Here is a 57671-nt window from a genome sequence, read left to right on the forward strand (position 1 = left end):
TTGCCTTCTTTCTTTTGGCGACGCAAAAGAAAGAAGGTGCGCCGCCGGGCGCACATCCCGGCCTCCGCCCTCAACCAAGGCACGCCATCCAAAAAACACAAACCACAGATCACTGATCCGCCCTGATCCCCGCCGCCTTGATGATCGGCCCCCACCGCTGCCGCTCCTTCCTGGCAAAGACCCCCAGATAAGCCGCGCTCCCCCCGGCCGGCTCGAACCCCAGGTCCAGCAGCCGCTGCCGCACCTCAGGCCTGGCCAGGACCTTGTTGACGGCCGCATTGAGCGTGCGCGTGATGTCCGCTGGCGTGCCCTTGGGGGCGTACAGCGCGTTCCAGGCGACGAACTCGAAGCCTGCCTGGCCCTGCTCGGCGACGGGCTTGACGCCGGGTGCCAGGTTGCTGGCGGTGGCCGAGGTGACGCCCAGGGCGCGCAGCTTGCCGGCTGCGAGGTGGGGGCGCAGTGCGAGCGGGGTGTCGATGGTCACGGACAACTGGCCGCCGAGCACGTCGGTCATCGCGCTGCCCGAGCCCTTGTATGGGATGCCGAAGAGCGGGGCGCCCGAGCGTTCCTTGAGGAACTCGAGCACCAGGCGGGCCGAGGTGCTGGGCATGGCGATGTCGGCCGAGCCGGGCGTGCGCTTGACGGCCTCCAGCACGTCGCCGATGGTGCGGTACGGGGTGGCGGCACCGGCGGCGAGCACCATGGGGAAGGTGCCCACCATGGCGATGGGCTCGAAGTCCTTCTCGGGGTCGAAGGGCATCTTGGCATAGAGGAACTGGTTGAGCACATGGGTGGCGTTGGTGCCCATGGTCAGGGTGTAGCCGTCGCCCGCGGCCTGGGCCGCCAGCTCGGTGCCGAGGATGCCGCCCGCGCCGGCCTTGTTCTCCACCACGATGGGCTGGCCCAGCTCGCGCCCGAGCTGCTCGCCCAGGTAGCGGGTGGCGACGTCCGTGCCCTGGCCGGCGGCGTAGGCGACGATGATCCGGATGGGCTTGGCGGGATAGGGGGGCTGTGCCTGTGCCTGCGCCGAAGGGGCGCACGGGCACAGCAGACTGGCCGCAGTCACAACAATGGTGGCAGCGATGGATCGCATGCTTGTCTCCTGGTTTTTTTGTCTGCAGATCACAAGGGAAGGGTACGGGCAATGCCCCGGGTGTAGAAGTCCCTGCGTTGGTTTTCGTCGAATCCGAGCCCGGCCAGCACCTCGTCGGCGTGCTGGCCAAAGCGCGGTGGCGGCGTGCCCGGCGACGCCGGGGTGCCGTACAGGCGTGCCGGGGTGCGCAGCGCGGTGAACGGCCCCTGCCGTATCACCATCTGGCGGTGCGCGCAGTGGGCCTGGGCCAGGGCCTGGGGCACGTCGTTCACCACGCCGGCGGGCACGCCCACGCGCATCAGCGCTTCGCACAGCGGGCCGCAGTCCGACGCGGCGATGGCCGCCTCGATCACGGCCTTGAGCGCCTGGCGGTTGGCCAGGCGGTCGGCATTGGTGCGAAAGCGCGGGTCCTCGGGCAGCCCGGGTTGTCCGAGGTGCTGGCCGAAGCGGCGGAACTGGCTGTCGTTGAGGATGCCGATGAACACGTGGCCATCGCGCGCCTGGAACTTGTCGTAGGGCGCGATGTTGGGGTGCGCGCTGCCCAGCAGGCCCGGCGCCTGGTGCGAGGCGAACCAGTTCGACGCATGCGGCAGCAGCAGGCTGAGCGCGGTGTCGTACAGCGTGGCCTCCACGCGCTGCCCCTTGCCGCTGCCGTGCCGGCTGCACAGCGCCATGAGGATGCCGGTGAGCGCGACGTAGCCGGTGAGGTGGTCCACGATGGGTATGCCCATGCGCGTGGCGCCGCTGGCCGACTCGCCGTTGATGCTCATCAGCCCGCACTGCGCCTGCAGCACGGCGTCGTACCCGGGCAGGCCGCCCAGCGGGCCGTCGCGGCCGAAGCCCGAGATGGCGCAGTAGACCAGGCGCGGGTAGCGCGCGGCCAGCACGGCTTCATAGCCCAGGCCCCACTTCTCCATGGTGCCGGGCAGGAAGTTCTCGACCAGCACGTCGGCATCGGCCAGCAGGCGGTGCAGCACCTCCTGCGCCTCGGGCTGGCTGAGGTCCAGGCCGAGCGCCTTCTTGCCGCGGTTCAGCGCGGCGAAGTAGGCGCTGTGGCCCATGGCGTCGTAGGGCGGGCCGAGGTGGCGGGTCTCGTCGCCGCCCGGCGGCTCGACCTTGACCACCAGGGCGCCGTTGTCCGCCAGCATCTGGGTGCACAGCGGGCCTGCCAGCACGCGCGTGAGGTCCACGACGCGCAGGCCCTGGAGCGCCGTGGCGCCGCTGAAGCCTTGCATGGCGCTGGGGTTCATCCGCGGCTGGGCAGCACGACCACGCCGCCCCCCAGCACGGAGAGTTCGCCGTCCTGGTTGTGCGCCTGCTGCTCGATCTCCACCAGATGCTGGCCGTTCTCCTGGAACTTGCGCGTGACCTTGCCCTTGATGAAGAGCATGTCGCCCTCGGGGTTGTGGCGGCGGATCTTGCAGCTGGCCTTGTGCAGGAAGCCGGCGTCGCCCATCCAGTTGGTCAGGTGGTGCGTGAGCCAGGAGGTGCGCTCGGGGCCGTAGTCGTAGGCACCGGGGGCGCCGACCTCCAGGGCGAAGTCCTCTTCCCAGTGCACGCGCTCGGGCACGTCGGGGATGCCGAAGCGGTTCTTGATGCCCACGCCCGGGTGGGCGTCGATGAGCTTCCAGGCCAGCTTGTTGGCGCGGATGTACAGGCCGCCCCAGCCCTGGGCGTAGGCGATGAAGCCGGTGACCGTCATCGGGCCCTTGAACATGGTGGGCAGCTCGTCACCCACGTTCACGTCCTCCCAGTAGCGGGGTGTGGCGCCGCGCACTTCCTCGTCGCGGTAGAGCTTGTAGGCCTCGCCCAGCTCCTCGTCGGTGTACTGGCGCGGGCCGCGCTCGCGCACGTTCTGGTACTTGCTGCCCTGCTCGCGGGCGTGGTCGCGCTCGGTGCGAAAGCACCAGCTGTCGGCCTCGGCCACCTTGTCGCCGCTCTGGTTGAAGAAGTCCACGTGGTAGATCTGCTGGATGGCGCGGCCGGCAAAGCGGGTCTGGTGCTCGACCAGGTCCTTGAGCGAGGCCTCGGTGGAGATCACGTCGTTGCGCCGCACCGGCTTGTGCCAGGTCCAGTCGGCACCGGACCACATGGCGTGCACGCCCGGCAGCCCGCCCACATAGCCCGAGACGATGCGGCTGGTGGCGAACAGGAAGCTGGGCAGGGCGACGATGCCGCCGTAGTGCGTCTTGGCCGCGTAGTCGGGGTCGCACCACAGCGGGTTGTCGTCGCCGATGCCGTGCGCGTAGTGGCGGATGTTGTCGCGCGTGGCCTCGTGGCACCAGGGCTCGGCGGTCTGGCCGATCTTGACGCCGATGCGTTCGCGCAGATCGTCGAGGCCGCTGTCGGTGATCTTGGGAAAGCTGCGTTGCTGGGGGCGTGCTGACATGGGTGGAGTCTCCTTGTGGTGGTTGATGAATCGATGAATAGAGGACTTACTGACTTACTGACTTACTGATGGACCGACTGACTTGCTGAAAACGGATGGGGAAAGGGGATGGGGTGCGGCGCTGCTCAGGCGCAGGCCAGCGCCTCGCGCTCGCGCAGCACCTTGCGGTGCACCTTGCCGGCGGGGGTCTTGGGCAGCTCCGGCACGAAGGCGATGTGGCGCGGGTATTCGTGCTGGCTGAGCTTGGTGCGCACCAGGTTCTGCACCTCCTGGACGAAGGCCTCGCTGTGCGCGCGGTCCGAGACCACGAAGGCCTTGACCACCTGGCCCCGGATGGCGTCGGGCACCCCGATGACGGCGGCTTCGAGCACGTGCTCGTGCATCAGGATCACGTTCTCGATCTCCACCGCGCTCATGGTCCAGCCGGCAGAGATGATCACGTCGTCGGCGCGGCCGCCGTGGTAGAAGTAGCCGTCCTCGTCGGTGCGGCCCAGGTCCTTGGTGGGCACCCACTGGCCGCGGCGCAGCACCATGAGCTGGCCGGTGACGCCGGGCGGGCAGACATTGCCATCGTCGTCGTGCACCTCGACCACGGTGCCGGGCACGGCCTTGCCCAGCGAGCCGCGCTTGACCGGGAAATCCGCCGCGCCGGGGTAGCTGGCCAGCACCACGCCGATCTCGGTGGTGCCGTACATGCTGCACACCGGCAGGCCGAACTGCTGCTGCACGAAGTCGGCCGTGTCGTCGTCGATGGGCTCGCCGGTGAAGGACAGCTTCTCGAAGTGGTAGCTGTACCCGGCCGCCTTGCCGCAGTTCTTCACCATGCGGTAGTGGGTGGCGGCGGCCGACATGTTGGTGAAGTGGTGGGTCGACAGCGCCTGCAGCAGCCGCTCGGGGTTGAAGCGGCCGCTGTAGCTGCCCACCGTGAGGCCCAGCGCCAGCGGGGCCAGCGTGCCATGCCACAGCCCGTGGCCCCAGGCAGGCGACGACGGGCACATGAAGCGGTCGCCCGGGCGCAGACCCGTGCCGTAGAGCGCTGCCACCATCAGCGTGACCAGGGCCTTGTGGGTGTGCCTGACGGCTTCGGGCAGCTCGCGCGTGGTGCCCGAGGTGTACTGGAACACCGCCAGGTCTTCAGGGGCCGAGCGGGCCTGGTACTGCCCGGGCAGGGCGGCCAGCCGCTGCCACAGCCCCCCGTTGAACACCTCGAACGGCGTGCTGCCCAGGCCGGCGACCACGTCGCGCTTGTCCTCGTTGGTGACCAGCAGGGCGGGTTGGCAATCACCCACCCGCAGGCGCACGCCGTCGGGCCCGAACAGGGTGAACAGCGGCACGGCGATGGCGCCGCACTTGATCACGCCGAACATGGCCGTGTAGAACTCGCGCGAGGGCTCCAGCATGATGGCCACGCGGTCGCCCCGGCCCACACCCCGGGCCTCAAGGAAGTGGGCGAAGCGCGAGGAATCGCGTGACAGCTCGTCGAAGCTGATCTTCTCGTCCATGCCGTCCGTGCGGCAGACGATCACTGCATCGCGGCCCTGGCCCGCATGGCGGTCCACGCACTCATGGGCGATGTTGAAGGACTGGCGGTCTCCATCAAAAAGGTCCCACAGCCGCTCGCTCGAAAAGTGGCTCTGTGCATCGGCGTAGCTCGTGGTGTCGGTAAGTCGGTTCATGGCTGCATGGGCTCTGTGTGGCGGTGCATGCAGTCTCGGTATCCTGGTAAAAATTGTCAAATAAGACTATTGGTTGTACATAGACAATAACAATGGAGTTGATGCTTGCCGCCGCCGGGGCTATCCGGGTGCGCGCATGGGGCGACGGGGTGAGGGCGGCAGGGAGGAGACGGGGGAGGCGTCGGGCTGCCGAGCTGCCGTGTGGGCGCAGGCAGCTGCGCGTGGCGGCGGTGCCTCTTGCCGCCGCCCGGCTTGGCAGGCGCACCAGGGGCTGGCCTCGCAGGCCATGGGGAGCACTGGATGGCGCGGGCGCTGGCAGCAGTTGCGCCCGCACCTTGTCAAAAAGAATTGTCTATGAACAATTGATTGGTGATTTTGACAATGGTGGGGCGGATTTTCGACAATGGCGGCTTCGTCCCACCGGCACGGCCAGCCCATGAACCGCCAGCTGAAGACCTTTGAACAACTCCGATCGCTGATTGCGCAGGAGGTGCTGCTGCAGCAGCCAACATTCGGCGTGGTGGAGCCCCGCCTCATCGCGTTGCCTGAACGCGATGCCAGTGGCTGCAACTGGGCCGTGGGCGGCTGGGCCGCGCCGTGCGGCCCGGAGCGGGAGCCCTGCCCGCAGCTGCTGCAGCTGGTGCGGGGCTACCAGTCGCGCTTCAACGCAGTGGGCCGCTCGCCGGGCAACGCCGTGGCCTTGCTGCCGCCCGCCACGCAGGGCGCCGCCAGTGCGCCGCGCAAATCCGGCGCCTGAGCCAGGCCAGGCATGCCTGCCTGCCTGCGCAAGGCGCGGCCTCAGGAGAACTCGATCCCCTCGCTGGCCAGCCCCACCAGGTCGATGCGCGCAGCCGTGGCATCCAGATTGGCGGCCAGCACCACCACCTCGTTGAACGAGACCCCGCTGGCCATCAGGTCCACCAGCGGCTTGAGCTCGGCCTGCGTGCCGGAGCGGCCCACCACGTTGGTCCACAGCAGCTGCGCCACCTGGGCCGGCGTCTGCGCGCCCAGCAGCTGCAGCCCGATGCCCGCGATGGTCTGGCTGGTGGCGCCTGCGTCCAGCAGGCGGATCACCTCGCCCACCGCCGCCTTGTTGTTCACCAGCGCCGGGCCGCCCAGGGCCCCCAGCAGCTTGGCGGCCTGGCCGGCGTTGCCGCCGAGGTCCAGCGCCAGCTTGGTGTCGCTGAAGGTGAGGCGCTCCACCCGCGTCATATCGAGCATGGCCCCATCGGTCGTGCGCTGCAGGGTGAACGATCCATTGGCGTTTTGCTGCACATGGGTCTGTGCCAGCGTGGCCGGGATGACGACGGTGTCGGTGCCTGCCCCTCCATCCACAAACCGCGCCAGGCCCAGCGTGGGGCTGATGGTGTTGTTGCCCGCATTGCCCGTGACGGTGATCTCGCGGATGGCATCCACGCGTATGTTGCCTGCGGTGCTCATGCCCTCCAGCAGCTGCGTCGGCGTCTTGCCCGCGCTTTGCTGCGGGAAGAACTGGGCAAACAAGGTGGCCACTTCCAGCGCCGATGTGCTGGCGAAGGGCTGGATAATGGCGCCCTCGCCTTGCGTGAGATCGCGCCCCAGCCACTTCTGGTACAGGAAAGCGGCAGCCTCCTCGGCCGCACTGTGCGCCACGGTGAGGCTCGGGCCCGCCGCAAAGCGCACCTGCTCCACATCCACGAGCCAGTCGGACACGCCCGAAGGCGTATGGGTCAGCTTGATGCCCGCTCCGTCCAGGGTCACGGTGTAGTCCGCGCGCGCCCCTTCCTGGATGGCTACGTCGAAGCCCGTGCCGCCATTGAGCTTGTCGCTGCCGGTACCGCCGGAGAGCAGGTCGTTGCCCGCACCGCCGAACACGATGTCGTCGCCGGCATCGCCATTCACCTGGTCGTCGCCCGCCTCGCTGCCCACCACGTCGTTGCCGCCACCGCCGTGGATGGTGTCGTTGCCCGGGCCGAGCACGATCCACTGGGCAGCACTGTCGCCGACGGCCATGTTCGGGCCCGCACCGCCGATGGTGCGCACGGCACCGACGATGGCCACGAACTCCACGTTGTCCACTTGGATGACGCTGCCCGCGGGCAGGGCGCGCGCGTCGACGATGATGGCCTGCTTGCCATCACCGGCCGCGGCGCCGCCGTTGATCACCAGGGGCACATTGGGGTTGAAGCCTGCGCCGGTGGTTGGCTTGATGGTCTGCACCACCAGCGATTCGTTGGCGCCCAGGGTGGCCAGGAAGTCCTGCGCCTGGGGGGCCAGATCGGAATTGCTGCCCGCCGCTGCGTCGATGCGCTTGAGGAGCTCGGCCTGTGCAGCCGAGCCCGTGGTGCCGACGGACTGCCCCACGGCCGTGAGGCCCACGCCCACGGGGATGCTGACGGACACGAGGGCGTGGCCATCGGCGGCCTTGGCAATGGGGATGTCGGCCAGCGCGCTGCCCGAGCCGGGCGTGTCGGGCCGGTTGCTGGCGACCACGGGCACCGTGGTGGTGGTGGTGCCGTCAGGGGCCGTGGTGACGATGACAGGCGTTCCATCCACGGTGTTCGATGCAGGCGGCGTGCCACCGACCGTGATCACATTGCCGGTGAGGTCGGCGATCACCACGGTCGCATCGGCACCGGCGTTCCAGTCTTCGGCAAAAGCGATGTTGTAGGTGGTCTTGTCGGTGGCGCTGGTGCCGGTCTTGTCCAGCAACTGGTTCACGAAGGCCTTGTCGGAGGCGCTCAGCGTCAGGCTGAAGCTGGTGGCGCTGGTGGTGTCCACGTTGGCGGTGTCGGTCAGCCCATAGGTGTCGCCGCCCTTGCCGGTGAAGCTGAGCTTGTTGGCCACGATGTCGTTGGCGGTGCCGGCCTTGCCCAGCAGGTTGGTGCCCGTGACCACCAGCACACCGGTGCCCACGTCGTAGGTGGCGCTGGTGACGGTGGGCACGGCCACGTTGGAGACCGTGATGGCATTGCCCGTGAGGTCGGCCACCACCGAGGCGGCATCGGCCCCCGCGGCCCAGTCCTCGCCGGCGGCCAGGTTGTAGGTCGAGCCACTGGTGGAGTTGGTGCCGTTCTTGTTGACCAGCAGGTTCAAGGCCGCGCGGTCGGCCGTGCTGAGCGTCAGGGTGAAGGCGGTGGCGCTGGTGATCTCCACGTTGGCGGTGGTGGTCAGCGTGTACTCTGCGTCGCCCTCGCCGGTGAAGGTGAACTTGTTGGCGACGATGTCGTTGGCGGCCCCCGCCAGGGCGGTGAAGCCGGTGCCGGTGACCACCAGGGCGCCGCTGGTGGCGTTGTAGGTGGCGCTGGTGATGGTGGGCGCCGGCCCCGGGATGGATACCGTGATGGCATTGCCCGTGAGGTCGGCAATGTTGCCGCCCGTGACCACGCTGTTCCAGTCATCGGCCGCAGCCAGGTTGTAGGTGGTGCCGCCCGTGGAGCTGGTCCCGGCCTTGTTGAGCAGCGTCTCCACCGCGGCTATGTCGGCGCCCGAGAGGGTCACGGCAAAGCTGGTGGCCGAAATGACCTCGACGTTGGCCGAGGTGGACAGCACGCGGGTGGCGCCGCCTTCGCCCGTGAGGGTCAGCTTGTTGACCGTGACGTCGTTGCTGGCCCCGTCGGTCTTGACCAGGTTGGTGCCCGTGACGGTCAGGACATGGGAACTGGTGTTGTAGGTGGCGCTGGTGATGGTGGGGGCAGACACGCCGGAGACGACGACGGCATTGCCGGTGGCATCGGCGGCGGCCGCCGACTGCCAGCCCGCCGCTGCCGCCAGGTTGAAGACGTTAGCGTCCACCGCCGCGACGCCGTTGCTGTTGAGCAAGCCGTGGACGTTGAGCATGTCCACCGCGTTGAGGGTGACCGAGAAGGCGGTGGCGCTGCTGGCGTTGACGTTGCTGCTGGTCAGCGTGTAGCTGGCGCCGCCCTGGCCGGCGAGGGCGAGCTTGCCGACATCGACATTGCCGCCGCCGGTGAGGTTGGTGCCGGTGACGGACAGGATCCCGGTCGATGCGTTATAGGTGGCGCCGGTGATCGCCGCGAGCGATACGACTGCCGGCTCGAAATCCAGGTCATCGACGGCCAGGGAGAGGTTCGTTCCCGCGAAGGTGAAACCGGTGATGTTCTGGAAATGGGCATAGGCCGAGGTATTGATGTTCTGCTGCAGGATGGTCGCGCCGCTGCTGGCGTAGGTCAGGGCCGACCCCCCGTCGGGGGTGACGGTGATGTTGCCATCTGCCGCTGCACCGAAACTCAGGCCATTGAGCCGGAAGGCGCTGCCGTCGGCAGCCTCGACCTTGATGCTGGAAATGCCCGAGACGTTGGTCCGGTCGAAGCGCAGAAAGTAGTCGCCTGCGTCGTTGCCGAGCCCCGACAGGCTGCTGTCGTTGGAAACCCGGTTGGTGTAGCTGCCGGTGCCCGTGATCGTGTACTTGATCCCATCCAGCGTGAAGCTGGCCGTGGAGAAGTTGGTGACGCCATTGGAATCGTAGTTTTCGTCTGCGGGCACGGCCAGCACCGCGGCATAGGAGGCGGGGCCCACCAGCGTGGGGGTGTGCACGGTGCCGTGCTGCCGCCCGAGCACCCAGTCGCCACCCAGCTGCGGCGATCCGGTGAGCGTGGTGGAGGCCGCCACGTTGGCCCCGAACAGGTCGGACAGCGTGCGCAGCAATTCGGCCCCTTCCCGGCCCGCGCCGGAGTGGCAACCGTAGAGCAGCACGTCGCCATCGTCGGCAAGCGCACTGCCGATGGCACGCAGCAGGTCGGCATGCCCGGGCGCGGTGGCGGCATCCAGCACGGTGGTACCCCAGTGCAGACGGCCATGGCTACCGTGGGAGAGTACGTGCAAGGCGCCGATGCCACTGCGCCCATGCAGGTGCCCGGCCATCTGCGCCAGACCGTCACGCATGCCATCGAGCACCACGACCTCTGCGCCCTGCGGGGCCGCTGTCGCCAGCGCAGCCCCATCGTGCAGGTCGTTGAACATGAAAACCACCTGCACGGGGCTGTGAGCGCTTGTGGGGTGGGTCAGGTCTAAAGGGTAGGCCATGCTGATTGCATCCTCGTTCTGGCGGCCAGGAGATCGGATACCTGCGGCAGCAGACCTCATGGGGGACCGGATACCCACGCGGGCGTTCGGCTCGGGGACGCAGCACTACGGCCTGGGCTGGAGAAACCCAGGGCGTGATCGGCCGCGACAGTCCACTTTTACCAGAAAGTAAGCGGCAAACGAAGTGTTTATTGCTCTGCGGCGCCATGGCCGGGCGAGCTCGATCCCCTCGCCCTCAGGCGAAATCGATCCCCTTTGCCGTCAGGCGAACTCCAAGCCCTTGGCCGTGAGCCCCACCAGGTCAATGCGCACCGCATTGGCCTCCAGGTTGGCCGCCAGCACCACCAGCTCGGCCGCAGAGACCCCGCCGGCCAGGATGTCGGTGAGGATCTTGAGCTCGCTGTCCGTGCCCGCACGGCCCACCACATTGGTCCACAGGGTCTGCGCGACCTGCGTGGGCGTGCTCGCCCCCAGCAACTGCAGCCCCAGCCCGGCGATGGTCTGGCTGGTAGCCCCGGCATCGAGCAGGCGGATCACCTCGCCCACTACGCCCTTGTTGCTCAGCAGGGCCGGGCCGCCCAAGGCGCCGAGCAGCTTGGCCGCCTGGCCGGCATGGCCCGAGAGGTCCAGCGCCAACCTGGTGTCGCTGAAGGTGACCCGCTCGACCCGCGTTACACCCAGCATGGCCCCATCGGTCATGCGCTGCAGCGTGAAGGACCCATTGGCGTTGTGCTGCACATGGGTCTGGCCCAGAGTGGCTGGGATCACCACGGCATCCGTGCCCGCACCCCCGTCCACATAGCGAGCCAGGCCCAGCGTGGGGCTGATGGTGTTGTTGCCGGCGTCCCCGGTCACCGTGACTTCACGGATGGCATCCACGCGGATGGCTCCAGCGCTGGCCATGCCTTCCAGCAATTGCGCAGCCGTCTTGCCCGCCGTCTGGGTGGGGAACACCTGGGCGAACAGGGTGGCCACCTGCTCGGCGCTCTGGCCGGCCAGGGTCTGGACGATGGCACCTTCACCCTGTGTGAGGCCGCGGCCCAGCCACTTCTGGAACAGATGGGCTGCCGCTTCCTCGGCCGCGCTGTGCGCCACCGTGAGGCTTGGGCCCGTGGCAAAGCGCACCTGCTCCACATCGACCAGCCAGTCCGAGACACCCGAAGTGGTGTGGGTCAGCTTGATGCCGGCCCCATCCAAGGTCAACGTGTAGTCGGTGCGGGCGCCTTCCTGGATCGCCACATCGAAGCCCGTGCCACCGTTCAGGCGATCGCTGCCTGTGCCGCCGGAGAGCAGGTCATTGCCCGCCCCTCCGAACACGATGTCGTCGCCGGCATCGCCAAAGACCTGGTCGTCACCGGCCTCGCTGCCTGCGGTGTCGTTGCCGCCACCGCCGTGGATCACATCGTCGTCAGGCCCCAGCACGATGGTCTGGTTGCCGCTGTCGCCGCTGGCCATGTTCTGGCCCGCGCCGCCGACGATGCGCACGTTGCCCACCACGGCCACGAACTCGATGTGGTCCACCTGGATCACCGTACCCTGGGGGAGGGCGCGGGCGTCGATGATGATGGCCTGCTTGCCGTCGGCGGGGTTGGTGCTGCCGCTGATGACCAGGGGGCGGGAGCCGTCGTAGCCGGCACCGATGGTGGGCTTGAGGATTTGCACGCTCAGCGGCTCGGTGGGGGAGAGCGTGGCGTAGAACACCTGGCCGGCATTGGTCAGCTCGGGGCTGTCGCCGGCAATGCGCTCGATGCGGAACCCGAGTTCTGCCAGGGCGGCCGAGCCGGTGGTCGTGGTGGTCAGGCCCTCGGCCTGCAACCCGACCCCGGTGGGCACACCGACCGAGACGATGGGGGTACCGCTGGGCGAGGTGACCAGGGGGATGTCGGCCAGGGGCGAGGGAGTGCCGGGGGTATCGGGCCGGGTGGGCACCACCACCGGGATGGTGATGATGGTGGAGCCACCGGGGCCGGGCTCGGTGGTGACGGGCACGCCGTCGATGGGGGTGGCAGGCGGCCTGGCGGGGCCTGGGTCGGCCGGGGTGTTGTTGGTCACGGCCGTGGCTGCCAGCGTGGCGGCATCGTTGCCGGCCGCGTCCTGCAGGGCGCTGGCATCGTTGCCGGCGGTGGGGTCGGTGTAGGCCACCGTCACCACCTGGCCGTTGGTCACGGCCGTGGTCAGGGTCAGCGTGACCGTTCGTGACGCCGCATTCACGGCCACCGCGGTGACCACATTGGGCGTGGCCCCCACCATCACGGTGAAGCTGCCGGGCGCGGGGGTATTGACCGCACCGAGCGTGCCCGCGTCGGCATAAGTCAGCACCAGCTGGTTGCCGTTGACCGTGGCCGAGGCAAAGGCTGGCGCCGTGGGATCGATGGTGACCGACAGGCTGAGCGAGGCCGCGCTCGAATTGCCCGCCGCGTCCGAGGCCTTGGTGGTCAGCGTGTGCGCGCCCGTGGCCATGGCAATGCTGGTGATGGACCAGTTGCCCGCGCCATCGGCGGTGGTGCTGCCCAGCACCGAGGTGCCATCGGTGTCGTACAGGGTCACGTCCGCGTTCAGCCCGGCCGTGCCGGTGAAGGTGGGGGTAATCGTGCTGGTGATGTTGTCGGTGCTGGAGGCACCGGTATCGCTGGCGGTATCCAGATCGGGTGGGGACGAGGCTGCGGGGGCGACGGTGTCGATGGTGTAGGCCTCGCCTGCGGTGTAGCCGCCCGTGATGGCCATGCCCAAGCCGTTCTGGATGCCCGTGCCGCTGCCATTGAGGTCCAGGCGCAGGGTGCCGTCGCCGCTCACGCTGCCGACCGTCACGGTGTAGGTGCTGCCCGAGCCGCTGATGCCTGCCACGCTGCCCGTTGCACCGACGCCTGTCGCGGTGAAGTCGCTGGTGTCCACGCCGCTCACCGGCTGGCTGAAGGTGACGGTGTAGTCCACGCTGGTGGCATTGGTCAGTGCCGAGCCGCCTGTGCGCACGATGCTGCTGACCGACGGGGCGGCGGTGACCACCAGGGCAAAGGTGTCGCTGGCGCTCAGGCTGCCATCGCTGGCCGTGACCTTGACCTGCAGTGTGCCCGCATCACCCACGGCCGGGGTGCCGCTGAAGGTGCGGGTGCCGGGGTTGAAGCTGAGCCAGCCCGGCAGGGCGCCGCCGCCGTCGAGCGTGGCCGTGTAGGTCAGCGTGGTGGCGGCGTCTACATCCGCGAAGGCGCTGGAGGCGAAGGCGAAGCTGAAGGCCTGGGTGGCCTGCGCCGCCTGGTCGGGGAGGGGGGTGGCGACGGTGGGGGCCTCGTTGACGTTGGTCAGCGTGACGGTGAAAGCCTTGTCCACGCTCAGGCTGCCCGCATCGGTGCTGCGCACGGTGACGGCGTAGCTGGCCTGGGCCTCGTGGTCGAGCACGGTGCCGGCCCGGAACTGCAGGTTGCCGCCGCTGATGGCGAAGAGCCCCGCATCCGCACCACCCACGATGCTGTAGGTGAAGCTGTCGCCCGCATTCACATCGGTGGTGGTGAGCGCGCCGATGGTCAGCGGCGTGGCGGTGGAGGTGTTCTCGGCCACTGTACTGGCCGAGAGCGCGATGTTGGTGGGGGCCTCGTTGACCAGGTTGACGGCGCTGCCCGCGCCGTTGGTGACTGCGGCCTGTCCGCTGGCCATGCGGGTGCCTCCGGCCGTGAGGGTGGCGTCGGTATCGCCATCGATGGACAGGATGTAGGTCTGCCCGTTGGTGAGCCCGGTGCGGTTGTTGTAGAAGCCGCTGACCTTGTAGGTCTCGTTGCCGCCGTTGGCCACGGAAATGGCCAGCCCCGCGAAAGTGATCTCGTTGGTGCCGGCGTTGTAGGTGCCCACCACGTTGGTTGCGTCGGGCCCGCTCAGGCGCCAGGTCACCTTGCTGAAGTCGCCAGTGCCCGAGGTATGTACCTTGAGCTGCGATACCCCCAGCGCCAGGCCGTCGCTGCCGCCCCCGTCGGTGAGCTTGAAGTCGAACACGTCGACCGCTTCCGCGGCCGTGTCCGCGGTGCTGGGCAGGCCCACGGGCTCGCTCACCCCGGTGCCGGCGGTGAGGGTGCCGTCGGCATTGGTGGCGGGCACGGCATTGTTCAGGTAGAGCTTGACGGCACCCGCGTAGAGGGGAACCGTCCAGTCGCCGGCATAGAAGGCCACGGCCACATCGGTGTCGCCATCGCCATCCACGTCACCGGCCGCCAGGGCCCGGCCGGTCACGGGCGAGCCCTGGTACATGAAGGCCGGGTCCTGCAGCACCACCCCGGAGTCGGAAAACGCGCCGGCCCCGTTGTTGAGCATGATCTTCTGGCCCAGGCCGTCGAGGTCGCCGTCGCCATCCACGTCGGCGAAGGTGCTCGGTGCCTCGGCCCGGGTGAAGGCATGCAGCTGGGTTCCCAGCGCGCCGCTGCCATTGTTCTGGAACAGGGTGAGGTTGGCGCTGGCGCCGTTCACGCCGCTCACCAGGGCGTCGGCGTGGCCATCGCCCGTCAGGTCCGCCGACAGGGCAGCACCGCCGAAGGCGTCGCCAAAGCTGCTGTGCTGGGTGAAGACGCCGCTGCCATTGTTGGTCAGAATGCGCACGGCGTTGTCTTCGACGACCACGGCATCCTTGTCGCCGTCCCGGTCCAGGTCCACCAGCGTCACCGCCTGGGGGTCCGAGACCTTCGCCGGGCTGGACGACAGCGTGAATGCGCCGGAGCCGTTGTTCTTGTAGACCGCGTAGTTGCCCTGGAAGATGCCGACGAAGGCATCCAGGTCGCCGTCGCCATCGAGGTCGGCGATATTGGCGGTCTGCACACCGCTGCCGATGGTCCCGGCCGCGGTGAAGGTGCCGGAGCCGTTGTTCTGCCAGATCTGCAAGGGCGATTGGTAGGAGCGGGTGACCAGTTCCAGCTCGGGATCGGCATCGAGGTTGACCAGCCATGACTGGACGATGCGCGCCGCTGGCAGGCTCTGGTGCAGGCTGAAGTTGCCGGCGCCGTCGTTCTTCCAGATCTGGCTTGGCTGGTTGCCTGCGGCCTTCTCCACGCCGATGAAGATGTCCAGGTCGCCATCGCCATCGAGATCAATGAACCGGGCCGTGGTGGCGCTGGAGTTGTCGGTGGTGTTCGAGTAGGACCAGAGGGTCTGGCCGCTGGTGTAGGCGAGTGCCATGCGTGGGCTTTCGTGGATCGGTCAGTCGATCAATGCGTGGTGGGTTTGATGACGCTGGCGGCGCTGCGGGTGTCGGTGCGCCAGAAGGCCATGTCCTGGTACTTCTCGACAATGTCGGGCGGCAGGAGGGTCTGGCGGTCGCGGGGCGCCACCTTGCGGTGCACCTGGTGCATGCCGGCCATACCCAGTGCTTCGTCGAACTGCGGCGCGTCGTACTCGACGTTGTCGAAGTCATGGCCGTCGAACCAGGGCTCGCCGATGAAGTGGTAGACCAGCTCCAGGACTCTCTGCGGCGCGCGCACCAGCAGGTCATAGTCCACCAGCAGCAGATTGCTCGCATGGGGGCCGTAGTAGGCTTCCTTGAGGGCCGCCCAGGGAAAGCCGATCAGCCGGTCATGGCGGGCCAGCGCGGCCATGCGGCTGTAGATGGTCAGGCGCTCGGCCTCGCTGGCGAACAGCTTGGTGTTCTCGAACGGGTTCTTGTGCAGCTGGTTTTCGAGGCTGTCCATGATCCAGGGGATGTCGCGCACGCAGGCGATCATCTTCGCCTGTGGGAACATGCTGGTGATCATGGGCATCTTGGCGCACCACAGGCGATTGGTGTCGAATATGACTTCCCGATCGATGTCGCCATAGAACGCATCGAACAGCCCGCGCAGGATCCTCTTGCGCAGGGGCGCGTCGATCATCAGTGACAACTCCCCGCCCGCGCTCATCAACCGAAGGTTGGCCGAGACCAGGCCGCCCACCGGGCTGGTCATGCCGGCGTGCATGCGCGGGTTCTGCAGCAGCAGGGCCGACAGCAGGGTGGAGCCTGCGCGTGGCAGGCCGGTGATGAAGTGGTACTTGTGCACAAATTTCCAGAGGCCCAGAAAACGAAACGCACCCGCGCAACCCCATGCGGGCGCCGTTGCGTTTTTTTCACGTGTATGTTCAAGGCGCCAAGCCTGGCGATGCGGGGCCAGGCTTGCCGACAGCGCCGCCAATGATTGGCAACACATGACACGGGTTGTAGCGGGGCCTTACCAAGTGGTAAACCCTACCGAGGTAGGGGCAGGGCCGAGGCCCGCCTGCATATATGCCGCGCGTTGTCCGGCGCGCCCCGCCTGGCAACACTGCGGGCATGCCTATTTCACCGCTTTCCTATCCGCCCTCAGCCCTTGCAGAGGGGCTGCCGAGCCAGGTCGCCGACGACATCACCGCCCTGGTCGCGAGCGGTGCCATGGGGGTCGACGAAGTGGTGGCCCTGTTGGCCGAGGCGAGCCAGGCCGATGCCGCGCAGCAACGGCGCGAGGCCGAGGCCCGCGCCGTGCGCGTGGGCGCGCTGGGCCGGCGGCTGCTCACCCTGGCGCAGGAGCAGGTGCAGCAGCGCCAGGTGACCGAGGAGCGCTGGTACAAGGACGTGCGCCAGTTCAACGGGCAGTATGACCCGGGCATGTTCGGCGACGAGGGCGAGTACGGCAGCCGGGTCTTCGTGCCCTTGACCCGGCGGCTGTGCGGGCTGGTGGAGGCGCGGCTGTTCGACATGCTGTTCCCCAGCGAGGAGCGCAGCTATGTGATCGAGCCCACGCCCGTGCCCGACCTGGACGAGGCCCTGGGCCTGGCCGGGCAACTGCCGCCCGACACGCCCATGCAGTCGCCTGAGGGGCAGATGCTCACGGCCGGCGGCATCCAGCAGGCCATCGGCCAGATGCTGGACGAGGCCACCAAGCGCTGCGATGCCATGCAGCGCGAGATCGACGACCAGCTGGCCGAATGCAGCTACCCGCGCCATGCGCGCGACGTGATCCATGATGCGGTGCTGTATGGCACGGGCGTCATCAAGGGCCCGGTGCCCATGTTCCGCACCATCAAGCGCTGGGCGCAGCAGGGCGATGGGGCGTATGTGATGGGCCTCACGCGCAAGCCGCTGCCGCAGGCATCGCGCGTGGACATCTGGAACTTCTTTCCCGACATGAGCAGCACGCACATCCGCGAGGCGGAGTTCGTGTTCGAGCGCCACTACCTCACGCGCCAGGAGGCGGCCGACCTGCAGGACATGCCCGATGTGGACGCCGACGCGCTGCGCCGCATGCTGGGCGCCGAACCGACCACGCCCACCCACAACCACCGCGAGCGGCTGCGCGCCATCAGCGGCGCCAGCGGCGCCAAGGACCGGCGCTACGAGGTGTGGGAGTACCACGGCCCCATCAGCGCGCAGGACCTGGCCGACTGCGGTTGCGCGGTGGAGGACGACCCCCTGAAGACCTACACCGGCGTGGTCTGGTTCGGCAGCCAGGGTGAGGTGCTCAAGGCGGCGCTGAACCCTCTCGACAGCAACGAGCACCCTTACAGCGTGTTCACCTGGCAGATGGACGAGGCCAGCATCTTCGGCTTTGGCATGCCGTATGAGGTGCGCGACAACCAGGAGAGCGCCAACAGCGCGTTCCGTGCCATGCACGACAACATGGGCCTGTGCGTGCTGCCCCAGGTGGTGGTGGACGACCAGGCCATCGAGCCGGTGGACGGCTCCTGGCGCATGGCGCCGGGCAAGTTCTGGCGCAACAAGCGCCCGGGCTCGGACGCGCGCCAGGGCATCCAGTTCATCGCCATCGACGCGCGGCTGCAAGAGCTGCAGGCGATCTTCGGCATGAGCAAGCAGCTGATCGAAGAGGTGGGCACGCTGCCGGCCTTTTTGCAGGGCAGCGAGGCGCCCAACTACATGCAGAGCGCCACGGGCGCGAGCATTGCCTACAACGCGGCCAACCTGTGGGTGCGCCGTGCGGTGCGCAACTGGGACGACGACATCGTGACGCCGCTGATCACGCGTTTCTTCGACTGGAACATGCAGTACAGCGAGAAGGCCGAGATCAAGGGCGACAGCCGCGTGCGCGCGCTGGGCATTGCCGCGCTGGTGGAGCTGGAGGGCCAGGCGCAGCGACTGCAGGCCTTCATGCAGACCGCGCAGGCCATGGGCCTGCCGCCGAGCAACCAGATGCGGCTGATGCGCGAGTTTGCGCGCGCCTTCAAGCTCGACCCCGACCGCGTGCTGCCCACCGAGCAGGAGATCGCCCGCATGCAGCAGGCCGAGGCGCAGCAGCCCCCGGGCCAGGGCGGTAAGGGCGACCCCGGCGCCGACCGTGTGGCCCAGCAGCGCGAGCAGGCCGCCATGGAGGGCGAGCTGGAAAAGGCCCGCCTTCAGCTGCGCCGCGAGGAAAGCCTGGCCCAGCGCGAGCTGGCGCAGCAGCGCATGGCGCTGGACGCCGCACGCAGCGCCGCACGCGAGCGCACCGGTCAGGCCGAGGTGCAGCGCCGCCAGGCCTTCGAGGTGCAAAAGACCCGCGCCGTGCTGGCCGACCGCCAGGCCGACCGCGACAACCGCGCGCAGATGCTGAACGCCGAGATGCAGTTCGCCGCCATGAACGGGAGGGGGATATGACCGGAGGAAATTTCACATGAGCTGGATGGAGCAGATCAACCCCGCCACGGCCGTCTGGCGCGGTGTGGAGGCCTACGCCGCCGAGCGCATGGCCGAGCTGACCACGGTGTGCACCACCGTGCGTTCCAGCGACACCGAGATACGCGCCGCGCAGGCCGCCATCCAGGAGCTGCAGGCCCTGCTTGCCCTGCCCGGCCGCATTGCCCTGCAGGCGCAGCAGCGCGGCACCGCCGACCGCAGCAAAGGATATTGACCATGGCGGGATACACGCAAGACCAGATCACCACGGCCTACAACAGCGCCAAGGCCGGCGGCATGAGCGATGCCGATATCTTCGACTCCGGTGCCAAGAACTTCGGCGTGACGCAGGACCAGTTCAACCTGGCCCGCCAGGCCTGGGGCAGCACGCCCGATGCAGGCGCCTACACCTCGGCATCCACGCCAGCCCCCGCGCCCGTGCCCGCCGTGGCTGCGGCCTCGGTGTCCTCGGGCTGGGAGGGCGGGCGCGACCTGACCGCCGACGAGATCGGCACGGCGCGCCAGTGGTCCGTGGGCAAGACCAGCCAGGAGGCGGCGCAGCAGGCCAGCGGCATGGGCCTGACACAAAAGCAGTTCGGCCAGATCTACGGCTGGTCGGCCGAGGACTCGGCCATCGGCGGCTACGGCACGCAGGGCGGGCTCGAAAAGCCTTACCACGACTACACCTACGATGCCCAGAAGGGCTGGACCAAGGGCACGAAGAAGCCGCCCACCACGGGCATCAACCTGTCGCAGCTGCAGGGCGCGACGCGCTGGGACGTGGCGCCCAACGAGACGGTGCGCAGCCAGCTGCAGCAGATCATTGCCGACGACAGCCCGCTGATGCAGCAGGCCCGCGCCCGCGCGCTGCAGACGGCCAACACGCGCGGCCTGCTCAATAGCTCGATGGCCCTGACCGCGGCCGACTCGGCCATGTACGACGCGGCCATGCCCATTGCCCAGCAGGACGCCAGCACCTATGCGCGCGCCGGCGAGTTCAACGCCAACACGGCCAACACCTTTGCGCGCGACAACAACCAGTTCGTGCGCGACGCCTACATGGCCGACTTCAACGTGCAGGCCAACGAGTGGGCGGCCCAGCAGCAGTTCGACCGCGAGTACAAGATGCTGGACCGCCAGCAGCAGCTCACGCTGGAGCGCGATGCCGTCCAGAACGGCTACCAGTCGGCCCGGGACCAGTTCGCGGCGCAGAACCAGATGGCGATCGCGCAGCTGGAGGCGGCATCGCGCGCAGCTAGCGTGCAGCCCGACACCAGCGTGCTGCGCACCCAGATGCAGATCGACGCCGATGCAAAGAAGACCAACCAGCAGACGGCCCTGGACGGCCGCAACACGCTCACCAACCTGCGCAACGACGGCACTGACAAGATCTTCCGCATCCAGACCAGCGACATGTCGCCGGAGCAGAAGAGGGAAGCCATCGACAGCGTGGTGTCCATGACCAACAAGAGTCTGGGGAACCAGGCCTCGTACCTGGGCATCACGCCGGACAGCTGGCTGCTCATTGCCATGCCGACGTCGCCTCCGACAGCGGCACCATCACCAGCGGCACCCTCAGTGCCAGACGGCGATGCAGGTGGCGGAGCAGGAGGTCCGAATTGATCCGCCGCGCCACCCGCGATGACCTGCCCGGCCTGGTGGCATTGGCCCTGCGTGAGCATGCGGCCAGCCAGTTCGCCCACCAGCCCGTGGACTTGGAGCACGTCCAGGCGTCGTTCCTGGGCGTGATCCACGGCCTGGCCGGCGCGGTGTTCGTGAGCGAGTCCGGCGGGGAGTTGCACGGCCTGATCGCCGGCATCGTGCAGCCCGGCCTCTTCAACCGCCGCCAGACGGCCTACGAGCTGCTGTGGTTCGCCGAGGACGGTTCGGGTCTGCGCCTGCTGGCCGCCCTGCGCGACTGGGCCATCCGCATGCGCGCGGTGCAGCTGGTGGTGCACGACTACGCCGGCATCGCCGACCCCACCCGATTCACCAAGGTCATGGCCCGCCGCGGCTTTGACGTCATGGGCACGGCCTACGTGTCCGCACTGGAGAGCTGATCCATGGCCATCATCGTTCCCATCCTTCTGTCCTACACCGGCGCCGCTGCGGCCATCGGCACTGCTGTCGGCATCTCTGCTACCGCGGTGACCGCCATTGCGTCCGTGGCTTTTCAGGTGACAGGACTCAACAACAAGATCAACAAGGCGGCCTCCAAGGTGTTCGGGGAAGACCTGGTGATGATCGCGAACATTGCCGGGGCGGTGTACGGCGCGGTAAATGGTGGGTTTGGTGGGGGCGGGGCGGATGCAGCAGCTGCGGCCACTGATGCTTCCTCGGCCATGGCCGTCAACGGTCTGGACGCAGCTGACAACGTGTTCAATGCGGCTGGCGGATTGGTGTCGGATGGCTTCTCGGCGCTCAGCAGTACCAGCGACGCATCTTCCCTCCTGGCGACGAACGGTCTCGATATGGCTGACAACACGTTCAACCTGGCCAACCAGGCAGCGGGGGGCAAGCTCGCATCGGATGGCGTGGGTATTGCCGCGGCCACTCCGACATCTACCCAGGGTGTGGGCCTGATGAAGGGAACACAGGTTACCGGCACCGATACGAAGGAGATCGCGGAGGTATCCAGGACGGCCGACCTGTCCGGCGCCTCGCGGCCCGCAGCAGCAGCTCCAGCGGCTTCCGCGCCGGCGGCCAGTCCGGTGGCCCCAGCAGCCACCAGCGCCAACGCTGCGGGGGCAAAGGCCGCCGCGCAGGCTGCGGCCAAGGAGGCAGGAATGTCTGCCTTCGACTCGGCGGCGAAGAGCGCAGTCACCGCAGCGAAAGCGGCTCCCGAGGCCGGCACCTTCTTCGACCGGCTCGGAAAGATGGCCACCAGCGAGAAAGGCATGGGCGCGATCGTTCAGGGCGTGGGTGCTGGCCTGACCTCCGCGGCCAACAGCAAGGCCCAAAAGGAACAGCTGGAGTTCGCCAAGAAGAAGTACCACAGCACCTCCGGCATTCGCGTCGCCTAAGGACTACCACCATGAACCTGAACGAAATGGCCCAGCAGGGCGCACCTGAGGCCGATCCCACGACCGGCACCACCGGCGGCAAGCAGCAGCCCACCGCCCAGCAGCAAGCCCAGTTCGACATGCTGCTGGGCCGCGCCCGCCAGATCATGGGCGAGCAGGCGCAGGAGTGGCGCCAAGCGATGGAGGCCGACCCTGTGGAGGCTGCCGTGCGCATGGGCACGCAAACGCTGCGCTTCCTGGCCATGGATTCGGAGAAGGCGGGCCAGCCTGTGGACCCGGCAGTGCTGTTGCATGCGGGGGTGCAATTGGTGAAGGACATCGCGGGTGTCGCCAACGACGCCGGCCTGGTGCCCGACGACCAGCTGGAGCCCTTCCTGCAGCAGGTGATGCAGGAGTCCATCGCCGAGTACATGCGCATGGACGCGGATGAGGGGCTGATGCCATCGCCCGAGCAGTTGCAGCAGCAGGGCGGCCAGCAGCCACCACCAGCACCAGGTCCGCGAGGGATGAATCTCGCGCAGATGGCGCAAGGGGGTATGCAATGAGCTTTTTCGCCAACCTCTTGGGCGGCACGCTGCAGGGTGTGGGCGCCGGCATGTCGTCCATGGCTGCCGATGAAGAAAAACTGCGGGCGCAGCGCGCCCTGCAGCAGCTGCAAGAGCAGCAGACTGCGGAGCGCATGGCCGGGCGTGCTGGTGGTGTGGGCAGCCGCGGAGGCTTCAACCTGATGGAAGAAGCTGCCCGTGCCCAGACCCCTGGACAGCGGCAGGACCTGGTCAACCGCGTGCGTGCCATGGATGAAGACGCCGGCCTGCGCCTGGCCGACGTGGGCTTTGGCATGCCCGTGATGAACGCGGTGGCACCCACCGCGGGCGACTTTGCCCGCTACGACCGCGCTGGTGACATGGGCGCTGCCCCACCCACCACCACGCTGGAGCGCGCCGCCTACGACCGCGAGAAAGGCGCCCAGGCGTTGCAGCGGCTGTACACGCTGTTCCTGGACCCGGGCAAGCTCGACGCGCATGCGCGTGGAGAGCGGCAGTTCGCCCTGAACGACCGGGCCGAAGCCAGCGCCGTGGCGGTGGAGCAGGGCGGCGGCTCGCCCTTCGATGCGGTCGCGGCTTTCCAACGCGGCAGTGCCCCGCAGCCCGAGCGGCCAAGTGTGCGCCCTGGGACGGAGGCGGTTCTGCAGCCCATGGGCTCCGTCGCCAATGGAGGGACTGGCCCCGGCTCGCTGGCAGGCACCGGCGCCAAGCTGAACCGGCCGCTCTCGTCCGCGCCGCGCGACGGAGCGGTGGTCCGAGATGCCAATGGCCCGCAGTACGTGGTGCGCAATGGCCGGCCTGAACTGTAGGCAAAGGCGCGGTGATGGACTGGTCCCGGTTTGAGCTGTTGGATGCGCCGGGCGTTTTCCACGCAGACGTTGATTGGCCCAGTTCGAGCTGGTGGCGCTGGGGCCGGGGCATGGCGTGCAGCAATCGCCTTCCTCGCGGCCGGACGCGGCGCCCACAGTGCCTGTGAACGGCGGTTGGCGTCCGAGCGCGGCCCGGCCGGGTGATGCCCCTGTGCAATCGATCATGGCGGATGCGCCGCCCGTCGCGCGCAGCATGGCAAGTGCCGCGTCCAAGGCCCCCGCACGCAAGGGCTTGCTCGGCCGCTTGGGCGATGAGTTCACGCAACTGCGCGACGAAGTCTTTGCCGGCGCAAAGAACGCCTCCGCCAACCTGCAGGCCATGAACGCCAGCGCCGCGGCCCACCAGTTGCTGCAGCGCCAAGAGATGCTGGCCCAACTGGTAGGCGAAGGCCGGGGCGACAGCACCCAGGCGCAGGGCCTGCGCACCTATATCGCGCACGCCTCCCAGCGGCTTGGTGGTATGGCCGTCGACACGGCTGAGGCCGGCGCCCTGGCCGATGCCGCAAGCCGCATGACCACGCGGCCGCAGGTGCGCGCGGTGTTGGAGGCCAAGAGCTTTGGCGAAGCCTGGGAGGTGTTCAAGAAAGACCCCTATGCGGTGGTCGCTGGTGTCACGGCCCAGTCCGCTGCGCAGATGATTCCGATGGTCGTCGCCGCTGCCACGATGGGCCCCGTTGCTGGCGCGGCTGTGGCCGGCGGCACCAGCGCGCTGACCGAGTTTGGCAGCGGCATCCGTGAATTCGCGCGCGACAACGGCGTGGATCCGTCTGACAAGGAAGGCCTGGGCAGGCTGTTTGCCGATCCGAAGATGCTGCGCGAAGCCGCGGCCTATGCCGGGAAGGGCGGCACCATCGTGGGGACGATGGACGCAGTCGCCGGCGGCATTGCGAGCAAGACGCTGGTGCCCAAGGGCCTCATCAAGAACCAGGCCGCGCGCCAGGCCATCAACGCGCCGCTGCAGGCCGGTGTGCAAGGTGCTTTGGGTAGTGCCGGTGAAGCCGGAAAGCAATTGGTGCAAAAGGGCGAGATCGACCAGCCCGGACAGGTGCTGGCGGAGGTGGTCGGCGAGCTGGGCGGGGCCCGCAATCCCTTGCGGAAAACATCGGCAAATGTTGTCGAAAACGATGGCAGGCGTACAGATGCTCTGCCTGTGCCCCGCGTGCCAGCCCAGACGGCGGCACCGACCGCTCCCGTCGGATCGCCCGGCACTGTAGCGCGCAGCTCGGATGCCAATGGGCTGCGAGCTGTGGCCTCTTCCACTGTCGAAGAGGAAACGCGTGCTGTGACAGGCAGCGATCTGGAGGTGTCGGAGGCGCCTACCGGGCACCATACCGACGTCGGGACTTTCGTCCAGCCGGCCGAGGCGATGGGCGGGCAACAGCTTCCTGCCAAAGTCCCAGGCTAGCATGAATCAGTCCCACAAGGCGAAACAGCCCTGGGTTCGCCCGCAGACGTTGCGGTAGCACCCTTTGTCGGTGCAGTCCGCTTGACCGACAAAGGTACGCTGAGCGTGGAGGGTGATCCCCGTGCGCTGGAAACTTTTCTGGGCAAGGCAGGCGTAGACAAGGTGTTCCTGTTTGACCGCAGCCTGTTGGTGGCTCCAGAGCAAGCAGCGCAGGCGCAACGGGCGTTGGCGGCGTTGCCGCTTTCCTTGCCTGGGCGCAACGGCACGGGCGTGCCGCCCGCCGCACCTGTTGGCCACCAGATCATTGAGCTTGCGTCCGGCATGCTTGCTGTGCGTGGCGATCCAGATGCCATTGAGGCGGGGCTGCTCGCAGGTGGCGTGCGCGACGCGAAACGGTTCTCTGAGGGAATGAAGGTGCCGGTGCACGAGGCAGCTCTGGCAATGGGTTTGCTGGCGTCACCGGATTTTGCGCAAGCCGCTTCCTTGGATTCCCCACATCCACCAGCACTCCATTCCGTGTTGGCCCGTGAGGATCCCCCTGGAGAACCTCCACCTGCAGGCAATTTGCCGACGCAGCAAGAAACGGATGCTGGCTCCGCGCCATTCCTTGTTGGTAGCAGCAGTCCTCAACTGCGAAATGCCGATGGGCAGTTTGTAAATTTGTTCACGGACCAGCCCGACCCGCGCAGGCTGAAGAGGGGTGAGCTAAGGCAGGGGAGTGATGGCCGGTGGAAAATCTATGGCTCCGGTGAGCCTCTGACAGCAAAAGGAACCTACAACTATGTAATTCAAGGGGGACAGATCTTCGTTGGACTGGCTGGTGGTCAACAGAAGCAAGGGCATATCGACATTGCGCGAGGGCAGCCGGTGGAGTACGCTGGATTCAGGCGAGCAGTTCGTGACCGGGTACTGATGCAAAGGGCTCTTCGGCTGAGCTTTCAGGTCACGAGGCTTCCTGAGCTGCGCTACTGGTATCGCCATATGCTCCCACGATTTCCGTGGGCAGCTCTTGAAAGGGATTTGTGGGGTGAAGTCTACCGGCGAGAAGGGGATATTGATTTTTCCATTCATCTTGCTGATTGTTTGAGATTTCTTCCTAATAACAACCGGAATAAAAAAAGGAAATCATCAATCGATTTGTCCGGCATGTCCTGGAGCGCGTCGAAAAAACCCCTGCCGACAGCCCTTACAGAGGCATGCCAATCATTGGGTTGCTGAAAGGTTCTGCCAAAGCGGTTTCATGAGAGGTGAAGCAGTGAATTTTAAAAAGAAAGGTATGGATGGGTTGGCTTCATTTTTTGCGGAGTGGCGCGGTGAAAACGCTTTCTTTGCCGGCTATGTCAATGGCCATGACCGGTTTACCATCGGATTGCAGCGCAGTGGCGGTTCGACGGACTTCATTGGCGTGACATTTGTGCAATGCGTGTATATAAGTGGTCCGGTTCGCTGGTCTGGCTGTGACATCCAATGCGAGATAGTGGCCATGCCAGAAGGAGAGCAAGGGCTTGAGATTCGCGACCGGTCGAGCGGATTCTTGGTCCGGTGTGAAGGCCCCGTCTTCATTGGCGCAGGGAAGGCAAGCTATCCAGAGTAGCCTGGCTGGCCGCTTTGTTCACTGCCTCGGCGGTCTAATAAGGCCCTGCCAAGTGCTTGCAGGGGGAGGGGGGCGGGCTGGCTCAGGCAGTGCCTGGCGCGGGTAAGGCCTTTTACGCCGCCAGGGGCCGCGCGATGGGCCGGTCGACCTGCGACATGCGCAGGGCGTTGGACACGGTGACGTCCAGGCGGTGGGCCCAGGAGTCGAGGTCGTTCCGTTGGGCGGTGTCGTGCCGCTCGTTCCAGCTGAGTTCGGCCACCAGGCGGTCAGGCAGGTCGAGCACCGCGCGGAATGAGCGGTCGTTGGCCATGAGGGCCCAGTTGAGCAGCACGGCCTGGGCGTCCGTGGAGGCGGATACGCTGGGTGCAAACCTGCAGACGCCGGCGCGGGTGAATTCGAAGAGTGCGGTAATCACGTTGGGTATGCCCCAGTCACTGGGTTGGCCAGGCGTTGTGCCCCGGGGGCCATGGCTCCAGCGGGTACGGTTGCTCCCCGGGGCCTGGCGCGCGCGGGGCGAGCATGTCTGCCCCTGGCAAAACAATGCTTGCCATGGAACATCGAAAGTGATTGGAGCGCAAATCGCTGGTGGGCGATATCCCCCAAAAAGGGGGGCGTCGCCATCTGGCGCCAGAGGCGACCCGGGCCTTGCTTGCTGCGCACGCGCCGTTACCCGCCCTGGCCACAGGCCCGGCGGCGGCGCGCGGCAGGGCCCTCAGACGTATTCCAGCCCCGTCTGGCTCAGCCCCACCAGGTTGATCTTGCTGGCAGTGAGGTCCGAGCTGGCCACGGCCCAGGTCAGCGATGCGCCGGTGTAGTTGCCCGATTGGAGCAGGCCCGCCAGGTTCTGCACGGTGGCGGCATCGGCCGCGGTGCCGAACAGGTTGGCGTACAGCAGCGCCACGACCTGCTCGGGCGTGGCGGACGGGCCGGCCACGGCGGCCAGGGCCAGCTCTGCCAGTTGCTGGGGCGTGGCACCGGATTCGTCCACTGCCTTGATCACGGCACCCACCAGCCCGCGGTTGTTCAGCGCGTTGGAGCCCAGCAGGGTGCTGATGAGGCGCGCGGCGGTGCCGGCGGCCCCGTCCAGGTCCAGTGCCACGGAGTGGTCCGCAAAGCGCACGCGCTCGATCTGCTGCAGGGTGTCGATGCCGTCCAGGCCGGCGCCCTTGTCATTGAGCCGCCAGGTGCCGCTGCCGGTGGGCTGCAGGGTGTAGCCGCCCCGGGCGCCGTGGACCAGCAGGGTGTCCACGCCAGCGGCGCCGGTGAAGCTTTCGCTGGCGGGCTTGCTGTTGAACAGGTCGGCGTCGGCCGTGCCCTGGGTGCCACTGGGCTGGTTGGGGTTGCTGGGCGTCGGTACTGGCTTGGGGGGCGTGGGGGCCGGCGTCGGCGTCGGTGCGGGGGCCGGTGGCTTGGGGGCTGGCGTGGGCGAGGGTGCCGGGGCAGGGCCAGGCGCTGGAGCGGGGGCTGGCGCCGTGTCGAAGGTCAGCGTGGGGCCCTTGGTGGAGTTGAATCCGTAGGTGCCCCCCAGGCCATCGCGGCCGTAGAGCCAGTCCAGCGCGAGCAGGTCGTAGGCCTGGAAGGTGGTCTTGGCGGGGCCGGCATGCGTGTACGACATGACGGTGTTGTTGGTGTTGTCCTGCCCCGCGGGCAGGGGGTGCGAGGAGTCGAAGGGGTGCGACAGGCCCAGCGCATGCCCCACCTCATGCAGCAGCACTTCGTAGCCAGCGCCACCGGCGGTGGGCCGGTTGTTGATGCCGGCGTGCTCCACGTTGTCCAGGTAGACCACGGCCTCGATGTTCAGCGAGTTCACCGTCTGGTTGGGGCCGGAGTAGCTGTAGCCGTAGCCCGACGATGCCAGGCCCGCGGTGGAGGGGCCCTGCAGGTTGGTGGCGGCGAAGTGCAGGTCGGCCTGGGTCGAGGTGGCGACCTCGGTGAAGACGATACCGGTGACAGCGGAAGCATGCTGCAGGATCTGCAGGGTGGACTGTTTCTGGTCGGCGTTGAAGCCCGTGACCGCGCTGCCGGTCTTCTTGGTCGCCTCGCTGCCGGCGCTGGCGTCGAAGGTGTAGTAGATCACCTTGCGGCCGTCGGGCCAGAAGTTCCAGATGGGCGTGCCACCCAGCAGGGCATCTGCCTGGGGGTTGCCGGAAAAGCGCATGTTCTGCAGGTCGGAGACGGTAACGGCCATGTCGTTCGTGATGGGTTGGCGTGGGATCGGGCGGCTAGCGCCCGGCACGGGGGCGGGCGAGGCGCGAATCTATCACCGGGGTGTCGCGCGCGCTGTGGCGTGAAACCAAATGTCACGACATGGCGCTGTGCGCCGACAGGCGGTCGCCGGACGGGGCTGGACGGCGCTCTCAGCGCCTGGCGCAGACGAAGATGTACGAGGCGCTGAAATCGTTGGCCTGGTAAGCCAGGGCCAGCGGGTAGCGTGCGCCGGCGGCCGTGTCCAGCGACACCAGGTACAGCGGAAAGCCGCGGTTGGCGTAGATGCGGTCACCGCTGCTGCCCAGGCCGTCGAAGGGCAGGCTGAGGCTGGGCACCGGGATGGGGTTGATGCGCGAGGTGTCCACCACCGCCTGCGCTGCCGTGAAGGTGGCGGTGGCGTTGTAGGTGGCGCCGGTGTCGCCGGAGCACAGGTAGTTGCCGCTGAAGGCCGCGTACGGGTCTCCTCCTCCGGGGGGAATGGGGTACTCCGCCAGGGTGGCCACCTGGCGGTAGCGGCCGCTGTTCAGCATTTCCCAGAAGTCGCTGCCGTAGCCCACGAAGACGGCGGCACCCAGCTGCGCACGGGTGTTCCAGTTGTTGACCGCGATGGTCTCGGTCGGCTGGCGGACGGTGCGGTACTCGGGGATCTCGCCGCCCGTGTAGGGCACGAAGCCCCGCGTCTCGGACAGCAGGTAGAACTGCCCGTTGTGCAGCAGCACGAAGTACAGCTTGCCCTGGCCGAGGAAGCGCGACTCAGGGCTCACGCTGACGGCGAAGTTCAGGGCCTGCGTGGTGCCGCTGATGGTGGTGGCCACCGTGGTGATCTGGGCAAAGGCGGGCGTGGCGCCCAGGCCCAGTGCCAGGGCGGTGCTGACCACGAGGGTGCGCAAGGTAGGGAGCATGGTGGTGTCCGGTTACAAGCCATTCAACGCGGTGGCGTTGCCTGTGGTTTACGTGGGGTAGGGCGCTGCTGTTGGCGCGCACGCACGCACGCGCAATGCATTTTGCACCCTGCCGGGGCCGACGGGCCTGTGGTGGGCGCATACTGTGGCATGGCGCGCCCGCCATGATGGCGCCCGTGCGCTGTTGCCGTTGTCACCCCAGCCCAGCCGACTGACACCATGCCCACACCGACCACCCCCACCCCCACCCGCCTGCCCACCCCGTTCGAGTCGCTCGCGGGCGTTGCCAAGTTCCTGGGCGCGCAGGAGATGAGCCCGGCCTTCCATGCGCGGCATGCGCAGGCCATCGATGCGGCATGCGCCTTCCTGCAGGAGCTGGTGCGCGACCACCCATCGCTGGACATGGCGTTCAACGCGGCGCTGCCGCTGCCGGTGGAAGAGGGCGGCAAGCTGGTGCTGCAGGCGCTGTCGTCGATCCAGTTCGCCGAGCAAAAGCTGCACTGGTTCGACAGCCAGATGAACACCACGCTGCGCGCCCTGGCGCCCGTGGTGCGCGACCCCGCACTGCCCACCTGGATGGGGGAATGCCGCTGGGCGGTGGATGGGGCGGCGGTGAATGTCTAGTGTGCCGGGTCGGGCAGCCTTCCAGGGAAACAAGAAATCCACCGCAATCGCTGCCGGTGGCAGCGATCCACCACCAGCCCGCCCCAGGGCTGGCTATCGCTTGGCGCAGCCGTAGGTAATCTCGGTGCTGTACGCACTGGCCTGGTAGACAATCACCAGCGAGTACGTGCTCCTGCGTGTCAGGTCCAGCCCCACCACGCGCAGCGGAAAGCTCAGGTTGGTGTAGAACGTGACACCGGGCTCGTAGACCAGGGAAGTGACCGGCAGGTTGTACGTGTAGTCCGGAATGGTCGACAGCCGCGTGGTGTCGATCACGGCCCGGGTTGCCGTGAAGGTGGCGGTGACGGTGCCCGAGCGGCCATAGTCGTCATAGCACATGTAGGTGCCGTTGTGCGCCGAGTAGGAGGTGCTGGGTGCCGGTGCAGGGGCGGGCGCAGGTGCCGGTGCCGGGGCTGGCGCGGGCGCTGGGGCAGGCGCCGCCGGCAGCGTGGCCACCAGCTTGAACTTGCCGTTGTTGAGCATGTCCATCACGTCGGAGCCATAGCCCACGAAGATGGATGCGCCGGCCTGTGCCGCGGTGTTCCAGCCCTGCACGGTGATGGTCTCGGTGGCCTGGGTGATTGTGCGGTACTCCACCGGCTCGCCGCCGGTGTAGGCAAGGAACCCGCGGGTCTCCGACAGCACATAGATCTGCGAACCGTGCAGCATCACGAAGTACAGCTTGCCGCGGCCCAGGTACTGCGCGTCGGGCGTGATGCGGGCCACCAGGGTGTAGGCGCTGGCCGGCCCGCTGGCCGTGGCCGATGCGGTGATGTCGGCCCACACGGGGCTGGCAGCGCCCAGGCTGGCGACGACGAGGGCGGTGGTTGCGGCGAGGTGCTTGAAACGGTGGGTGAGGGGCATGGCGGTGGTGGACCGAGGTTGCGCTGGCGGAGGCTTCTTGGGGTTGTCGTGGCCAGCGGGGGGGCTGAAGAGGACAAAATTGCGTGCGCAAGGCGTGGGCCCTGAGTGGCGCATTTGTATCCATTGGTTTCTTGATTTCAAGCCAAGAGGACTCTGGCCGCAATCGCCAATATGGGGGATGTGGGCAGGAGGCTCCCAGCGCATCGGGCGGGTGCTGCGGCCGGGCTGGCGCCAGTGGCCTTGGCGGGCAGGTGGCAGAGCCCGTGCTGTAGTGCCTTTGGTACCGTGCTATTTCCGGCACCACCAGATGAGCGTGGTGTCGTTGCGATTGGTCTGATGGGTGATGATCAGCGGGTACTTGCCCTGTAGCGTGGGATCGATCAGCACCATCCGCTGGGGGTAGATTCCTACACCGTTGTGGTAGGACCTCACAGGCTCGCCCACTGCAATGCCTGTGTTCGGGCCAAAGGGCACGTTGTAGTGGGTGTAACGTGCTTCGGGCAGCCGTATGGTGTCGACCACAGCAACCTCGGCATTGATCCAGGCTGTGACCGAGCCTGGCCTGTAGTTCCGGTCAATGCACTGGTATTCGCCGCTGTGGGCTGCGTAGGGATTGGGAACGGTGGGCAAAGGCCCGTCCGATGGCGGTGTGATGTTCACCGTCTTGTACCGCCCGCTGTTGATCATGTCCCAGGCGTCCGTGCCATAGCCCACATGTATCGCCGCGCCCGGTAGGGCGCTGACGTTCCAGTTCAGCAACGGAATGATCTCTGCCGACTGGCGGATGGTTTTGTACTCCGGGATCTCATCGCCGGTATAGAGCACGAAGCCCCGATCCGGTGTGAGCAGGAAGACGTTGGGTCCATGCTGCATGACCAGGTACAGCTTGGCACCCAGGAAGGCCCTGTCGACAGACACGGATGCCACGAAGTTCAGTGCATGGGGCGGGCCGCTGAAGGTGCCTGATGCGGTGATGCTGGCCAACGAGGGGCTGGCGGTGAGGCCGGCAAAAATGCTTGCGGCGACGGGAGCGATTTTCCGGAGGGTTGCGTTGAGCAGTGTCATGCACGTGGATAGTGAAAGGGGAGCCAGCCTGCGATCTTGGAGTTGGCCTTGGTTGTATCAGTTTGTACCTTGCGCGTAAATCTGCGAATCACCAACCCCCGCCATCACCAATGGGCTTTGGACCTTGCCGCCCATTGTCCGTGCCCCTGTCAGTACCGCATCACATGAACCGCTGCGCCAAATAAGGCGCCGGGTCCACGAACGGCGCCTCGCCGCTGATGAGCTCGGCCACCAGCCGGCCGGTGACCGGGCCCAGGGTGAAGCCCTGGTGTGCGTGGCCGAAGTTGAACCACAGGCCCGTGTGCCGCGGCGCTTTGCCCAGCACGGGCAGCATGTCGGCGGTGCAGGGGCGCGCGCCCAGCCAGGGCGTGGCCTCCACGGGCTCGCCCAGGAGCAGCAGTTCGCGTGTGGACTGCTCGGCGCGGCGCAACTGCACGGGGGTGGCGGGGGCGTCCAGCAGCGCGAACTCGGCCCCGGTGGTCAGGCGCAGGCCGCGCGCCATGGGGGCCAGCATCACGCCACGTTCGATGTCCAGCGCGGGCATGTTCAGGCTGGGGCCGCCGGCGAAGTGGCGGTGGTAGCCGCGTTTGCTGAACAGCGGCAGGCGGTAGCCCAGGCGCGTGGTCAGCGCGCCGGCCCAGGGGCCCAGGGCAATCACGGCGTGCTGCGCGCTGATGCTGCCAGAGTCCACCTGCACGGCCCAGCCGCTGCCCTCCTGCCGCACCGCCATCGCGTTGCCCGTGGCCAGGTGCCCGCCGCGCTGCACGAACAGCCGCGCATAGCGCGCCACCAGCTCGCCGGGGTCGCGCACGCTCCATGGGTCCTGCCAGTGCACGGCGCCGGCCAGCGGTATCTGCAGCACGGGCTGGGCGGCGGCCAGGGCGGCCGTGTCCAGCACCTGGCAGGCCAGACCGTGCGCTGCCGCGGTGGCGCGGGCCTGCGTGGCTGCCGCATCGAACACCGGGGCGGTGCGGTACAGCTGCATCCAGCCTTGCTGGTGCACCAGGTCGGCGGCGCCGGCCGCCTCGATCCAGCCGCCATGCTCGGTCAGGCAGTGGGCGATCAGGCGGCTGTAGGCCTGGGCGATGGGCGCGTAGCGCGCGGGCGCTGAAGCCGCCCAGTAGCCCAGCAGCTGCGGCGCCAGGCGCAGCAGGGCGCCCCAGTGGTAGTGGGCGTCGTTGCTCAGGCCCGTGGCGATGCGTGCCAGCGTGGCGATGTTGCGCGGAAAGGCGTAGGGCTGCACGGCCTCGCGCTGGATGATGCCGGCATTGCCGTACGAGGTCTCCTGGCCCGGGGCCTTGCGGTCGACGAGGGTCACGGCGTGGCCGCGCTGCTGCAGCGCCAGGGCGGTGCTGACGCCGACCATGCCGGCGCCGAGAACAATGGTTTCCATGGGGTGATTATTGTGCCGGCCCGCGCAAGGCAAACCCACTGCGTTGCGCTGTTTTTCGAACCCTCGATTGCCGTATCGGCAATCGCTGCCCGCGGCCACCGCGCCCTGACATTGGCCACTTGCCATGCCACACCAACGCGATACAGTCGGCCCGGATAGGAGCTGTCCTACAAGGCCGGGCGGCAAGACCGGTTACCTTTCCACCACGGGCCCGCGCCGCGCTGGGCCGTTTGCGTCGATCCCCGCCCCTGGGACAAAGGTTGCGTATGAGGACGGCTCCCGTTGTATTGAGAGGCCACTGCGCTTGTCGCCGTGTCGAATACGCAGTGCACGCGCTGGAGCTGGAGGCCTCGGTGTGCTACTGCGAGACCTGCCGCAGGGCCTCCGGCGGTGCCGGCATGGCCTGGGTTGACGGCGACCGGGCCACCCTGCGCGTCTATGGTGCGGTGCACACCTGGCGCTCGTCCGAGCATGGGGCACGCCAGCTGTGCCCCGAGTGCGGCAGCCAGCTGTTTCGCCTGGAGGATGCCCAGCCCGGCGTGGCCCAGGTGGCCGTGGGCACGCTCGACGATGCGGCCGCCATCCGCAGCACGCACAGCGCCTTTGCCAACCAGCGCCCGCGCTGGGATGCGCGCATGGCGCTGGGTAGCCAGCCGCTGGCACCGGTGCCCGGCCTGCTCGCCAAGGGCACCCTGCACAGCGATGCGCCGGATGGGCCTGCGCGCGACGAGACGCTGCAGAGCATGCTCACCAGCACGCAGGACGCCTTTGTCAGCATCGACCCCGGCGGCTTCATCACCGAGTGGAACCCCCAGGCGCAGGCCGCGCTGGGCTGGAGCTACGACGAAGCCATCGGCCGGCCCATGCACGAGCTCATCATCCCGCCCGAGATGCGCAGCGCCCACCTCTACGGCATGGCGCGGCTGCAGCGCACGGGTGAAGGCCCGGTGCTGCGCCGGCGCTTCGAGGTGGATGCGCTGCACAAGGACGGGTACCGCCTGCCGGTGGAGCTGTCCATCGCGCCGCTGCGCATGGCTGGCGGCATCGGCGCCACGGCCTTCATCCGCGACACCAGCCAGCGCCAGGCGGTGGAGCGCGAGTTGCGCGCCAACCAGGACCTGCTGCAGCGCACCGGCGAGCTCGCGCTGGTGGGCTCGTGGACGGTGGATCTGCCCGCCAGCACGGTGCACTGGTCGCCCATGGTGCGGCGCATCCACGGCGTGGACGATGACTTCGTGCCCACGCTGCCCGGTGTGGTCGGCTTTTACGAAGAGGGTGCGCAGGAGCGGCTCATCGCCGCCTTCGAGCAAGGCATCGAGGACGGCCAGAAGTGGGAGATCGAGGCCCCCCTGCGCACCCCCGACGGCCGGCGCGTGTGGGCACGTGCCATCGGCAACACCGAGTACGACGAACACGGCGCGCCGGTGCGCGTGGTCGGCGCGCTGCAGGACATCACCGGCCGCAAGCGGGCCGAGGAATCGCTGCACATGCTCACCCAGATCCTGGAGGCCACGCCCGACTACGTGGTGCAGGCCGACAAGGACGGCCGCGTGACCTACATGAACCCGGCCGCGCGCCAGGCCCAGGGCTACGATGCCGGCTACGACGTCACGCAGCACCGCTTCATCGACTTCAATACGCCCGAGACCACGCGCCGCTACCGCGACGAGGTCATGCCCTCGGTGCACAAGACCGGCGTGTGGATGGGCGAGAGCACCGTGCTAGTGGCCGGCCAGCCGATCGCGGTGGACCATTCGGTGCTGTCGCACAAGGACGCCACCGGCCAGGTGGTGCGCTACACCGCCGTGATGCGCGACATCTCGGCGCAGCAGCGCGCCCGCGCCGACCTGTTTCGCCAGCAGCGCACGCTCAGCTCCATTGCCGAGGCGATCCCGGACGTCATCGCCGTGGTCGACCGGGAGGGCCGCTACGAGTTCGTCAACTCCGCCTTCGAGAAGCTGGTGGGGCCCTCGCGCGCAGAGATCGTGGGCCACAGGATCGGCGAGGTCATGCCCATCCAGGAGCTGCAGGGCAGCATGGCCCACATCCAGAAGGCGCAGGGCGGAGAGCCCACCACGTTCGAGCTCGACCTGCACCTGGGCGGGCGCCAGCGCAACATGGCCATCACCCTGGTGCCCCGCTTGTCGGAAGGCGGCACGCCCGACGGCTTCATCGCCGTGCTGGACGACGTCACCATCCACCGCCAGCGCGAGTCGCGCCTCATCGGCCTGAGCGAGCGCGACGGCCTCACCGGCCTGGTGAACCGGCAGGGCCTGGAGGCCTACCTGCAGCGCATACCGATCGGCGAGGCCCACGGCGTGGCCATGCTGTACGTGGACCTGGACCGCTTCAAGCCCGTCAACGACACCTGGGGCCACCCAGTGGGCGACCAGTTGCTGCAGGCCGTGGCCGCGCGCTTCCTGGCGCTGGTGCGGCCCATGGACCTGGTGGCCCGCGTGGGCGGCGACGAGTTCGTGGTGGTGCTGGGCGGCATGCCCAGCCGCGCCGCCGCCGAGCAGGTGGCCGACAAGCTCGTGGCCACCGCCGCCAAGCCCTTCGACCTGGGCGGGCGCAGGGTGCTCATCGGCGCCAGCGTGGGCGTGGCCTTTGCGGGCGACGACGGCTGGCGCGGCCTCATGGAGCGCGCCGATGCCTCGCTGTACCGCGCCAAGGCGGCCGGACGGGGCAGGCGCGCCTGAAATGGCTGGCCCCTGAGTTGCCGCGCCTCGGTGCAGTCAGTGGCCAGAGGCGGCAGGCACCCCCGGGTCACCACCACGCGCCGGGGCTTGTAGCAGCAGCAGCCATGGCGCGCAGGCTTGGCACACGCATGGCGGCGCCTGCAGCACAGTGCTGTGCAACCCCATCCCCCTTCTGTTTTGGGTAGCATCGTCGCTACAGTCCAGCCCTTGGTGCCTTGCCACGAAACCCGCGACCCCGACGAAAGACCTGCCCATGCCAGCTGATTCCCATCCCGTCTGCGTGCGGGAGTTTCGCCAGGTCCTGCTGTGGCCCCTGCGCCTGATGCCGGTGCGGGGCTCCGAAGGCCGGCACGCCAAGCCCTGGCAACTGCTGGCGGACATGGGCGAGGAGGCCTCGCCCTGGCGCGAGGTGGTGGACGAATTCACGGGCGACAGCAGCCGCTTTCACGAACGCCATTACAACGAGTTCGTCACCTTTTTGCCCTACGTGCAGCGGTTCCTGTATGGCGAAGGCCGCAGCCAGCCAGGCAGCAGCGCCACCGGCTCGCCGATGCGGGTGTTCCGGCGCAGCGACGTCAGCGCCGTGCGGGCGGTGCTGCGCCCCGGCGACGCGCCGATCATGCTCGACATCGTCCACGTGGACCTGTACTTTTTTCTCGACCTGGACCTGGTGCTGCTCAATGTCGAGGTCAGCGCCCGCGACCTGGCGCTCGACCAGGCGCAGGAGCTGCTGTACCGCTTCGGCCGCGGCTATCCCGCCGGCTGGGATGCGCAGGGCCATGCCCAGCACTGCCTGTACAGCGCCGAGTGGCTGGGCGCCGCCGGGCAGGTGCTGGCCCAGTCCGATGCCAACCAGCGCGACCTCTTCATGGCCCATGTCAGCAGCCACCGCGCCCCACGCATCGCAGCGCACTGGGCCTGGCTGCTGGAGCCGCTGGTGAGCGACCATTCCGAGCGCAGCGGCCCCCTGCGCTACCGCCAGATCGAGTACTACCGCATGCCGCAGCTGGCCTTTCTGGCGCTGGACGACCCGCTCGCACTCAGCCGCAGCGACTTCGTGCGCCTTGGCCTGGTGACCGGTGCCCCCATGTCCGGCGACGGCACCGGCCTGCCCTACGCCGAAGAGTACCTGGACGACTTCGAAAAGCGCTTCTGCTACGACCGCTTCTGGAGCGGCAGCGGCGCCGCCCCCAATACGCGCTACCTGTGCAGCGGCCATTCGCTGCTGGTGCTGGGCGATGCCGGCAGCCCGTTCTATGTCTGCCGCGACCGGGGCGTGCTGGCGCAGTTCAGGCACCAGCATTTTTTGCTCTTCTTGATCGCGCATTTCCAGAAGGCGGCGCTGCTGATGTTCTCGGACCGGCTGGCCGAGGCCCTGAAAGACCTGGACATTGCCGATGCCGCCAGCGTGCGCCGTTTCAAGCGCACCATCCGCGACAGCTTTGCCGGTTTTCTGCGCTTCACGCACCGCTACTGGTTCCACGAAGTGTCCGAACAGGCCCAGGTGCGCGCCCTGTTCCGCATGTGCGCCAACCACCTCGGGCTGGACCCGCTGTACACGGAGGTCAAGGAGCGCATCGGCGAAATGAACCAGTACCTGGACGCCGACAGCCTGCGCCGCCAGGCCAATACCGTCGTGCGGCTCACGGTCGTGACCATCTTCGGCCTGATCGGCACCGTGACCACGGGCTTCCTGGGCATGAACCTGCTGGCCGAGGCCGACGCGCCTTTGGGCCGCAAGCTGGGCATCTTCGCCCTCGTGTTCGTGCTGACCACCGCGCTGACAATCTACACCATGGTCAAGTCCAAGCGCCTGTCGGACTTTCTCGACGTGCTCTCGGACGAACGCGCCACCGCTTGGCAGAAATTCAAGGCGCTGGGGCTGGTGTGGCGGCGCACGGGCGGGTAGAGGAGGGCGGGCGGTACGCCATGGGCCACAGCCGTTGAACGGTCGGCAGGCAAAGTTGTTCTGGCGAATCTACCCGTTCACTGACAAGGGCCTGGCTGCCGGCAAGCTCGACGCGCTCGGCGATTCCAAGTCCGACAAGAGTGGCCCGGGGTGCCGCGGGCCCTACTTGGCCCGCCCCTCCACGGCGCGCTCCGCCAGCAGTTGCTCTGGCTGGTTGTGCGGTGCCCGCAGAGTATCCATCGTCGGGCTGGGCGGGCTCGTGGAGGGAAAAGCGGCCACTGCCGTGCCTTGAGGTATCTGCGGCAGTTCTGTCTGGGCCAAAGTCGCCCCGTCCACCGCGTCCTGTTCGTCCGACTCCCAGATCAACGGCCCGCCCGGATCGTAGTAATCCATGCGTGTCTCCGACTCGCGCACTGACAGGAGCGACCGGTTCTGGTGAGGCGGAATCCGTGTCATGCCGGTCAACGGATGGGGCAGGGCGGGTGGGGACTTCGTCATCACGGAAAGTTTAGCGGGAATGCCCCTGGCGATCCCCAGTATGGGGCCCGGATCCTCGTTCACCAGATGTGTCGCGCACGTGCCTTTGCGCAGTAGTCCCGTCGCTATTTGCAGACACCGATGAATGACCTGCCAACTGGCCTGATGGCGCCAGAGCGCGCGATGGGCGAAGCAAGACCCGTTGTGCCAGTGCCGCCTGGTCCACGGGCACCAGGGTCACGCCCGCGAATGGCTCGGCACCGCGCACGCCGCCAGCATGCAAGTGCGAGACGATGGTGGCCTGATCGCCGCCGACGACGAGCATGCCCGAGTCCTGGACCTGGACCTGTGCTGGCGTGAAGTGGCTCTGTTCAGGAGGGCGAGTAGCTCGTCAACCTCAACTCACTGTTTCAGATATCCGGATAACCGTAAAAGCTCTGTCATTACCGTATCCAGGTCCGAATCTGGAATCCCCCCCTGCGCTCGAACTCCGACCCAGCGTCGAACCAATTGAATTGCTCCAGCATCCAACTCTGGATATTGCATGGCAAGAAGATGAGAAAGATCTCGCCCCGTCAAGGTTGGATCTTTCTTCAGCATATCCCTAAATAAAACGGATGCAGCTACGCCCTGAGTTAGTTCCATCATAAATTCGGCCTCCTAAAATAAGCAAACTGCACGCGCCCCATTGGGGCTGGAACCAAGACTTGAGTGTAACCGTATTTTGAGACAGCCCTACCCGTCCATGTACTCATTGCAGCTCGCTCCTTTGTCATTCCGGCGTTGATATTTCGTACGAATTCGGCAGAATTGACGCTGTCGGTTCCAGAATCCCATAGCCCGTTGACTCTATTAATCTCAATATTTTCAATTTTTATTCCCTGCATCAAGCTGGCAAAAATGTCTATACCTGACCCTAGGACGGACGCGTCGCCTTGAGCACGTATCTCGCATAAGAGAATTCCGTCTCGATTGACGTAGGCATTCAAACCATGATTCCATTTTCTGCGTCAAGATAGTCGATATTAATCAGGCCATCAGATCGGTTGATAATAAATCGCTCACTTACATCCAACCTGGGTATAGGTGGCCCTTGAGATGCCTCATCCAACTGCTGGGTGAGATCTGGATTCTTACCTTCTTCACGCGAAGTTGCCCAGCGCGCATCCGGCAAAAGCACCGGCGCGCCCGTACGGGCCTTGAGCACCGTGCCCACAACGAAAGCCTCGGCCTGAGTCAGCGTCATGCCGCGCAGTCGCCGGGCCACCTTGGGCATGCCCCACTGGTGTGCCAGATCGGCTATCCAGGCAATCGTGCGGCGCACCCAGGCCGCCATTTCCGGGTACCTATGCCACCACGTTGATGGTGAATTACCTCAGCCATGTCCGCAAGTGCCTCTTCCACGGCCAGCGCATGCCAGTTATTCACAGGCATTGAGCCGCGGCGGTGCTGTCCATCCTCCGAATTTTTCCAGCGTGCCGCGTATTTGCGCACCAGTGGATCTGTCAGCAGATGCAGCATGGTTTGGCGGTATTCTTGCAATGTGACCGATTGACTGAGGCCCAAATGAAAAAGTTCGTGGAATACGACCCTGAACCCCTCAACCTCATCCCTGATTCCCTCAAGGAAAAGATAGAGCCTTCCCTCACTTACCCCGCCACTTGGCATGCTCTCAGGCGCGACGAGACCAGCAGCCGTTGGGTTTTGCACGATCATTGGCGTGACCGCCCCACGCATCCCCAGACCATCGAGCGCCTGGTCCACAATGTCCTGCGCTTGCTGGGCCGTTATGCCCGGCCTTGGCGTGGCAGGGGTTGAGGGCCCGTCGAACTCGCTGGCATATGCCGGGTTCTCCCGCTGCGCCACCGCGAATGCCAGGTCCACCAGGTCTTGGCTGTCGAACAGCTCCGGTTTGTTCGTGAGCCTGTCCCATGCCTCGCGCATGGCGGCCCGCACCCGCGCCAGCCAGCCCTGCACCGAGTTGTTCGGCATCAGTGCGGTAGGCTGCACGCCCAGCTCGATCGCCACCTGCACGGCATAGGGGAACAGTTCTTCGCTGCTGTAGGCAGCAGCATCTGCGCTGTCTGGCCGCGAAGCCTGCACGCGCGCTGTGGCCTCGTCGTAGACCCGCCGCTGCAGGCTCCCCTCGTGCCTGTTCGCCCAGCTGCCGATCACCTCGTGCGGTTGCCTCCACCCCGCCTCGCCCAGCACCGCCTCGCCATGCTTGTGCACCAGCTCGTGCGCGGCCACGGCCATCTCCTGGCCGGCCTCGATGTGGTCGGCGATTAGGAAGACGGTGTTGGTTTGCGGATCGAAGAAGCCCCGGGCCAGTCCCGTGTCCTGCGAGCCGATGTCGACTTCGCCAATCAAGGGCTCCCAGTGCACCTGGATGTCGGCCGAGGTGGCAACCACCACGCGGCCACGGCCCTCTGCGAGCAGGCCCATGCTGTTGGTGAGCTTGGCCACGGCAGCCTTTACGGACTGCACGGTGGCGGGCCTCGACGGCAGGCCATTGGCCCGTGAAGCTTGATCTGGCGCGCTGCGGCTGAATTGCTGGCCCGATAGGGAGGCAAGGGAAGGCTGAGAGGGCAGGGATGGGCCTGCCGACGCCGAGTCGCGTGGCGGCGGCTTCTGCAGCAACTGCCGCGCCTTGTGCACTTGGTCGAGCCCAACGAGCACGCCGCCCTTGCGCCGCAGCACGCGCTCCACGCCGCCTTGGCGCAGGCGCTCCTGCAGCTGTACGGGGTCGCCTTTGACCATCAGCGTGCCGTCGCGTTGCATCTCCATGACGGGCACAGGCTGAGACGCTGCAGCGCTCGCGGGCAAGCCATGCCGCACCTCAGTACGAGGTGCACTGGCGCCCACTGGGCTGGGGCCACCTATGGAACTGCCAGCCGTTGGTGCTTGGGTCGCGGTGGGCGCAAGCTGTGCGGCAGTTCTGGCCCGGGGCAAGGTGGCCGTTGCCGATGCGCGCTGAGACCCCCGATCTGCCTGCGTGCCAACCGGGCCAGCCGGTGCAGCGGGTGGGCGGCTGGGCACCTGCTGTGCCAGTGCCGCCTGGTCCACGGGGACCAGGGTCACGCCTGCGAATGGCTCGGCACCGAGCACGCCGCCGGCCTGCAGGTGCGCCAGGATGGTGGTCTGGTCGCCTCCGACCACGAGCATGCCGGAGTCCAGGGCCTGGACCTGTGCGTCTATGGGGGCGGTGGCCTGGGGCTGGGGCGCTGTTGCAGGTGCGCTTGCGGGAAGTGGGTTTTTTCAGGACGGCGAGTAGCTCGTCAACCTTAACTCACCCATTAAACGACCAACTGGACGGATCCCGAGCGCGCCTATGGCCTCGCTCTTCCCTCCAGGGGTTTCCCCATCGATTCCTGCGTGCCAGAACCGACGCACCCATCACTTCCAGCGATTCAAGAATCGTAGAAATTTATTTCATTCTTTGTCGTAATAATTTTTCATCCAGTGATCAATGTCCATTCCTTCCTTTGCGACAAAGTACACAAAGAGTTTTGCATTTCCAAGACTTGCCCCTTTTCCGAGGAGATATCTTATGTATTTTTCCGCATCCAATCGTGCAAGTTTGCGCACGTCCTCCAGATGTAGGTTGTATACATCTCTGTAATCACGACAGCTTCCCCCTTCCTGAGAAACATCCCTCCCAAGATCACGATTCAGGAACTCTAGAGTGGAATCATATAACCCAGCCATAGCAAATCCTTTAACAGTTATTTTTTCCTGGCAATTATATTAACCTTGCTAGGAGCATCCTTGAGTCCATCGGCGTCAATAGGGTCCTTCAATGTTATCTCGAAGGCCTCGTATCCAACTTTCCCCCTGGCCTTGCCGAACGATATATCTCTTATCGCGGCCTGTGCCCAATCATTTTTCGTTCCATTGTGATTGCTTTTGCGATGCTTGTCGAATTCTTTTTGGAAATTTTTGAGATTTTCTTCAGCCAGCTTGCCAGGCAAGGCAATCGGGGGGCTCCCCGTAGTTTCAATGTAATAAGAAATCAATTTTCTCAATATTGCCTCGGTCACTCCAGGGGCGTTGATTATCACGTGCTCCTCTGTTGATTTTATTTTTGACCTTTTTGAAATGCTCAAAATTGGGCCGTTATCTGTTATTTCCACGCTGGCAAAATCAACATCCTCTCCGTCCACGAGCATCGTAATGGCGTTACTTGGGTCGTTGTCCGTAGTTATTCGAACCCTGAAGTCCGTGAGCGGAACCGGACGCGGATTGTTCTCCGACCCCAGCGGGCCTTTCTCCTTCGCAGTCCCCGCACCGTCCTTGCCTGCATCGCGGCTCATCTGGAGGGGGCGGGGCGGTGAAGAGTACGAGGGATAAGGCGTGGAATGACTTGCGCTGCCGCCCGTGGGCCCGACCACATCGCCCTGCCACTGAACCGTTGCAGCCTCTGCGCGCTCTTGCTGCGCAATGCCAAACGCCAGGTCCACCAGATCCTGCCCATCGAACGCCTGCGGATTCTCGGTCAGCTTGCCGAGCACGGCCTGCAGCGATCCCCGCACGCGCGCCAGCCAACCCCGCACCGAGTTGTTCGGCATCAGCGCCGTAGGCTGCACGCCCAGCTCCATCGCCACCTGCACGGCATAGGGGAACAGTTCTTCGCTGCTGTAGGCGGCAGCATCTGCGTTGCCTTGGCGTGAAGCCTGCACGCGCGCTGCGGCCTCGTCGTGGACTCTCCGCTCCAGGCTCCCCTCGGGCCTGTTCGCCCAACTGCCGATCACCTCATGCAGTTGCTTCCACCCCGCCTCGCCCAGCACCGCCTTGCCATGCTTGCGCCCCAACGCGATCTCCTGCGAGACCGTGAACAGGTTCCTAGGGTCGAAGAGCCTCTGGGCCAGACCTGTGTCTTGAGAGCCCATGTCGACTTCGCCGATCAGGGGCTTCCAGTGCGCCTGGATGTCGGCCGGGGTTGTGACCACCACCCGGCCGCGGCGCTGTGCGAGCAGGCCCATGCTGTTGGTGAGCGTGGCAACTCTGCCGGCTCGTGGAGGAAGGGCTGTTTTGGAACTGTGGCTATCTCGACAACCCACTCCCCGCTGGGAATCTTTGGTGCCCAGTTCCAACCCATCCTCACTGGCCGCGGTTTCATTCATCCTGCGCAGGGCACATGCTCATTGAGTCTCATTGCTTCCGTCGCTCGTGGCGGAAGGGCGAGTCCCGTTTGCATATCCACGTGCATTGCGCCGCTCAATTTCCTGGGCTAAACTGAATACGTCCCCAGCGGAGTGGTTCACGGCGCGAGCCGGGAGCTGCACCCCATAGAGGGTTGTTCTAGGGTCGATCTTTAGTGGACCGGCTATCTCGCCAACCCACTCCCCCCGCTGGGGATCTTGTGTGCTCAATTCCAAGCCGTCCTCGCGGGCTGCAGCCTCCAACCACTGGGCGCTGGGCATATACTCGTTGAGCTCCACGGCCTCAAGCGTATACAGCGGGTTCGCCCGTCCTTCTTGCCCCGTTTCCTTGACGGTTAGCTTCACAAGCTTTGAGCGTCCATTCACCTGCATGTGTGCGAAGAAGCGATGAACTGCACGGATGTTCACGTCGTCACTGCGGTCCTGCTTGCTCCACCCCAGGATGGCATGCGCGAACAAGCTGTCCGCATTGGCTACAGCCATGGCATGCGTAGCAGGTGTCTCCGATTTGGCCACCGCCTTGCCGCTGAGCATCTTGTCAAGCGAATTGCGCGAAACCACTGCCTTGAGGCCCGTGGACTCGTTGGTAAGCTCTTGTCCCTGAAATTGCTTGGCTGCCTCGCGCGCTTCGCTGAAGGTTGAGGCCTCGCGCACCTTCGGCGCTCGGGCTCGGCTGAACAGCAAGCCGCCACGCAGAACTGGAGCAGCAATGCGTTCGCGCTGCTGTGCTCCGTCAAGGTTGTGGTTGCCGGATGGCGTTAGTAGAATCAAGTCTTTCCCGCCATCGTTTTGGGCGTTGGGATGTAGGGTAGAGATGACCTTCTCTACACTCATCGTGGCGGGAAACTTTCTGGCGCTGACTGCCGCCAGTTCTTTTTTGCCGGTGCGCACCTCATCGAGGTACAGCACCGACCCGTCACTCATCTTCTTGACGTAGGCAATCTGCTGTTTGCCAAGGCGATTGGTCGTTCCCAAAACCACCTTGTCCGGAGCGGCTATCACGTCCGGCAACCGCAGCAAGTCCTGGTCGCTCAGCGGCAGCAACCCACGGGATCGTTCGGATTTCTCGTCGTAGTGGTTCTTGATGATGTGGCGAACGGCAGACCCATCAATCACGTGCCGAAAGCCCGTAATCTCCAGGCCATGCGCCGCTGAACTTTCGACAAGCCAATCCGACGCACGGCCCAGCGTCGTTTTCTGCGGCGCGTGACCGGGCTGCCTGGCACTGTCGATCACCGCCTGGATGTCTCCAGGCGCTTCCGTCCAGATTGCGTCCAACTCGCCAGCATGCTCGGGGTGCTCCCGCTGCGCGATGCCCCACGCCAGGTTCACCAGGTCCTGGCTGTCAAACAGGCCGGGTTGACTGGTCAGCTTCTCGAAAACCGATCGCAATGCTACCCGCACCCGCGCCAGCCAGCCCTGCACCGAGTTGTTCGGCATCAGCGCCGTAGGCTGCACGCCCAACTCCATCGCCACCTGCACGGCATAGGGGAACAGTTCTTCGCTGCTGTAGGCGGCAGCATTTGCGTTGCCTGGCCGCGAAGCCTGCACGCGCGCTGCCGCCTCGTCGTAGACCTGGCGCTCCAGGCTCCCCTCGGGCTTGTTCGCCCAACTGCCGATCACCCCGTGCAGTTGCCTCCACCTTGCTTCGCCCAGCACCGCCTTGCCATGCTTGTGCACCAGCTCGTGCGCGGCCACGGCCATCTCCTGGCCGGCTTCGATGTGGTCGGCGATGAGGAAGACGGTCTTGCTGTTGGGGTCGAAGAACCCCTGGGCCAGACCTGTGTCCTGCGAGCCCATGTCCACCTTGCCGACCAGGGGCTCCCAGTGCGCCTGGATGTCGGCCGAGGTGGCGATCATTGCCATCAATTGGCCCATTCCCGAGGGGGCTCATCCCGGCATTTCAAGCAGTTTGGCTCATCGCAATATTGAAAGACTTCATCGTTGCTCGCTGTGAGGGCTCGGAGTGGTACTGTTATTAGTCCGAACGGTTCTCCTTTTTCCACCCCCAGAACTGCTTGTCAGTTAAAATCCGTCGGGTTCCCGGCATGTTTTGAAAAGCATCAGAGGATTGGACTCCGACCCTTCGCAGGACATCCGGGAGCGCTTTTTTGTCGACATACCAAGCTTTCCCTTCGCGAGCCCATTTGCGCACCGGGGGCGGACCACCGTCCTTGTCGTAAGCATTGGTCAGCAAACCGACGGTCACTCCCGGCCTGTTTCCCTGGGCTTTGGGATTGATAGTTATCATGACTATCGCCCCGTCAACAAGCTATGGCGCTATCAGCACCAAATCACCGGTTACCGTGTCGGAATCGAAAACTGCGGCCGGAGTCTCCAGCCATTGTGGTACGTTTTTCCATTGCTCGGCGGTCATGTTGGGATGCTTTGGGGGCGAGCCTCGCGGCAAGCCGCGATCTGGCTTGATTACTGCCTTTTCGTCCTGCATGACGGAACGGGTTTGACCTGTGCAAGGCACTGTTCAGCGTACTTGATTTGGCTGCACCTATATTCGTTTTAGCACTTCCTTGGTCATTTCGTAGTACACATCAACGGGACGGCTGTCGCTTGCAAGGTATTGAATTTCTTCTAAAAAGTATGTTCTCCCCGATTCGGATTCCCAGTCCCGAACTGCAAGCAGGACTTTCTCTAGAACTTCGTGCGCACCTATGGGGTTTGAACAGTTCTGTAGCTCATCTAGGACATCTACTCTTACAGGCTCTGTGATAGCTCTACTTGATAGACGCAAAATAAGGAGGTTGTGTGTGGGGCCAGTGACGCGAACAAGTTTATATACCGGTGCGTTATTTACAAATTGCATGACATCTCCTAGTAGGGTGAAGGATAGCGCCGATCCGCCGCCGAATGGGCGTCCAAGTAGCTCGGTCCGTGCTTTCTCATGAACCAGGACTCGGCGGCCTCATGCCTGAGCAAAGCCAAGTCTATCTCGGTATAAGTTCCCGCTGCCAACCTTAGCCATGATTCTGCCATTTCGGGGGATGCGTCGAATCTTCTCCACTCTGGCGGCACTCCGTAATCCCGATATCTGTCAAGAAGGTGCTTTTTAAAGAAAATGTGCTCCTTTATTTTTTTTGATGTTCGCCGGCTTTATTCCCGTATTTTGAGAAATTTGTGAAATATCGAGGGCGTTGGCTCGAATGCTGGTGTAAATGCGCTCCGCAGCGGCCCACGCATCTTCATCTGCCACTGGGCCGGTCGCGCCAGTCTGGCGCTTTGCAGCACGCTCGGCGGTCATGTTGTAACGCTTTGAATCCTCACGCTGCACCACCGCAAACGCCAGGTCCACCAAGTCCTGCCCATCAAAAGCCTGCGGATTGCCCGTCAGCTTGCCGAGCACGTCCTTCAGCGATGCGCGCACCCGCGCCAGCCAGCCCTGCACCGAGTTGTTCGGCATGAGCGCTGTAGGCTGCACCCCCAACTCCATGGCCACCTGTACGGCATAGGGGAATAGTTCTTCGCTGCTGTAGCTGGTCTCATCCGCTCCGGCCGGCCGTGAAGCCTGCACGAGTGCCATGGCCTCGTCGTAAACCAGCCGCTCCAAGCTCCCCTCAGGCCTGTTCGCCCAACTGCCAATCACCTCGTGCAGTTGCCTCCACCTTGCTTCGCCCAGCACCGCCTTGCCATGCTTGTGCACCAGCTCGTGCGCGGCCACGGCCATCTCCTGGCCGGCCTCGATGTGGTCGGCGATGAGGAAGACGGTCTTGCTGTAGGGGTCATAAAAGCCCTGGGCCAGACCTGTGTCCTGCGAGTCCATGTCCACCTGGCCGATCAGCGGCTCCCAGTGCGCCTGGATGTCGGCCGAGGTGGCCACCACCACGCGGCCACGGCCCTCTGCCAAAAGGCCCATGCTGTTGGTGAGCCTGGCAACTGCGGCGCGCACCGATTGAACGGTGGCGGGCTTGGAGGGCAGGCCCTGGTTGGTGTGGGCGCCTGGACGCGCGCCAGGGCCTTCGCCTTGTGTGCGACGGTAGCCAGCCAAGTGCTTTTCCGATAAAATTCGCCGTGTTCCCGGCTTGTTTTGAACCGCCGTACTGGGCAATCGGAGCCCAGCCTGCGCCAAGATGGTCGGGAACTTTTTTTGGTCGACATAACGCGCCAGTCCGTCCCTCAACCAGCGGCCATAGGGCGGCGGCCCGTCGTCCTTGTCGTATGCGTTGACCAGCAAATGCAGTCGCAACGCCGCGGAGCCGATTTCCGCATCAGGCTCTACTATCATGAGTACATGCGAACCTTGCACTGTCTCTGGGGCAACCACCACCAGCCTTCCTGCAACGGTATCCGAATCAAAAACCGCTGCGGGGCTTTCCAGCCATTGCGGTACCTTCATCCACTCAGAAGCAGTCATGTGGGGATGTTTGAGCTGTCCTTGCAAGACTTTGCTTTCCTGCAAGTACAGAGGGGTTGCCGCGTATCCCAGCAAACCCAGCATGTCAGATGAGTCCAGAACAGTGACGCCGGTTCTGTTGGCCGGCGCTCCCGCAAACAATGCATCGATTCGGGCCTCGTAGGCAGTTTTGGTCGCTGCAGTTCGAGAGAACTGCAACGCACCTGCACCGGCTGCACCCGATCCCTGCGACTGGTGTGCGGATGTGGTGTTGAACCGGGCTTGGCTGTTGCCTTGGGCATTGCCACCCTTGCGCCCCGCATGCTCGATTGCCCGCATCACAAAGCGCTCGGCCTCGTTGTAGGTCATGGCTCTTATGGCCCGCGCCAGCCTGGCCATGCCTGCCTTGTCAGCCACGGTGGCCAACCATTGGGCCAGTGCTCGGATGCGCGATGGCTGCCAGCGCGTTCCCATGCTCAAATCGACATTCAGCTCCTCGGATATCCGCGCCAGGCCTTCCTCAATGGCCATCGCCTCCAACTGCCCTTGCAGTTCACTGTCTGTGTACCCAAGGCGCGCCAGTTGCTCACGCTGTTGCGGCACGATGCCAGTGCGCTTCCACTCATTGGCATACTGCTGAACCCGCGTGTCGCTTGCCGCCAGGTCCAGCATGGTCTGCACGTACTGCGCGCGTGGCACCAGAAAGCGCACACCCCGATGGAGCAGTTCATGGAAAACGACCAGCCGCACGTCCAGGTCCGAGCCCACGCCCGACTGGAACACATAGATATCCCCACTCCCGAGGGTAATGCCCGATGCCACTACTTCCGCAGGCACGACGAGTCCGATATCTCCGGGGCTGCCTACGGCCTTGACTGGTGGCGCACCAGCAACCCCCGCAAGAGTCTCCTGGATCACCTGATCGATGCGTTCAAGCGAAAGCTCCGCCTTTGGGGGCGTTGAACGGGTGCTGTAGCGGCTGGCAGGCGAAGACCCATCTTCTGCTTTGCTTGCTGATGCGTTGCGGCTGAACTGCTGGCCCGACAGGGGGGAGGGCAGAGAGTGGTCCGCCGAGGCCGAGGCGCGTGGCGGCGGCGGCTGCAGCAACTGCCGCGCCTTGCCCATCTGGTCAAGCCCGACGAGCACGCCGCCCTCGCGCCGCAGCACTCGCTCCACGCCGCCTTGGCGCAGGCGCTCCTGCAGCTGTACGGGGTCGCCCCGGACCATCAGCGTGCCGTCGCGCTGCATCTCCATGACGGGCACAGGCTGAGACGCTGCAGCGCTCGTGGGCGAGCCATGCCGCCCCCCACTACGAGGTGCACTGGCGCCCACTGGGCTGGGGCCACCTATGGAACTGCCAGCCGTTGGTGCTAGGGTCGCGGTGGGCGCAAGCTGTGCGGCAGTTCTGGCCCGGGGCAAGGTGGCCGTTGCCGATGCGCGCTGAGACCCCCGATCTGCCTGCGTGCCAACCGGGCCTGCCGGTGCAGCGAGTGGGCGGCTGAGCACCTGCTGTGCCAGTGCCGCCTGGTCCACGGGCACCAGGGTCACACCCGCGAATGGTTCGGCACCGCGCACGCTGCCGGCCTGCAGGTGCGCCAAGATGGTGGCCTGGTCGCCGCCGACGACGAGCATGCCGGAGTCCAGGGCCTGGACCTGTGCGTCTATGGGGGCGGTGGCCTGGGGCTGGACCTGTGACGCCGCGGAGTGGCGGGCGGTGCCGTGCTGGGTAGTTGCGGGTGCTGCTTCTGCAGCACTGGCATGCGCTTCAGCATTCGCTGCGGAAGGTGTTGGTGCCGGCGCGCCGGGTGCATTGGCGGCTGGGTCTGCGGCAGCGGTTGTGCCAGTTTGGCCCGCCGTGCTGCTGACCTGTCTTTGCGACAAGGCGTCGGCGCCTTGTTGGGTGCCGCTGTGGTTGCCGTCCGTCGATGCCGGCAAGGGCCCTGCGGGCGTGGCCGATGGGGCTGCAGGGCTTGGTGCGGTGGCTGTGGCGGTTGCGGCTTCCAGCGCCGGCAGGGCCTCGGCCTGCCGCAGTATCTCTGCCTCCGCCTGGGCTTTTCTTGTGGCGCTGGCGGCATTCGACTAGGTGGGCACGCTATCTGGTTGCAAGGCTTGTGGATACCCGGGCAGCAGTGCCGCAGCAATGGTTGCCGCTGGGAAGGGGGGCGGGGGCACTGCGGGCCCGCTGGCGGTGGGCGCTGCAGGCGCTGTTAGCCCGTGTGCCATGGTTGGTGCAGGTGGTGGGGGCGATGCGGGTGGGGTGCCGGGCTGTGTCGGCTGGTCCTGCACGCGGGGTGCGGGGTTTGCGCCGCGCGTACCGGCCGCGCCGTCCATGGCAAAGCCGGCAGCCATGGCCTGGCCTGCGGCCTCGCCCGCCATGTCGCTGAGTTTCACGTCCTGGCCGGCACGCGAGAGTTCCAGGCCCTTGGCCACGGCGCCCGATGCATCTTCGGCCCCTTCGGAGAGCGAGCCGGTCGTGCCGAGCTTGAGCCCTTGCAATGCGATCTCCAGCGCCTGGGTGCCCAGGTTGCCCTGCATGCCGCGGGTCAGTGGTTGGGTGAGGAAGGAGCTGGATTTCACGGCCTCGCGCGCTGCGCCGCCTTTCAGGTGCGATGGCAGGAAAGCCTTTTCGATGGCATCGCCGCCGGGCACCAGTTTCATCGACAGCACCGATGCCCCGGTGCCCACCAGCAATGCGCGGGTGGTGGCCTGGTTGCCGCCGACGACGAGCCTGCCGGAGTCCAGGGCCTGGACCCGTGCGTTTACTGGCCAGCCCGCCATCGCAAACAGCAACGGCGGATGGAGTTTGGCGCTCAGCGAAGCCGCGTAGGTGCGGCTACCGCGCTACCTCACTGGATCGGCTGTAGAATATCCGTTGCTCGCGGTCGTCGCTGGCGAGTCGATCTCGCTGTTCAGCAATTCCAGCCAGTGTGCTGCGACTGCGTTCGAACTCGCGGTCTCGGGACGGTGCGCGTTGACTTCGTTTCCGGCCAGCCCCATCCAGTACTTCGCCTCGGTCAGGTCCGGATTCAGCCCGCTGGCCAGCGCCTTGTTCCTTGCGTGAGTCTGCCCATCGGCCCAAAAGGGCGTGCAGGACAGCTCCTCGCGCAACCGTGCGCCAGCCGGCGCCATTCGCTGGTATAGCGCCCGCAGTTCGTCCGGCGTTAAAGGATCGAGCCAGTGCTTCTTTGGAGAGGCGGTCTCCGGTGCGGGGATCGATAAAGTGGCCGGTGTCGAGGTCATAGGTGAGGTTCCTGGCTTCGGGGAAAGCATTTTCAAGAGTAGCCAGATTCACGTCAATCAGGCGCTGGATGTTGCTCACGCTGTCGCCATAGACCCAGTGCAGCGGAGGAACTCCCAGCCTGGCGTCTCCGGCCACTTGCCTAGGGTGCGGTGCAAGGTGGTCTGTGGTGCCGAACTTCAAGGCACTCGACAGCATCAATTCGGCAAGTCGGCGCAGCGCCGCATCGCTCACACCCGAAGGGTCGCCAATGACGATACGACCCGTGTTGTGAGCATAGTTGGCCGCAATGCTGTAAGCCATGGCTCCGTTTTGCCCTGGCTCGAACCGCGAGAGGTCGATCCATGCGTCAGAGCGCGATGCAACCGGCGGGGGATTGACGCCTGGCCGTTCCCGGATCTCAGCGCCGGTTTCCTCATCGAGCCCATAGACCTCATGCACTGTCGGATCGCGGGTGCTGATGATCGCCACGGCGCCACTCGGCATCACAAGCATATGCTGTGTAACTTTCTCTGCATCCAGCCTGCGCTCACGGACTTCAATGCTTTGATTGTGGTCTGCCGCTATATCTGTCACCGCCACCGCAGATGATTTGGGAAATGCGAACAAGCCCTCTGCACCGCTGAGTTGCCGCAGGTGCTCCGCAGCCCGTGCCTGCTCTTGGGCACCGACTTCGTCAATCGGTGCTCGGTGTTCAGGGTTCTCTTGCTGCGCCAACCCAAATGCCAAATCCACAAGATCCATAGAGTTGAAGTCCCCCTTGTCCGTTGCCAGCTTGTTCCAGGTTGAGCGCAAGCCACCCCGCACCCGTGCAAGCCAGCCTGCAGCAGTGTTGACAGGCTCTTTGGCTGTTGGCTGGATGCGGATTTGCAGCCCTGCCTGCACTGCATACGGAAACAGTGCTTGGGCAGCGCCATATGCCGTTGCTTCCTCGCCATGCAGCGATGCCTGCATCAATCGCACGGCTTCGTCATGGATCTGGCGCTCAGTGCTGCCTTCGGTTGCTTGGGCCCAACTATCGATGGGTCCGAGCAGTTGCTGCCAGCCCGTCTCTCCCATTGCTGCTCGGCCGCGTCGATACATCAATTCGTATGCTGCTTCGGCAGCGGCTGGATCTCGTCCACTGCGAGAGGTCGTCCAGCGCGCATCCCGCAGCAGCACTGGCGCCCCCGTGCGGGCCTTGAGCACCGTGCCCGCAACGAACGCCTCGGCCTGCGTCTGCGCCATGCCGCGCAGTCGCCGGGCCACCTTGGGCATGTCCCACCGGTGCGCCAAGTCGGCCATCCAGGCAATCGTGCGGCGCACCCAGTCCGCCATTTCCCGGGTGCCCATGCCACGCTGATCAGCGTGGAGTTCCTCCGATATGTCCGCCATGGCTTCTTCCACGGCTTTTGCATGCCAATTGTTGACTGGCATCTTGACCTTGCTGGCCTGCCCGTCTTCTGTCATTCTCCAGCGCGCTGCATACTTGCGAACCAGTGGGTCCGACAAGAATTGAAGCATCGCCTGGCGGTATTCTTCAGGCTGAATTGACTGACTGAGGCCCAAATGAAAAAGTTCGTGGAATACGACCCTGAACCCCTCAACCTCGTCCCTGATTCCCTCAAGGAAAAGGTAGAGTTCCCCCCGGTATACACCGCCGGTAGCCACGGTCCCCGGTGGCGCGACAAGACCAACGACGCCAGGACTTTGCGCTATCTGTGGCGCGACCATTCCACGCATCCCCAGACCATCAAGCGCCTTGTCCACAATGCCTTGCATCTGCTGGCCCGTTATGCCCGGCCTTGGCGCCACCGGAGCTGAAGCCTCGGCAAACTCGCTGGCATATGCCGGGTTCTCCCGCTGCGCCACTGCAAACGCCAAGTCCACTAGGTCCTGGCTGTCGAAAAGCTCAGGCTTGTTCGTGAGCCTGTCCCATGCCCCACGCATGGCGGCCCGCACCCGGGCCAGCCACCCCTGCACCGAGTTGGCCGGCATCAGTGCGGTAGGCTGCACGCCCAGTTCCATCGCCACCTGCACGGCGTAGGGGAACAGCTCTTCACTGCTGTAGGTGGCCGTATCTGCGCTGTCTGGCCGCGAAGCCCGCACGCGCGCTGCGGCCTCGTCGTAGACCTGGCGCTCCAGACTTCCTTCAGGCTTGTTCGCCCAGCTGCCAATCACCTCGTGCAGTTGCCTCCACCTTGCTTCGCCCAGCACCGCCTTGCCATGCTTGTGCACCAGCTCGTGCGCGGCCACCGCCATCTCCTGGCCAGCTTCGATGTGGTCGGCTATGAGGAAGACGGTGTCGGTTTTGGTGTCGAAGAACCCCTGGGCCAAACCTGTGTCCTGCGAGCCCATGTCCACCTCGCCGACCAGGGGCTCCCAGTGCACCTGGATGTCGGCCGAGGTGGCAACCACCACGCGGCCACGGCCCTCTGCGAGCAGGCCCATGCTGTTGGTGAGCTTGGCCACGGCAGCCTTTACGGACTGCACGGTGGCGGGCTTGGAAGGCAGGTTATTGGCCCGTGAAGCTTGATCTGGCGCGCTGCGGCTGAATTGCTGGCCCGATAGGGAGGCAAGGGAAGGCTGAGAGGGCAGGGATGGGCCTGCCGACGCCGAGTCGCGTGGCGGCGGCTGCTGCAGCAACTGCCGCGCCTTGTGCACCTGGTCGAGCCCGACGAGCACGCCGCCCTTGCGCAGCAGCACGCTGTCCACTCCGCCACCCCGCAGGCGGTCGAGCAGTTGCGCTGGATCACCCTTGACCATCAGCGTGCCGTCGCGCTGCGTGTGCATGCTCACGGCGCTTGGGGCGCTCGACCCAGGTTCGCCCTCGGCGACCCTGCGCCCCCGGGTCAGCGAGAAGCCTGTGCCGCCCGTATGCACACCCTGCTGGTGCAGTGTGCGTCCGGCATCGGGCAGTGCATCACGAAGAATGCCCGCGGCCAGTGCATCGCGCACAGGCTTGGACCCTATGTCGCCCGCGTCGCCTACCGCGAAAACGCTGCCCGAGCCTGATTGGCGCATGAAGCGGCGCACGGTGGCCGCCAGGTAGGGATAGCTGCGCGTGAGGATGCTGGCTGGCGCTTCGGAGATCGCGCGCACCTTGCCATCTGCGCCGGTGCCGATGAGCGTGATCCAGCCTGGCCGCTGCATGGACTTGCCCACGATGGCGAAGTCGTCTGGCCCAGCCATCTTTTCGCCCAGTACCGCCATGGGCTTGCTGGCTTTGAGCAGCCTGTCCTCACCAAAGTCTTGGTAGCGCACCATGTCGGCAGGTTCTCTGCCTTGGTTCGCAGTGTCGATCACAGCGTACTTGTTGCTGTTGATGACAACGTGGGCCAGCAGGCCCGGCACATGCGCGCCGAGCATGCGTGTGAGTCCAACGTCCTCAGGACTGGGCGTGGGATTTCCCGATGGGTGGTTGTGCAGCAAATAGTAGGAGTCCGCCCCAGTCTGCTGCTTGATGTCGCGCATCTGGTTCACGTATTCCTGTTCGCTGACGCCAGCAGGAGCCATCGGCGTAGTTCCAGGCATGCGAGAACTTACGCCGGTGGCATGCACCACCACACCGTCCTTGACGAAGAAAACCCGGAATGTCTCGAAACGGGGATCGCGATACACCTGGGCCAGTTCGGCCAGGCGCTGCGGGCTGTTTACTTGCTCGCCGAGGAGGGCTTGGCTGCCGGCGCGTTCGATTCGCTCGGCGATTCCGAGTCCCACGAGAGTGGCGGTCCGACGCGATAAGGATGCTCCTCCACTCCGCCGCAGAATCCCCTGGCTGGTCCCTTGGTCGTCGGCTGGCTGAATTCGTCCTGCGAATCCAGATCCCACGAGAGAGGCGGTTCCAGTCGGTACGGCATTACCAGTCCCCCGCACAGAGTCCAGGGAGGTAGCACGCGAGCGACCAGTCGTGGGTCCTCGTCCATCATCAGGTTGGGTGGGCTCTTGAACGCGTCCATCGTTATCACTGTAGCCGTTGCTATGGTTTTCTGCAACGAAGTCGCTTTGGCTTGTCGCGACCTCCCTCTGCGCCACTGCAGACGTTGGGAGCGCAGCTCCGCTGCGATCTTGTGTGGACTGCGGGTTACTGAACAATTGCCGCGCCTTGCCCGCCTGATCGAGCCCGACGAGCACGCCGCCTTCGCGCCGCAGCACGCGGTCTACACCGCCGGCCCGCAGGCGCTCTTCCAACTGCACGGAATCGCCCTTGACCATGAGCGTGCCATCGCGCTGCATCTCCATGACCGGCACCGGCTGAAACGCTGGCGAGCCGTGCTCAGTGCGTGGAGCACTGACACCCGCTGTGCTGGAGCCTGCTGTGGAATTGCTGCCGGCAGTTGGCGTTGCTCCTCGGCGGGCTGCGGGTGCCGGCTGTGCAGCGGCGCTGGCCTGTGCCTGGTTGGCCGTTGCCGGTGCCGGTGCGCGCCGAGACCCGGTGCCTGCCTGTGGTTCGGCCGTTGCAGCGAGTGGCCGGCTGAGCACCTGCTGTGCCAGTGCCGCCTGGTCCACAGGCACGATGGTCGTTCCCATGAACAGCTCGGCGCCGCGCACGCCGCCTGCATGCAGGTGCGCCAGGACGGTGGCCTGGTCGCCGGTGACGACGAGCATGCCCGAGTCCAGGGCCTGGATCTGTGCCGCGGCTGTATGGCGGGCTGAGCCGTGCTGGAGGTTGGTTGGCGCTGTTTCTGTGGTGCTGGCGTTGGTTTCAGCATCTGCGGCGGTAGGTCTTGGTGCCGGTGCTGGAACGCCGGATGCCTGGGTGTTTGTGCCCGCCTGTCCTGCATCGCTGCTGACCCGCTCTTGCGGCAATGCGTCGGCGCTCTGCTGCGTGCTGCTGTGGTTGCCGTCTGTCGATGCCTGCATGGGCGCCGGGGGAGTGGCCGGTGGTGCTGCAGGGGCCGGTGCGGTCGCTGTGCTGGTGGCAGACTCCTGTGCTGGCAGGGCCTCGGCCTGGCGCAGTATTTCGGCCTCGGCCTGGGCCTTCCTTGTGGCGGTGGCGACATCCGACCAGGTGGCGTTGCCGGGCACGGGGACACCGTCGTAACCTGTTGCCGGCGCCGTGGAGGCTGGTGAAGGCGCTGGAGCAGGGGCCGGGGCGGTGGTGCTGCCGGTGCCGCTCTCGTAGGTCGCCTCTTGGGTATGGGGTGGGTTCGGCGTGGTGGACTGGTCCTGTGCCCGCGGTGCGGATGGTGCGGGTGGTGCCGTAGCGGCCATACCCACCAGCACACGCCTCCCCCCGTTCATCATCCCGCCCTGCATCACGGTCTGGGTGATGGTGTTGCCCACCTGCCTGAAGTAGTCCTCGAAGGTGGCGTTCGGGTTCAGCGCCATGCCTGCGGGGGCCCATTTGTCCACGGCGAACTGGCCGGTGGTGGTGAGCACTTCGCCGGGGATTTCCTTTTTGACCTGGTTGGCCAGGAAGCCCGCCACCGCATCCGATGGCATGCCCTGCGTGGCCTTGCGGATGGCATCCAGGTTGCCCTTGAGGCCGAACTTCTCTCCGATCACCTCGAAGGCGGCGAACGCGCCTGCGCGCCCTGCGGCCTGCTGCGGGTCGAGCCCGCGCGACTTGCCGTCGCTGTACTCCTGGCCGAACGACTGCGCGGCGATGCTGCCCATGGCAAGCAACTGGGAGGGGACGAAGCTGCCAGTCACCAGCATGGGCAGTTGCTGCGTGATGGAGGCGATGGCCCCTTCGGCATTGCGCTGCAGGTGCGTGCCGCGCTCGCCGATGGCCTGCTCCATGCCGCGCAATGAAGTGGCGCGGTCTGCGGTGCGCTGTTTCGTTGCATCGTCTGCGCCGCTCAGGTCTTCGATGAACTGGCGGATGCCCACCACCCCCTTGCCCAGGCCCAGCCCGCCCTTGGCAACGCCGCGCCCCACCACGTTGTTGAGCAGGTTGGCCGGGCGGTCTGGGTCGAAGGTCCTTGGTAGCGAAGTCGTAGGTGGAGGGCTGCACCGTGCCGCCCAGGGCTTTTACATCCTGCCCTGGCGCGACGCCCGCAGCGGCGCCTTCGTAGGCTGCGCGGCGGGCGAAGTCGGGGTGTTCGCCCTTGGCGATCAGCGTTTTGGTGCGGCCTTCTGCGCGGGTATCGAACAGGGCCGCCGTCGGCGACGCGGCGAAAATGCCCTTGTCCGCCTGTGCGAACTGAGCGGCGCGCTCGCGCGCAAGCTGGCCCTGCCATTCTGGCAAGGATTGAAGTCGCTGGCGGTCCTGCGGGCTGGCCGCATCCCAGGCGTTGTTGGCGGCCTTGCGTGTTTCGGGCCGCAGCGGCAAATCGCGGGAGGGCAGGTCTGTCGCAGGCACTGCCTCGCGCTCCAGCACACTGCCCACGCTGGCGGGCGGGGCCTTGCCGGTGGTTGGTTCGGGCTGGTTGGCCACCCAGCGTGCGGCCGCGCCGGTGCCCGGCAGCATCTGGGCCAGGGTCTTCGCGCCCGATGCCAGCTGGCTTTTCACCTCCTCCACGAAAGGCCTTGGCGCTGCCGGGGCCTGGCTGTACATCAGGCTGCGCGGGTCGTTGGGGGCGTTCAGCCTGCCGTCTGCCGGGGCAGCGGGCAGGT

The 57671-nt window shown here is 66.1% G+C and carries 38 protein-coding genes; 14 read left to right on the forward strand and 24 right to left on the reverse strand.

Annotated features, from left to right (window positions below; genetic code table 11):
* Positions 1 to 109: 109 nt before the first annotated feature.
* From AC07PA_RS26875 to AC07PA_RS26890, 4 genes are all read right to left on the reverse strand, one after another.
* Positions 110 to 1093, reverse strand: coding sequence for a Bug family tripartite tricarboxylate transporter substrate binding protein (locus AC07PA_RS26875; RefSeq protein ID WP_494609434.1), 984 nt, complete (start codon positions 1091 to 1093; stop codon positions 110 to 112).
* Between the two features lie 29 nt (positions 1094 to 1122).
* Entirely contained in the window at positions 1123 to 2328 is a 1206-nt protein-coding gene (locus AC07PA_RS26880) for a CaiB/BaiF CoA transferase family protein (protein ID WP_494609433.1), read from the reverse strand.
* Between the two features lie 11 nt (positions 2329 to 2339).
* On the reverse strand, positions 2340 to 3482 hold the full coding sequence (locus tag AC07PA_RS26885) for an FAS1-like dehydratase domain-containing protein (protein WP_145698139.1): 1143 nt from the start codon (positions 3480 to 3482) through the stop codon (positions 2340 to 2342).
* A gap of 125 nt (positions 3483 to 3607) precedes the next feature.
* A complete protein-coding gene (locus AC07PA_RS26890) occupies positions 3608 to 5158 on the reverse strand; it encodes an acetate--CoA ligase (protein WP_494609432.1) in 1551 nt (516 codons plus the stop codon).
* Between the two features lie 436 nt (positions 5159 to 5594).
* Between AC07PA_RS26890 and AC07PA_RS26895 the strand changes: the two genes are divergently transcribed.
* Positions 5595 to 5915, forward strand: coding sequence for a hypothetical protein (locus AC07PA_RS26895; RefSeq protein WP_494609431.1), 321 nt, complete (start codon positions 5595 to 5597; stop codon positions 5913 to 5915).
* A 41-nt stretch (positions 5916 to 5956) separates the two neighbouring features.
* On the opposite strand, the gene AC07PA_RS26900 is transcribed toward AC07PA_RS26895, so the two are convergent.
* The 3 genes from AC07PA_RS26900 to AC07PA_RS26910 form a co-directional block, all read right to left on the reverse strand.
* Positions 5957 to 10183, reverse strand: a complete 4227-nt coding sequence (locus AC07PA_RS26900; RefSeq protein ID WP_494609430.1) for a DUF4347 domain-containing protein — start codon at positions 10181 to 10183, stop codon at positions 5957 to 5959.
* A gap of 261 nt (positions 10184 to 10444) precedes the next feature.
* Entirely contained in the window at positions 10445 to 15334 is a 4890-nt protein-coding gene (locus AC07PA_RS26905; protein WP_494609429.1) for a beta strand repeat-containing protein, read from the reverse strand.
* A gap of 29 nt (positions 15335 to 15363) precedes the next feature.
* Entirely contained in the window at positions 15364 to 16188 is an 825-nt protein-coding gene (locus tag AC07PA_RS26910) for a sulfotransferase (protein WP_494609428.1), read from the reverse strand.
* 269 nt (positions 16189 to 16457) lie between these two features.
* Here AC07PA_RS26910 and AC07PA_RS26915 point away from each other — a divergent pair, with 269 nt between their 5' ends.
* The 10 genes from AC07PA_RS26915 (at position 16458) to AC07PA_RS26960 (ending at position 26206) form a co-directional block, all read left to right on the forward strand.
* The gene (locus tag AC07PA_RS26915; RefSeq protein ID WP_494609427.1) at positions 16458 to 18752 is read left to right on the forward strand and encodes a portal protein; all 2295 of its coding nucleotides are present in this window, start codon (positions 16458 to 16460) and stop codon (positions 18750 to 18752) included.
* Positions 18753 to 18768: 16 nt separating this feature from the next.
* The gene (locus tag AC07PA_RS26920) at positions 18769 to 19005 is read left to right on the forward strand and encodes a hypothetical protein (RefSeq protein ID WP_494609426.1); all 237 of its coding nucleotides are present in this window, start codon (positions 18769 to 18771) and stop codon (positions 19003 to 19005) included.
* A 2-nt stretch (positions 19006 to 19007) separates the two neighbouring features.
* Positions 19008 to 20393 carry a hypothetical protein gene (locus tag AC07PA_RS26925; protein WP_494609425.1) on the forward strand — a complete coding sequence of 462 codons (1386 nt, stop codon included), beginning with the start codon at positions 19008 to 19010 and terminating at the stop codon, positions 20391 to 20393.
* Entirely contained in the window at positions 20390 to 20830 is a 441-nt protein-coding gene (locus AC07PA_RS26930) for a hypothetical protein (protein ID WP_145698131.1), read from the forward strand. The genes AC07PA_RS26925 and AC07PA_RS26930 overlap by 4 nt, the downstream gene beginning before the upstream one ends.
* A gap of 3 nt (positions 20831 to 20833) precedes the next feature.
* The gene (locus tag AC07PA_RS26935; RefSeq protein WP_494609424.1) at positions 20834 to 21793 is read left to right on the forward strand and encodes a hypothetical protein; all 960 of its coding nucleotides are present in this window, start codon (positions 20834 to 20836) and stop codon (positions 21791 to 21793) included.
* Positions 21794 to 21804: 11 nt separating this feature from the next.
* Positions 21805 to 22338, forward strand: coding sequence for a hypothetical protein (locus tag AC07PA_RS26940; protein WP_494609423.1), 534 nt, complete (start codon positions 21805 to 21807; stop codon positions 22336 to 22338).
* Positions 22335 to 23147 carry a hypothetical protein gene (locus AC07PA_RS26945; RefSeq protein ID WP_494609422.1) on the forward strand — a complete coding sequence of 271 codons (813 nt, stop codon included), beginning with the start codon at positions 22335 to 22337 and terminating at the stop codon, positions 23145 to 23147. The genes AC07PA_RS26940 and AC07PA_RS26945 overlap by 4 nt, the downstream gene beginning before the upstream one ends.
* A 73-nt stretch (positions 23148 to 23220) precedes the next feature.
* On the forward strand, positions 23221 to 24612 hold the full coding sequence (locus AC07PA_RS26950; protein WP_494609421.1) for a hypothetical protein: 1392 nt from the start codon (positions 23221 to 23223) through the stop codon (positions 24610 to 24612).
* An 81-nt stretch (positions 24613 to 24693) separates the two neighbouring features.
* Entirely contained in the window at positions 24694 to 25830 is a 1137-nt protein-coding gene (locus AC07PA_RS26955; RefSeq protein WP_494609420.1) for a hypothetical protein, read from the forward strand.
* 37 nt (positions 25831 to 25867) lie between these two features.
* Positions 25868 to 26206, forward strand: coding sequence for a hypothetical protein (locus tag AC07PA_RS26960; RefSeq protein WP_494609419.1), 339 nt, complete (start codon positions 25868 to 25870; stop codon positions 26204 to 26206).
* 112 nt (positions 26207 to 26318) lie between these two features.
* Here the strand turns inward: AC07PA_RS26960 and AC07PA_RS26965 are convergent, their stop codons facing one another.
* The 3 genes from AC07PA_RS26965 to AC07PA_RS26975 all read right to left on the reverse strand — a co-directional run bounded on the left by AC07PA_RS26965 (position 26319) and on the right by AC07PA_RS26975 (position 29316).
* A complete protein-coding gene (locus AC07PA_RS26965; protein ID WP_494609418.1) occupies positions 26319 to 26621 on the reverse strand; it encodes a hypothetical protein in 303 nt (100 codons plus the stop codon).
* Between the two features lie 297 nt (positions 26622 to 26918).
* Positions 26919 to 28394 (reverse strand): zinc metalloprotease, encoded by a 1476-nt coding sequence (locus AC07PA_RS26970; protein WP_494609417.1) that lies wholly within the window; start codon positions 28392 to 28394, stop codon positions 26919 to 26921.
* Positions 28395 to 28563: 169 nt separating this feature from the next.
* On the reverse strand, positions 28564 to 29316 hold the full coding sequence (locus AC07PA_RS26975) for a hypothetical protein (RefSeq protein WP_494609416.1): 753 nt from the start codon (positions 29314 to 29316) through the stop codon (positions 28564 to 28566).
* Positions 29317 to 29535: 219 nt separating this feature from the next.
* Here AC07PA_RS26975 and AC07PA_RS26980 point away from each other — a divergent pair, with 219 nt between their 5' ends.
* Positions 29536 to 29940, forward strand: a complete 405-nt coding sequence (locus tag AC07PA_RS26980) for a hypothetical protein (RefSeq protein ID WP_494609415.1) — start codon at positions 29536 to 29538, stop codon at positions 29938 to 29940.
* Positions 29941 to 30033: 93 nt separating this feature from the next.
* Here AC07PA_RS26980 and AC07PA_RS26985 read toward each other — a convergent pair whose 3' ends face one another.
* The 3 genes from AC07PA_RS26985 to AC07PA_RS26995 all read right to left on the reverse strand — a co-directional run bounded on the left by AC07PA_RS26985 (position 30034) and on the right by AC07PA_RS26995 (position 33301).
* The gene (locus tag AC07PA_RS26985; protein WP_494609414.1) at positions 30034 to 30843 is read right to left on the reverse strand and encodes a hypothetical protein; all 810 of its coding nucleotides are present in this window, start codon (positions 30841 to 30843) and stop codon (positions 30034 to 30036) included.
* A 288-nt stretch (positions 30844 to 31131) separates the two neighbouring features.
* Complete coding sequence (locus AC07PA_RS26990) at positions 31132 to 31908, reverse strand: hypothetical protein (RefSeq protein WP_494609413.1); 777 nt, start codon at positions 31906 to 31908, stop codon at positions 31132 to 31134.
* Between the two features lie 160 nt (positions 31909 to 32068).
* Positions 32069 to 33301 (reverse strand): NAD(P)/FAD-dependent oxidoreductase, encoded by a 1233-nt coding sequence (locus AC07PA_RS26995; protein WP_494609412.1) that lies wholly within the window; start codon positions 33299 to 33301, stop codon positions 32069 to 32071.
* Positions 33302 to 33567: 266 nt separating this feature from the next.
* Here AC07PA_RS26995 and AC07PA_RS27000 point away from each other — a divergent pair, with 266 nt between their 5' ends.
* Both AC07PA_RS27000 and AC07PA_RS27005 read left to right on the forward strand, forming a co-directional pair.
* Positions 33568 to 36000, forward strand: a complete 2433-nt coding sequence (locus AC07PA_RS27000) for a PAS domain S-box protein (protein ID WP_494609411.1) — start codon at positions 33568 to 33570, stop codon at positions 35998 to 36000.
* Positions 36001 to 36253: 253 nt separating this feature from the next.
* Positions 36254 to 37909, forward strand: a complete 1656-nt coding sequence (locus AC07PA_RS27005; RefSeq protein ID WP_494609410.1) for a hypothetical protein — start codon at positions 36254 to 36256, stop codon at positions 37907 to 37909.
* A 162-nt stretch (positions 37910 to 38071) separates the two neighbouring features.
* On the opposite strand, the gene AC07PA_RS27010 is transcribed toward AC07PA_RS27005, so the two are convergent.
* From AC07PA_RS27010 to AC07PA_RS27060, 11 genes are all read right to left on the reverse strand, one after another.
* Positions 38072 to 38302 carry a hypothetical protein gene (locus tag AC07PA_RS27010; protein WP_494609408.1) on the reverse strand — a complete coding sequence of 77 codons (231 nt, stop codon included), beginning with the start codon at positions 38300 to 38302 and terminating at the stop codon, positions 38072 to 38074.
* A 486-nt stretch (positions 38303 to 38788) separates the two neighbouring features.
* Entirely contained in the window at positions 38789 to 39034 is a 246-nt protein-coding gene (locus tag AC07PA_RS27015; protein ID WP_494609407.1) for a hypothetical protein, read from the reverse strand.
* A gap of 337 nt (positions 39035 to 39371) precedes the next feature.
* Positions 39372 to 39662, reverse strand: coding sequence for a hypothetical protein (locus tag AC07PA_RS27020; RefSeq protein WP_494609406.1), 291 nt, complete (start codon positions 39660 to 39662; stop codon positions 39372 to 39374).
* 23 nt (positions 39663 to 39685) lie between these two features.
* The gene (locus AC07PA_RS27025) at positions 39686 to 41173 is read right to left on the reverse strand and encodes a hypothetical protein (protein WP_494609405.1); all 1488 of its coding nucleotides are present in this window, start codon (positions 41171 to 41173) and stop codon (positions 39686 to 39688) included.
* A 645-nt stretch (positions 41174 to 41818) separates the two neighbouring features.
* Positions 41819 to 41974 carry a hypothetical protein gene (locus tag AC07PA_RS27030; protein ID WP_179679810.1) on the reverse strand — a complete coding sequence of 52 codons (156 nt, stop codon included), beginning with the start codon at positions 41972 to 41974 and terminating at the stop codon, positions 41819 to 41821.
* 137 nt (positions 41975 to 42111) lie between these two features.
* Positions 42112 to 43368 carry a hypothetical protein gene (locus AC07PA_RS27035; protein WP_494609404.1) on the reverse strand — a complete coding sequence of 419 codons (1257 nt, stop codon included), beginning with the start codon at positions 43366 to 43368 and terminating at the stop codon, positions 42112 to 42114.
* A gap of 159 nt (positions 43369 to 43527) precedes the next feature.
* A complete protein-coding gene (locus AC07PA_RS27040; protein WP_494609403.1) occupies positions 43528 to 45414 on the reverse strand; it encodes a PBECR3 domain-containing polyvalent protein in 1887 nt (628 codons plus the stop codon).
* A 406-nt stretch (positions 45415 to 45820) separates the two neighbouring features.
* Positions 45821 to 45997: a MuF-C-terminal domain-containing protein gene (locus tag AC07PA_RS27045; RefSeq protein ID WP_494655400.1), complete on the reverse strand. Its 177-nt coding sequence runs from the start codon at positions 45995 to 45997 to the stop codon at positions 45821 to 45823.
* Positions 45998 to 46612: 615 nt separating this feature from the next.
* Entirely contained in the window at positions 46613 to 49147 is a 2535-nt protein-coding gene (locus AC07PA_RS27050; protein WP_494609401.1) for a MuF-C-terminal domain-containing protein, read from the reverse strand.
* Positions 49148 to 49972: 825 nt separating this feature from the next.
* A complete protein-coding gene (locus tag AC07PA_RS27055; RefSeq protein WP_494655401.1) occupies positions 49973 to 50671 on the reverse strand; it encodes a hypothetical protein in 699 nt (232 codons plus the stop codon).
* A gap of 55 nt (positions 50672 to 50726) precedes the next feature.
* Entirely contained in the window at positions 50727 to 56945 is a 6219-nt protein-coding gene (locus AC07PA_RS27060; protein ID WP_494609399.1) for a JAB domain-containing protein, read from the reverse strand.
* Between the last annotated feature and the right edge of the window lie 726 nt (positions 56946 to 57671).

This window comes from Acidovorax sp. GW821-FHT09B03 (genome assembly GCF_059418305.1).

Bases quoted from the DNA above. Each gene is read 5' to 3' on its own strand.
- AC07PA_RS26875 (WP_494609434.1), bottom strand. From the start codon at position 1,093: ATGCGATCCATCGCTGCCACCATTGTTGTGACTGCGGCCAGTCTGCTG.
- AC07PA_RS26880 (WP_494609433.1), bottom strand. From the start codon at position 2,328: ATGCAAGGCTTCAGCGGCGCCACGGCGCTCCAGGGCCTGCGCGTCGTG.
- AC07PA_RS26885 (WP_145698139.1), bottom strand. From the start codon at position 3,482: ATGTCAGCACGCCCCCAGCAACGCAGCTTTCCCAAGATCACCGACAGC.
- AC07PA_RS26890 (WP_494609432.1), bottom strand. From the start codon at position 5,158: ATGAACCGACTTACCGACACCACGAGCTACGCCGATGCACAGAGCCAC.
- AC07PA_RS26895 (WP_494609431.1), top strand. From the start codon at position 5,595: ATGAACCGCCAGCTGAAGACCTTTGAACAACTCCGATCGCTGATTGCG.
- AC07PA_RS26900 (WP_494609430.1), bottom strand. From the start codon at position 10,183: ATGGCCTACCCTTTAGACCTGACCCACCCCACAAGCGCTCACAGCCCC.
- AC07PA_RS26905 (WP_494609429.1), bottom strand. From the start codon at position 15,334: ATGGCACTCGCCTACACCAGCGGCCAGACCCTCTGGTCCTACTCGAAC.
- AC07PA_RS26915 (WP_494609427.1), top strand. From the start codon at position 16,458: ATGCCTATTTCACCGCTTTCCTATCCGCCCTCAGCCCTTGCAGAGGGG.
- AC07PA_RS26920 (WP_494609426.1), top strand. From the start codon at position 18,769: ATGAGCTGGATGGAGCAGATCAACCCCGCCACGGCCGTCTGGCGCGGT.
- AC07PA_RS26925 (WP_494609425.1), top strand. From the start codon at position 19,008: ATGGCGGGATACACGCAAGACCAGATCACCACGGCCTACAACAGCGCC.
- AC07PA_RS26935 (WP_494609424.1), top strand. From the start codon at position 20,834: ATGGCCATCATCGTTCCCATCCTTCTGTCCTACACCGGCGCCGCTGCG.
- AC07PA_RS26940 (WP_494609423.1), top strand. From the start codon at position 21,805: ATGAACCTGAACGAAATGGCCCAGCAGGGCGCACCTGAGGCCGATCCC.
- AC07PA_RS26945 (WP_494609422.1), top strand. From the start codon at position 22,335: ATGAGCTTTTTCGCCAACCTCTTGGGCGGCACGCTGCAGGGTGTGGGC.
- AC07PA_RS26970 (WP_494609417.1), bottom strand. From the start codon at position 28,394: ATGGCCGTTACCGTCTCCGACCTGCAGAACATGCGCTTTTCCGGCAAC.
- AC07PA_RS26975 (WP_494609416.1), bottom strand. From the start codon at position 29,316: ATGCTCCCTACCTTGCGCACCCTCGTGGTCAGCACCGCCCTGGCACTG.
- AC07PA_RS26980 (WP_494609415.1), top strand. From the start codon at position 29,536: ATGCCCACACCGACCACCCCCACCCCCACCCGCCTGCCCACCCCGTTC.
- AC07PA_RS26985 (WP_494609414.1), bottom strand. From the start codon at position 30,843: ATGCCCCTCACCCACCGTTTCAAGCACCTCGCCGCAACCACCGCCCTC.
- AC07PA_RS26990 (WP_494609413.1), bottom strand. From the start codon at position 31,908: ATGACACTGCTCAACGCAACCCTCCGGAAAATCGCTCCCGTCGCCGCA.
- AC07PA_RS26995 (WP_494609412.1), bottom strand. From the start codon at position 33,301: ATGGAAACCATTGTTCTCGGCGCCGGCATGGTCGGCGTCAGCACCGCC.
- AC07PA_RS27000 (WP_494609411.1), top strand. From the start codon at position 33,568: ATGAGGACGGCTCCCGTTGTATTGAGAGGCCACTGCGCTTGTCGCCGT.
- AC07PA_RS27005 (WP_494609410.1), top strand. From the start codon at position 36,254: ATGCCAGCTGATTCCCATCCCGTCTGCGTGCGGGAGTTTCGCCAGGTC.
- AC07PA_RS27010 (WP_494609408.1), bottom strand. From the start codon at position 38,302: ATGGATTACTACGATCCGGGCGGGCCGTTGATCTGGGAGTCGGACGAA.
- AC07PA_RS27015 (WP_494609407.1), bottom strand. From the start codon at position 39,034: ATGATGGAACTAACTCAGGGCGTAGCTGCATCCGTTTTATTTAGGGAT.
- AC07PA_RS27020 (WP_494609406.1), bottom strand. From the start codon at position 39,662: ATGCCCAAGGTGGCCCGGCGACTGCGCGGCATGACGCTGACTCAGGCC.
- AC07PA_RS27025 (WP_494609405.1), bottom strand. From the start codon at position 41,173: ATGGAGATGCAACGCGACGGCACGCTGATGGTCAAAGGCGACCCCGTA.
- AC07PA_RS27035 (WP_494609404.1), bottom strand. From the start codon at position 43,368: ATGGGCCTGCTCGCACAGCGCCGCGGCCGGGTGGTGGTCACAACCCCG.
- AC07PA_RS27040 (WP_494609403.1), bottom strand. From the start codon at position 45,414: ATGGCAATGATCGCCACCTCGGCCGACATCCAGGCGCACTGGGAGCCC.
- AC07PA_RS27045 (WP_494655400.1), bottom strand. From the start codon at position 45,997: ATGCAGGACGAAAAGGCAGTAATCAAGCCAGATCGCGGCTTGCCGCGA.
- AC07PA_RS27050 (WP_494609401.1), bottom strand. From the start codon at position 49,147: ATGGAGATGCAGCGCGACGGCACGCTGATGGTCCGGGGCGACCCCGTA.
- AC07PA_RS27055 (WP_494655401.1), bottom strand. From the start codon at position 50,671: ATGGCGGGCTGGCCAGTAAACGCACGGGTCCAGGCCCTGGACTCCGGC.